The organism is Mycobacterium paraffinicum (assembly GCF_001907675.1).
Taxonomy (GTDB): Bacteria; Actinomycetota; Actinomycetes; order Mycobacteriales; family Mycobacteriaceae; genus Mycobacterium; species Mycobacterium paraffinicum_A.
Genome location: NZ_MPNT01000033.1, coordinates 1 through 55,180 on the forward strand (window position 1 = coordinate 1; position 55,180 = coordinate 55,180).

The 55,180-nt window shown below is 68.6% G+C and carries 61 protein-coding genes and 2 pseudogenes (1 of these 63 cut by a window edge); 27 read left to right on the plus strand and 36 right to left on the minus strand.

Annotated features, from left to right (window positions below; all coding sequences use genetic code 11):
- The first annotated feature begins 155 nt into the window (after positions 1-155).
- From BRW65_RS32990 to BRW65_RS25140, 5 genes are all read left to right on the plus strand, one after another.
- Positions 156-320: a hypothetical protein gene (locus BRW65_RS32990; protein WP_432206454.1), complete on the plus strand. Its 165-nt coding sequence runs from the start codon at positions 156-158 to the stop codon at positions 318-320.
- A complete protein-coding gene (locus BRW65_RS25130; protein ID WP_073879279.1) occupies positions 295-1,476 on the plus strand; it encodes a ThiF family adenylyltransferase in 1,182 nt (393 codons plus the stop codon). Before BRW65_RS32990 ends, BRW65_RS25130 begins: the two co-directional genes overlap by 26 nt.
- Positions 1,476-1,910, plus strand: a complete 435-nt coding sequence (locus tag BRW65_RS31480) for a DUF6527 family protein (RefSeq protein WP_139273235.1) — start codon at positions 1,476-1,478, stop codon at positions 1,908-1,910. The genes BRW65_RS25130 and BRW65_RS31480 overlap by 1 nt, the downstream gene beginning before the upstream one ends.
- Positions 1,911-2,298: 388 nt before the next feature.
- Positions 2,299-3,147: a cutinase family protein gene (locus tag BRW65_RS25135; RefSeq protein WP_073879281.1), complete on the plus strand. Its 849-nt coding sequence runs from the start codon at positions 2,299-2,301 to the stop codon at positions 3,145-3,147.
- A gap of 57 nt (positions 3,148-3,204) precedes the next feature.
- A complete protein-coding gene (locus BRW65_RS25140; protein WP_073879393.1) occupies positions 3,205-3,825 on the plus strand; it encodes a cutinase family protein in 621 nt (206 codons plus the stop codon).
- 71 nt (positions 3,826-3,896) lie between these two features.
- Here BRW65_RS25140 and truA read toward each other — a convergent pair whose 3' ends face one another.
- From truA to infA, 8 genes are all read right to left on the minus strand, one after another.
- On the minus strand, positions 3,897-4,757 hold the full coding sequence (gene truA / locus BRW65_RS25145; protein WP_073879283.1) for a tRNA pseudouridine(38-40) synthase TruA: 861 nt from the start codon (positions 4,755-4,757) through the stop codon (positions 3,897-3,899).
- The gene (rplQ, locus tag BRW65_RS25150; protein ID WP_073879285.1) at positions 4,744-5,373 is read right to left on the minus strand and encodes a 50S ribosomal protein L17; all 630 of its coding nucleotides are present in this window, start codon (positions 5,371-5,373) and stop codon (positions 4,744-4,746) included. The genes truA and rplQ overlap by 14 nt, the downstream gene beginning before the upstream one ends.
- Positions 5,374-5,436: 63 nt before the next feature.
- The gene (locus BRW65_RS25155; RefSeq protein WP_055403402.1) at positions 5,437-6,480 is read right to left on the minus strand and encodes a DNA-directed RNA polymerase subunit alpha; all 1,044 of its coding nucleotides are present in this window, start codon (positions 6,478-6,480) and stop codon (positions 5,437-5,439) included.
- 76 nt (positions 6,481-6,556) lie between these two features.
- Complete coding sequence (gene rpsD, locus BRW65_RS25160; RefSeq protein ID WP_073879287.1) at positions 6,557-7,162, minus strand: 30S ribosomal protein S4; 606 nt, start codon at positions 7,160-7,162, stop codon at positions 6,557-6,559.
- Positions 7,163-7,172: 10 nt separating this feature from the next.
- A complete protein-coding gene (gene rpsK / locus BRW65_RS25165; protein WP_046182344.1) occupies positions 7,173-7,589 on the minus strand; it encodes a 30S ribosomal protein S11 in 417 nt (138 codons plus the stop codon).
- A gap of 6 nt (positions 7,590-7,595) precedes the next feature.
- Positions 7,596-7,970, minus strand: a complete 375-nt coding sequence (gene rpsM, locus BRW65_RS25170) for a 30S ribosomal protein S13 (protein ID WP_007167900.1) — start codon at positions 7,968-7,970, stop codon at positions 7,596-7,598.
- Positions 7,971-8,179: 209 nt separating this feature from the next.
- The gene (rpmJ, locus tag BRW65_RS25175) at positions 8,180-8,293 is read right to left on the minus strand and encodes a 50S ribosomal protein L36 (RefSeq protein WP_003879483.1); all 114 of its coding nucleotides are present in this window, start codon (positions 8,291-8,293) and stop codon (positions 8,180-8,182) included.
- A 40-nt stretch (positions 8,294-8,333) separates the two neighbouring features.
- A complete protein-coding gene (infA, locus tag BRW65_RS25180) occupies positions 8,334-8,555 on the minus strand; it encodes a translation initiation factor IF-1 (protein WP_003418601.1) in 222 nt (73 codons plus the stop codon).
- A 255-nt stretch (positions 8,556-8,810) separates the two neighbouring features.
- Between infA and BRW65_RS25185 the strand changes: the two genes are divergently transcribed.
- From BRW65_RS25185 to BRW65_RS25220, 8 genes are all read left to right on the plus strand, one after another.
- The gene (locus tag BRW65_RS25185) at positions 8,811-10,496 is read left to right on the plus strand and encodes an FAD-dependent oxidoreductase (RefSeq protein ID WP_073879289.1); all 1,686 of its coding nucleotides are present in this window, start codon (positions 8,811-8,813) and stop codon (positions 10,494-10,496) included.
- Positions 10,497-10,503: 7 nt separating this feature from the next.
- Positions 10,504-11,976: an ATP-binding protein gene (locus BRW65_RS25190; protein WP_073879291.1), complete on the plus strand. Its 1,473-nt coding sequence runs from the start codon at positions 10,504-10,506 to the stop codon at positions 11,974-11,976.
- A 39-nt stretch (positions 11,977-12,015) separates the two neighbouring features.
- Positions 12,016-12,858, plus strand: a complete 843-nt coding sequence (locus BRW65_RS25195; RefSeq protein ID WP_073879293.1) for an LLM class F420-dependent oxidoreductase — start codon at positions 12,016-12,018, stop codon at positions 12,856-12,858.
- A gap of 21 nt (positions 12,859-12,879) precedes the next feature.
- Positions 12,880-13,746, plus strand: coding sequence for an LLM class F420-dependent oxidoreductase (locus tag BRW65_RS25200; RefSeq protein WP_073879295.1), 867 nt, complete (start codon positions 12,880-12,882; stop codon positions 13,744-13,746).
- Positions 13,747-13,772: 26 nt separating this feature from the next.
- Positions 13,773-14,768: a dTDP-glucose 4,6-dehydratase gene (rfbB, locus tag BRW65_RS25205; RefSeq protein WP_073879297.1), complete on the plus strand. Its 996-nt coding sequence runs from the start codon at positions 13,773-13,775 to the stop codon at positions 14,766-14,768.
- Position 14,769: 1 nt separating this feature from the next.
- On the plus strand, positions 14,770-15,378 hold the full coding sequence (gene rfbC / locus BRW65_RS25210) for a dTDP-4-dehydrorhamnose 3,5-epimerase (protein ID WP_073879299.1): 609 nt from the start codon (positions 14,770-14,772) through the stop codon (positions 15,376-15,378).
- 197 nt (positions 15,379-15,575) lie between these two features.
- A complete protein-coding gene (locus BRW65_RS25215; protein ID WP_073879301.1) occupies positions 15,576-16,718 on the plus strand; it encodes an acyltransferase family protein in 1,143 nt (380 codons plus the stop codon).
- An 85-nt stretch (positions 16,719-16,803) separates the two neighbouring features.
- On the plus strand, positions 16,804-17,988 hold the full coding sequence (locus tag BRW65_RS25220) for an acyltransferase family protein (protein WP_073879303.1): 1,185 nt from the start codon (positions 16,804-16,806) through the stop codon (positions 17,986-17,988).
- On the opposite strand, the gene BRW65_RS25225 is transcribed toward BRW65_RS25220, so the two are convergent.
- From BRW65_RS25225 to BRW65_RS25255, 7 genes are read right to left on the minus strand one after another with little or no spacing between them, the layout of a single operon-like run.
- On the minus strand, positions 17,891-18,283 hold the full coding sequence (locus BRW65_RS25225; protein WP_073879305.1) for a hypothetical protein: 393 nt from the start codon (positions 18,281-18,283) through the stop codon (positions 17,891-17,893). The genes BRW65_RS25220 and BRW65_RS25225 overlap by 98 nt on opposite strands.
- Entirely contained in the window at positions 18,280-19,200 is a 921-nt protein-coding gene (locus BRW65_RS25230; RefSeq protein ID WP_073879307.1) for a metallophosphoesterase family protein, read from the minus strand. The genes BRW65_RS25225 and BRW65_RS25230 overlap by 4 nt, the downstream gene beginning before the upstream one ends.
- Entirely contained in the window at positions 19,197-19,592 is a 396-nt protein-coding gene (locus BRW65_RS25235) for a cupredoxin domain-containing protein (RefSeq protein WP_073879310.1), read from the minus strand. The genes BRW65_RS25230 and BRW65_RS25235 overlap by 4 nt, the downstream gene beginning before the upstream one ends.
- Positions 19,593-19,616: 24 nt before the next feature.
- The gene (locus BRW65_RS25240) at positions 19,617-20,318 is read right to left on the minus strand and encodes a Rieske (2Fe-2S) protein (protein ID WP_073879312.1); all 702 of its coding nucleotides are present in this window, start codon (positions 20,316-20,318) and stop codon (positions 19,617-19,619) included.
- Positions 20,315-20,860: an RNA polymerase sigma factor gene (locus BRW65_RS25245; RefSeq protein WP_073879314.1), complete on the minus strand. Its 546-nt coding sequence runs from the start codon at positions 20,858-20,860 to the stop codon at positions 20,315-20,317. Before BRW65_RS25245 ends, BRW65_RS25240 begins: the two co-directional genes overlap by 4 nt.
- A 45-nt stretch (positions 20,861-20,905) precedes the next feature.
- Entirely contained in the window at positions 20,906-22,330 is a 1,425-nt protein-coding gene (locus tag BRW65_RS25250; protein WP_073879316.1) for a hypothetical protein, read from the minus strand.
- 20 nt (positions 22,331-22,350) lie between these two features.
- A complete protein-coding gene (locus BRW65_RS25255) occupies positions 22,351-22,923 on the minus strand; it encodes a TetR/AcrR family transcriptional regulator (RefSeq protein ID WP_073879397.1) in 573 nt (190 codons plus the stop codon).
- Between the two features lie 83 nt (positions 22,924-23,006).
- On the opposite strand from BRW65_RS25255, the gene BRW65_RS25260 reads away from it, so the two are divergent.
- The 5 genes from BRW65_RS25260 (at position 23,007) to mmsB (ending at position 28,040) form a co-directional block, all read left to right on the plus strand.
- Positions 23,007-23,885, plus strand: a complete 879-nt coding sequence (locus tag BRW65_RS25260) for an SDR family oxidoreductase (protein ID WP_073879395.1) — start codon at positions 23,007-23,009, stop codon at positions 23,883-23,885.
- Between the two features lie 16 nt (positions 23,886-23,901).
- Positions 23,902-24,393 carry a pyridoxamine 5'-phosphate oxidase family protein gene (locus tag BRW65_RS25265; protein WP_073879318.1) on the plus strand — a complete coding sequence of 164 codons (492 nt, stop codon included), beginning with the start codon at positions 23,902-23,904 and terminating at the stop codon, positions 24,391-24,393.
- A 73-nt stretch (positions 24,394-24,466) separates the two neighbouring features.
- Positions 24,467-25,987: a CoA-acylating methylmalonate-semialdehyde dehydrogenase gene (locus tag BRW65_RS25270; protein ID WP_073879320.1), complete on the plus strand. Its 1,521-nt coding sequence runs from the start codon at positions 24,467-24,469 to the stop codon at positions 25,985-25,987.
- Positions 25,988-25,993: 6 nt separating this feature from the next.
- Positions 25,994-27,154 carry an acyl-CoA dehydrogenase family protein gene (locus BRW65_RS25275; protein ID WP_073879322.1) on the plus strand — a complete coding sequence of 387 codons (1,161 nt, stop codon included), beginning with the start codon at positions 25,994-25,996 and terminating at the stop codon, positions 27,152-27,154.
- Positions 27,155-27,164: 10 nt separating this feature from the next.
- The gene (gene mmsB / locus BRW65_RS25280) at positions 27,165-28,040 is read left to right on the plus strand and encodes a 3-hydroxyisobutyrate dehydrogenase (protein ID WP_073879324.1); all 876 of its coding nucleotides are present in this window, start codon (positions 27,165-27,167) and stop codon (positions 28,038-28,040) included.
- Positions 28,041-28,142: 102 nt separating this feature from the next.
- Here the strand turns inward: mmsB and BRW65_RS25285 are convergent, their stop codons facing one another.
- Genes BRW65_RS25285 through BRW65_RS25305 form a run of 5 tightly spaced genes read right to left on the minus strand, consistent with a single transcriptional unit; the run spans position 28,143 to position 33,105 of the window.
- Positions 28,143-28,649: a MarR family transcriptional regulator gene (locus BRW65_RS25285; RefSeq protein ID WP_073879326.1), complete on the minus strand. Its 507-nt coding sequence runs from the start codon at positions 28,647-28,649 to the stop codon at positions 28,143-28,145.
- Positions 28,650-28,655: 6 nt separating this feature from the next.
- Positions 28,656-29,717, minus strand: a complete 1,062-nt coding sequence (locus tag BRW65_RS25290) for a pyridoxal phosphate-dependent aminotransferase (RefSeq protein WP_073879328.1) — start codon at positions 29,715-29,717, stop codon at positions 28,656-28,658.
- Positions 29,717-30,727, minus strand: a complete 1,011-nt coding sequence (locus BRW65_RS25295; protein WP_073879330.1) for a 3-oxoacyl-ACP synthase III family protein — start codon at positions 30,725-30,727, stop codon at positions 29,717-29,719. The genes BRW65_RS25290 and BRW65_RS25295 overlap by 1 nt, the downstream gene beginning before the upstream one ends.
- 4 nt (positions 30,728-30,731) lie before the next feature.
- On the minus strand, positions 30,732-31,379 hold the full coding sequence (locus BRW65_RS25300; protein WP_073879332.1) for an SRPBCC family protein: 648 nt from the start codon (positions 31,377-31,379) through the stop codon (positions 30,732-30,734).
- Positions 31,360-33,105: a thiamine pyrophosphate-binding protein gene (locus BRW65_RS25305; RefSeq protein ID WP_073879334.1), complete on the minus strand. Its 1,746-nt coding sequence runs from the start codon at positions 33,103-33,105 to the stop codon at positions 31,360-31,362. The genes BRW65_RS25300 and BRW65_RS25305 overlap by 20 nt, the downstream gene beginning before the upstream one ends.
- Positions 33,106-33,184: 79 nt before the next feature.
- Between BRW65_RS25305 and BRW65_RS25310 the strand changes: the two genes are divergently transcribed.
- Together BRW65_RS25310 and BRW65_RS25315 are read left to right on the plus strand one after the other, a co-directional pair.
- On the plus strand, positions 33,185-33,880 hold the full coding sequence (locus BRW65_RS25310) for an ABC transporter ATP-binding protein (RefSeq protein WP_073879336.1): 696 nt from the start codon (positions 33,185-33,187) through the stop codon (positions 33,878-33,880).
- A gap of 89 nt (positions 33,881-33,969) precedes the next feature.
- Positions 33,970-36,369, plus strand: a complete 2,400-nt coding sequence (locus BRW65_RS25315) for an FtsX-like permease family protein (protein WP_244168206.1) — start codon at positions 33,970-33,972, stop codon at positions 36,367-36,369.
- Here the strand turns inward: BRW65_RS25315 and BRW65_RS25320 are convergent.
- From BRW65_RS25320 to secY, 8 genes are read right to left on the minus strand one after another with little or no spacing between them, the layout of a single operon-like run.
- On the minus strand, positions 36,356-36,982 hold the full coding sequence (locus BRW65_RS25320) for a class I SAM-dependent methyltransferase (protein ID WP_073879340.1): 627 nt from the start codon (positions 36,980-36,982) through the stop codon (positions 36,356-36,358). The genes BRW65_RS25315 and BRW65_RS25320 overlap by 14 nt on opposite strands.
- Complete coding sequence (locus tag BRW65_RS25325; protein WP_073879399.1) at positions 36,979-37,542, minus strand: DUF4389 domain-containing protein; 564 nt, start codon at positions 37,540-37,542, stop codon at positions 36,979-36,981. Before BRW65_RS25325 ends, BRW65_RS25320 begins: the two co-directional genes overlap by 4 nt.
- A gap of 17 nt (positions 37,543-37,559) precedes the next feature.
- Entirely contained in the window at positions 37,560-38,762 is a 1,203-nt protein-coding gene (locus tag BRW65_RS25330) for an FAD-dependent oxidoreductase (RefSeq protein WP_073879342.1), read from the minus strand.
- Positions 38,763-38,771: 9 nt separating this feature from the next.
- Positions 38,772-39,506: an anti-sigma factor family protein gene (locus BRW65_RS25335; protein WP_073879344.1), complete on the minus strand. Its 735-nt coding sequence runs from the start codon at positions 39,504-39,506 to the stop codon at positions 38,772-38,774.
- 32 nt (positions 39,507-39,538) lie between these two features.
- Positions 39,539-40,084, minus strand: coding sequence for a sigma-70 family RNA polymerase sigma factor (locus tag BRW65_RS25340; RefSeq protein ID WP_073879346.1), 546 nt, complete (start codon positions 40,082-40,084; stop codon positions 39,539-39,541).
- A 39-nt stretch (positions 40,085-40,123) separates the two neighbouring features.
- Positions 40,124-40,924 (minus strand): type I methionyl aminopeptidase, encoded by an 801-nt coding sequence (gene map / locus BRW65_RS25345; protein ID WP_073879348.1) that lies wholly within the window; start codon positions 40,922-40,924, stop codon positions 40,124-40,126.
- 2 nt (positions 40,925-40,926) lie between these two features.
- Entirely contained in the window at positions 40,927-41,472 is a 546-nt protein-coding gene (locus BRW65_RS25350) for an adenylate kinase (protein ID WP_073879350.1), read from the minus strand.
- A complete protein-coding gene (secY, locus tag BRW65_RS25355) occupies positions 41,469-42,794 on the minus strand; it encodes a preprotein translocase subunit SecY (RefSeq protein WP_073879353.1) in 1,326 nt (441 codons plus the stop codon). The genes BRW65_RS25350 and secY overlap by 4 nt, the downstream gene beginning before the upstream one ends.
- A 222-nt stretch (positions 42,795-43,016) precedes the next feature.
- On the opposite strand from secY, the gene BRW65_RS25360 reads away from it, so the two are divergent.
- Positions 43,017-43,922 carry a class I SAM-dependent methyltransferase gene (locus BRW65_RS25360; protein WP_073879355.1) on the plus strand — a complete coding sequence of 302 codons (906 nt, stop codon included), beginning with the start codon at positions 43,017-43,019 and terminating at the stop codon, positions 43,920-43,922.
- A gap of 79 nt (positions 43,923-44,001) precedes the next feature.
- Here the strand turns inward: BRW65_RS25360 and BRW65_RS25365 are convergent, their stop codons facing one another.
- Together BRW65_RS25365 and BRW65_RS25370 are read right to left on the minus strand one after the other, a co-directional pair.
- Positions 44,002-44,667, minus strand: coding sequence for a GNAT family N-acetyltransferase (locus tag BRW65_RS25365; protein ID WP_073879357.1), 666 nt, complete (start codon positions 44,665-44,667; stop codon positions 44,002-44,004).
- 9 nt (positions 44,668-44,676) lie between these two features.
- Positions 44,677-46,035, minus strand: coding sequence for a xylulokinase (locus BRW65_RS25370; RefSeq protein WP_073879401.1), 1,359 nt, complete (start codon positions 46,033-46,035; stop codon positions 44,677-44,679).
- A gap of 30 nt (positions 46,036-46,065) precedes the next feature.
- Here BRW65_RS25370 and BRW65_RS25375 point away from each other — a divergent pair, with 30 nt between their 5' ends.
- From BRW65_RS25375 to BRW65_RS25385, 3 genes are read left to right on the plus strand one after another with little or no spacing between them, the layout of a single operon-like run.
- The gene (locus tag BRW65_RS25375) at positions 46,066-47,046 is read left to right on the plus strand and encodes an NAD(P)-dependent oxidoreductase (RefSeq protein WP_073879403.1); all 981 of its coding nucleotides are present in this window, start codon (positions 46,066-46,068) and stop codon (positions 47,044-47,046) included.
- Complete coding sequence (locus BRW65_RS25380) at positions 47,043-47,696, plus strand: L-fuculose-phosphate aldolase (protein ID WP_073879359.1); 654 nt, start codon at positions 47,043-47,045, stop codon at positions 47,694-47,696. Before BRW65_RS25375 ends, BRW65_RS25380 begins: the two co-directional genes overlap by 4 nt.
- Entirely contained in the window at positions 47,696-48,613 is a 918-nt protein-coding gene (locus BRW65_RS25385) for an MBL fold metallo-hydrolase (RefSeq protein WP_073879361.1), read from the plus strand. Before BRW65_RS25380 ends, BRW65_RS25385 begins: the two co-directional genes overlap by 1 nt.
- Here the strand turns inward: BRW65_RS25385 and BRW65_RS25390 are convergent.
- Positions 48,610-48,891 (minus strand): annotated as a pseudogene (locus BRW65_RS25390) (response regulator transcription factor); the annotation flags it as partial. The gene BRW65_RS25385 and the pseudogene BRW65_RS25390 overlap by 4 nt on opposite strands.
- A gap of 88 nt (positions 48,892-48,979) precedes the next feature.
- Positions 48,980-49,843 carry a helix-turn-helix transcriptional regulator gene (locus tag BRW65_RS25395; RefSeq protein WP_073879365.1) on the minus strand — a complete coding sequence of 288 codons (864 nt, stop codon included), beginning with the start codon at positions 49,841-49,843 and terminating at the stop codon, positions 48,980-48,982.
- Positions 49,844-49,917: 74 nt separating this feature from the next.
- Here BRW65_RS25395 and BRW65_RS25400 point away from each other — a divergent pair, with 74 nt between their 5' ends.
- A complete protein-coding gene (locus BRW65_RS25400) occupies positions 49,918-50,556 on the plus strand; it encodes a class I SAM-dependent methyltransferase (protein ID WP_084187988.1) in 639 nt (212 codons plus the stop codon).
- Here the strand turns inward: BRW65_RS25400 and BRW65_RS25405 are convergent.
- Together BRW65_RS25405 and BRW65_RS25410 are read right to left on the minus strand one after the other, a co-directional pair.
- Positions 50,553-51,785, minus strand: coding sequence for a cytochrome P450 (locus BRW65_RS25405; RefSeq protein WP_073879369.1), 1,233 nt, complete (start codon positions 51,783-51,785; stop codon positions 50,553-50,555). The genes BRW65_RS25400 and BRW65_RS25405 overlap by 4 nt on opposite strands.
- The gene (locus BRW65_RS25410; protein ID WP_073879371.1) at positions 51,782-52,348 is read right to left on the minus strand and encodes a TetR/AcrR family transcriptional regulator; all 567 of its coding nucleotides are present in this window, start codon (positions 52,346-52,348) and stop codon (positions 51,782-51,784) included. The genes BRW65_RS25405 and BRW65_RS25410 overlap by 4 nt, the downstream gene beginning before the upstream one ends.
- A 75-nt stretch (positions 52,349-52,423) precedes the next feature.
- On the opposite strand from BRW65_RS25410, the gene BRW65_RS25415 reads away from it, so the two are divergent.
- On the plus strand, positions 52,424-53,458 hold the full coding sequence (locus BRW65_RS25415; RefSeq protein WP_073879373.1) for an NAD(P)H-dependent amine dehydrogenase family protein: 1,035 nt from the start codon (positions 52,424-52,426) through the stop codon (positions 53,456-53,458).
- Here the strand turns inward: BRW65_RS25415 and BRW65_RS31885 are convergent.
- Together BRW65_RS31885 and BRW65_RS25420 are read right to left on the minus strand one after the other, a co-directional pair.
- Entirely contained in the window at positions 53,455-53,631 is a 177-nt protein-coding gene (locus tag BRW65_RS31885; protein WP_167374092.1) for a hypothetical protein, read from the minus strand. The genes BRW65_RS25415 and BRW65_RS31885 overlap by 4 nt on opposite strands.
- Positions 53,585-54,211 (minus strand): annotated as a pseudogene (locus tag BRW65_RS25420) (alcohol dehydrogenase catalytic domain-containing protein); the annotation flags it as partial. The pseudogene BRW65_RS25420 and the gene BRW65_RS31885, both read right to left, overlap by 47 nt.
- 89 nt (positions 54,212-54,300) lie before the next feature.
- Between BRW65_RS25420 and BRW65_RS25425 the strand changes: the two are divergent.
- A protein-coding gene (locus BRW65_RS25425) for a class I SAM-dependent methyltransferase (RefSeq protein ID WP_073879375.1) crosses the window boundary here: on the plus strand, positions 54,301-55,180 show its 5' portion. It continues 62 nt past the right edge of the window; the window shows 880 of its 942 coding nt (coding positions 1-880); the start codon lies at positions 54,301-54,303; its stop codon lies beyond the right edge, outside the window.

Genomic DNA, 55,180 nt, shown 5'->3' on the forward strand with positions numbered 1-55,180 from the left:
TTCACCGTCACCACCGGGGCCCGCAGTTCCTGATCGACACGACGAACACGGGGTGGGTACTTTTATCCGGCCACCAGCGGATACCTCCACTTGGCCACCAGTGGGTACTTTTTCATGGCCACGGACAACCCATCGGTGTTATTTCGTTTGCCACAGTGGTCCACCTTGCCTACCCAACCCCGCCGGGGCCAGAGCCCGAGTACAGCGTGACTTATCGCAAAGGCGGCCCAAAACACCCCACCGGAATCCTTCAGGATGGCCAAACCATCCCCACACGCGAAGGGATGATTTTCGTTGTCACAGCAACTGATAAGTCGTAGCCCTGACCTGTCCAGGCTTCGCGCCGATGGTTACAACATTGAGACCGAGGGAGCGTTCCTCATAGTCCGCGATGTCCCTTATCTCGGGCCCCGTCGCCGCATCGTTTCCGGCACGTTGGTCAAAGCTCTTACGCTGAGCGGTGACATTGCTGATTACCAGAACGACCATACAATTTTCCTGGCCGGCCCGACCCCGCATGACTCAATGGGTAATCGATTGGACCGGGTGATTAACGCTAGTTCCCAACGTGAATTGTTACCAGGTGTCGTTGTCCACCACCTTCTCTCAAACAAGCCGGCAGGGGGGTTTGCGGACTATTACGACCTCGTAACCACCTATATAGCGGTGTTGTCGAAACATGCCGCCGCCTTCGACGAAACCGTCACGGCACAGACATTCCCAGTGGTTGTCCCTGACCATGAGGACCATAATCCCTTTGTCTACCTCGACACTGCTTCAGCACGTGCCGGCATTACCGCGATCAACGCCAAGGTAGAAGGTCACCGTGTCGCCATCGTAGGACTCGGTGGCACCGGAGCGTATGTCCTCGACCTCGTCTCCAAGTCACCTGTCAGCCAGATACACCTTTATGACGGCGATCGATTGATGCAGCACAACGCATTTAGATACCCAGGAGCTGTCCCTCTTGACGTCATCGCAGCGAAGGTTTTGAAGGTTGATTACTTCAGTGATCACTACACAACATTCCGACGGGGCATCACCCCGCACCCTGTATTCGTCGACGAATCAAACATCGGCGAACTGTTCGACATGGACTTCGTCTTTGTCGCGATCGATGACAATCCCAGCCGTGCCATGATCGCCGAGCGGCTGGAAGGCGCCGACGTCGCCTTCATCGACGTCGGTATGGGGATATACCTAACTAGCGGCCGTATCGGCGCCCAACTGCGGACCACAAGCAGCCTGCCCGGCCACCGCGAACACCTCTGGGACAACCGCAAACGGCTTCCCATTACGGACGGTGCAGACGATCTATACCAACAAAATATCCAGATTGCTGACCTCAATGCGATGAATGCAGCACTCGCCGTGAACCGATGGAAGCGCTATCTGGGTGTCTACGCCGACCTAAGCGGCGACCACCATCATCTCTACGTGACAGACTCCAACGACATTGTGAACGAGGATTTTTAATGTCCGCCATCTACCGCTTTGCCCACACGTTCACAGATGTCGTGCCGGCGGAGATCGAAGAAGGCATTCTTTATGTATCGCTCCAATACGCACTGATAGTCCATCTTTGCGCATGTGGGTGCCGAACGAAAGTCGTATGCAATCTCGACCCGGCTGACTATGCACTGGCGTTCGACGGCGAGTCAATCACCATCTGGCCATCGATCGGCAACTGGGATTTCTACTGTCGGTCGCACTACAACATTCAGTGCAGCTACGTACGGTGGGTGCCTCAGATGAGTCATCCTGAGGTCACCGCGGCGCGTGTAGCCGCCAGAAGAGCGAAAAAACAGAAATCTCTATCTGCTGTTCTACCGATAGCCTGGCGCTCTTCGATCCTTAACCAGGCCGCGTCGGCGCGCGTGTTATGGCGACGGCTGGCAGCGCACTGGTGATGGCATTTGCTGTTACGTGCGAATCGCGAGTTCAGCAGGTCAGCCCCCCAGCCGATGCGGTACACCCTTCCGAATGGCCGGTGGCGGGGCCCGTTGACGCCGCTCAATCAGACGGTCGCGCCGGCTGCGAGTTGGCCGCTGCAGAGCGCGACTGATTAGCGAAACGCGGCTCGTCGGCAACCAACAATGCCCAGCAACGGACGCTCAAGGCGACGCAGCAGGAATCGGTGACCGCTGACCTGCATCCACGTAGCCGGCCGACCCGGCACTGATCCCCCAACCCCCGTACTTCCTGGGCACACGGTAAGGCGGCCGGCCGCGCGGCCACTTAACTCATCCACAGGTCAGCGAACTTTCGAACCGTGCTTAGGGTAGGTAAAGTTACGGCGTGTTCTCCCACCGCTTAGGTCGCTGGGTGGGCCCGGGGGTTTCTGCAGTGGTTACCGCCGCCGGCCTGCTGTTGTCCCCCGCCGCGACGCCGACAGCCTCCGCGTTCGACTGCCCGGACGTCGAGGTGATCTTCGCGCGCGGCACCAACGAGCCCCCCGGCCTGGGCCGGGTCGGCGACGCCTTGGTGGACTCGCTGCGCCAGCAGACCGGCCTGAACATCCTGCCCTACGGCGTGAACTACGCCGCCAGCAAGCTGCAGCTGCACGGCGGCGACGGCGCCAACGACACCATCGACCGCGTCAAGAAGAGCGTGGAAACGTGCCCCAACACCAAGATCGTGCTGGGCGGCTACTCGCAGGGCGCGTCGGTGATGGACATCGTGGCCGGCGTCCCGATCGGCGGCATCAGCTGGGGCAACAAGCTGCCCGAGCAGTACGCCAACAACATCGCGGCCGTCGTCACGTTCGGTGACGTGGCCGACCGCGCCGGCGGCACGCTGCCCACTCAGAGCGCGCTGCTGGGCTCGAAGGCCGCCGACTACTGCAACCCCAACGACCCGATCTGCCACGCCGGCCCCGGCAACGAGTGGAGCGGACACACCGAGGGCTACGTCCCGGTCTACACCACCCAGGCCGCCGCGTTCGTCGCCCAGAAACTGGCCGCCTTGAGCCCGTCCAGCCCCGCGTTCGGCCCGCCGCTGGGCCCCGTTCCCCCCGGCGCCACGCCGTCACCGGTCTACGGTCAGCAGACCCCGCCCGGGTCGCCGCCGTCGATCCACGGCGGAACCGACCCCGCGCCCACGCCGGCCGCGCCGACCACGGTCACTCCGCAAGCTCCTCTCGTCTGAATCGTTACCCGCCCGCGACCAACGCGCCCCTAACATCGTGGGGTGCGGCTCATTCCACTGACGCTGGGCGCGGGGCTCCTCGCGGGCGCCGCGATAGTGGTTGCTCCCCAACTGCTTCCGCGGGCCTTCGCCTCCTGCCCCGGCGTCGAGGTGGTCTTCGCCCGCGGCACCGACGAGCCGCCCGGCGTCGGTAAGGTCGGCGGCGCCTTCGTCAACGCGCTGCGCCAGCAGACTTCCAAAAGCGTTGGCTCCTACGGGGTGAACTACCCGGCCAACAAGGACTTCCTCGCCGCGGCCGACGGCGCCAACGACGCCAGCAACCACATCCAGCAGATGGCCGGCAACTGCCCCAACACCAAGCTGGTGCTCGGCGGCTATTCGCAGGGTGCGGCCGTCGTCGACATCGTCACGGCCGCACCGCTACCCGGGCTCGGCTTCCGCCAGCCGCTGCCGCCCGCGGCCGCCGATCACGTGGCCGCCGTCGCCCTGTTCGGCAACCCGTCCGCCCGGGCGGGTCAGCTGATGAGCGCCCTGACCCCGGAATTCGGTGGCAAGACCATCGACCTGTGCAACCCGGGCGACCCGATCTGCTCGAGCGGCACCCGCTGGGCGTCCCACCTGAGTTACGTGCCCGGATTGACCAACCAGGCCGCGAATTTCGTCGCCCGCCGCGTCTAGCGCCGGTTGACTGTGGGTGGTATGCACGAAGATTCCTCGAAAGCCGTGCAAAGCCCCCACGCTCGGCGTGTTTAGCGGGTGCGCAGGTCCCGGGTGACCAGGTTGCGCGCCTCCAGCTGGTCGTCGGGCGGATAGTCGACGCTCACCAGCGTCAGCCCGTGCGGCGGTGCGGCCGCGTAGTCGCTGGATCGGCTTGTGGCGCTGAGCAATTCGCGGCACCAGGAAACCGGTCGCCGGTGCTCACCCACGGCCAGCAGCGCTCCGACCAACGAGCGCACCATCGACCAGCAGAACGCGTCGGCGGTGACGTGCGCGGTGATCAGGTCGCCCTCGCGCGACCAGTCCAGGCGCTGCAGGTCGCGGATGGTGGTGGCGTTCGGGCGATGCCGGCAGAACCCGGCGAAGTCGTGCAGCCCCACCAGGTCTCGCGAGGCGGCGGCCATCGCGTCGACGTCCAGCGGCCGCGGCCAGGCGGTGACGTAGCGGGCCAGCTGCGGCTGCGCCCCGTAGGGGGCGGTCGACAGTCGATACACATAATGGCGCCGCAGCGCCGAGAACCGGGCGTCGAAACCCGCTGGGGCCCGGGTGATGTCGAGCACCCGGACATCGGTGGGCAGGAACCGGCCGAGCCGACGGATCAGCGGCACGAATTCCGCCTCGCCGGTATGGGGTGAGCGCGGGTAGGCCTTCGGCAGCGCGGCCAGGGGCACATCGACGTGGGCCACCTGACCGGTGGCGTGGACCCCGGTGTCGGTGCGTCCGGCCGCCCGCAGCCGCACGGGCGTGCGGAAGACGGTCGTCAGCGCCTCGTCGAGAACTCCCGCGACGGTACGCTGACCCGCCTGCGCCGCCCAGCCCGCGAAACTCGTTCCGTCATAGGCGATGTCGAGCCGCAGACGGAGCTGAGAATCCGAGTCGTTAACTCTCGTCAGCCTCGTCGGCCTCTTCGGCCTTCTCGGCCTCGGCCCGCGCCTCGATGGCCTCGTCGTGCTTTTCCTCGGCGGCAGCCTCGGCCTCCGTGACCTCTGGCTCCTTGGCCTCGGCCTCGCCCGGCTCGGTCACCTCTTCGGCCGTCGGGCCGACGGCTTCGGAGGGCTCGACCGCCGCCTGAGGCGCCGCCGCCGCCACGGGCGCGTCGGCCTTCTTGGTCGCCTTCACCCGGCGCGCCCGGTCGGCCTCGGAGGTCACCGTCTTCTCCAGCACCAGCTGGATCACGGCCATCGGCGCGTTGTCGCCCTTGCGGGGCTCCACCTTGATGATGCGGGTGTAGCCGCCGTTGCGGTCGGCGAAGAACGGCCCGATCTCGTCGAACAGCTTGTGCACGACGTCCTTGTCGCGGATCTTCTTGAGCACCTCGCGGCGGTTGTGCAGCGTGCCCTTCTTAGCGTGCGTGATCAGCTTTTCCGCGTACGGGCGCAACGCCCGCGCCTTCGGCTCGGTCGTCTTGATCTGGTTGTGCTCGAACAGCGACGTGGCCAGGTTGGCCAGCAGCGCCTTCTGGTGCGAAGACGACCCGCCGAGGCGAGGACCCTTGGTGGGCTTGGGCATTGCGCTATCTCCTAAGTGGGGCCGGCCCCCGTATCAGGTAGGGCCGGGACGGACTTCTTTTGGTTACAGCTGTTCGGTTTCCGCGTAGTCCTGGTCGTCGTAGGCGCCCTCGGTGGACCAGGTGCCCGTGGCCACGTCGTAGCCGGCGACCTGCGACGGGTCGAAGCTCGGCGGGCTGTCCTTGAGCGACAGGCCCAGCTGGTGCAGCTTGACCTTCACCTCGTCGATCGACTTCTGACCGAAGTTGCGGATGTCGAGCAGGTCGGACTCGGTGCGGCTCACCAGCTCGCCGACGGTGTGCACGCCCTCGCGCTTGAGGCAGTTGTAGGAGCGCACGGTGAGGTCCAGGTCGTCGATCGGCAGCGCGAACGACGCGATGTGGTCGGCCTCGGCCGGCGACGGCCCGATCTCGATGCCCTCGGCCTCGACGTTGAGTTCGCGTGCCAGACCGAACAATTCGACCAGCGTCTTACCGGCCGACGCCAGCGCGTCGCGCGGGGTGATCGAGCTCTTGGTCTCGACGTCCAGGATCAGCTTGTCGAAGTCGGTGCGCTGCTCGACACGGGTCGCGTCGACCTTGTAGGTCACCTTGAGCACCGGCGAGTAGATGGAATCGACCGGGATGCGGCCGATTTCGGCGCCCGAGGCCCGGTTCTGCACGGCCGGGACGTAGCCGCGGCCACGCTCGACGACGAGCTCGACCTCGAGCTTGCCCTTGTCGTTCAGGGTCGCGATGTGCATGTCGGGGTTGTGCACCGTGACACCGGCGGGCGGCACGATGTCACCCGCGGTGACCGCGCCCGGGCCCTGCTTGCGCAGGTACATGGTGACCGGCTCGTCCTCCTCCGAGGACACCACGAGGCCCTTGAGGTTCAGGATGATCGCGGTGACGTCTTCCTTCACCCCGGCGACGGTGGTGAACTCGTGCAGCACGCCGTCGATGCGGATGCTGGTGACGGCCGCGCCGGGAATCGACGACAGCAGCGTGCGCCGCAGCGAATTGCCCAGGGTGTAACCGAATCCGGGCTCGAGGGGCTCGATGACGAACTGCGAGCGGTTGTCGGTGAGGACTTCCTCCGACAGGGTGGGTCGCTGAGAGATCAGCATGGTGTTTCTTCTTCTCCTTCTCGGCACCCGCTATTTGATGCCGTTGAGGTTCCGAGCCGGGCGGCCCGAAAGTCTTTTACTTCGAGTAGAACTCGACGATCAGCTGCTCGGCGAGCGGCACGTCGATCTGCGCCCGCTCGGGCAGCTGGTGGATCAGGATGCGCTGGCGCTCCCCGACCACCTGCAGCCAGCTCGGGATCGGGCGGTCACCCGCCGTCTCCCGGGCGATCTGGAACGGCACGGTGTTCAGCGAGCCCTCGCGCACGTCGATGATGTCGTACTGCGACACCCGGTAGCTGGGCACGTTGACGTGCACGCCGTTGACGCTGAAGTGGCCGTGGCTGACCAGCTGGCGGGCCATCCGGCGCGTGCGGGCGAGCCCGGCGCGGTAGACGACGTTGTCCAGCCGGCTCTCGAGGATGCGCAGCAGTTCCTCACCGGTCTTGCCGGGCTGCCGCGTGGCCTCTTCGTAGTAGCGGCGGAACTGCTTTTCCATCACGCCGTAGGTGAAGCGGGCCTTCTGCTTCTCCTGCAGCTGCTGCAGGTATTCGCTTTCCTTGATCCGCGCGCGGCCGTGCTGGCCGGGTGGGTAGGGACGCTTCTCGAACGCCTGGTCGCCCCCGACCAGGTCGGTGCGCAGCCGGCGCGACTTGCGGGTGATGGGTCCGGTGTAACGAGCCATTTCTTTCTACCTAGACCCTTCTACGCTTCGGCGGACGGCAGCCGTTGTGGGGCTGGGGGGTGACGTCGGAGATCGCGCCGACCTCGAGGCCCGCGGCCTGCAGCGAGCGGATCGCCGTCTCCCGGCCCGAGCCCGGGCCCTTGACGAACACGTCGACCTTGCGCACGCCGTGCTCCTGCGCCTTGCGCGCCGCGTTCTCGGCGGCCAGCTGAGCGGCGAACGGGGTCGACTTCCGCGAGCCCTTGAAGCCGACGTGGCCCGACGACGCCCAGGCGATGACGTTGCCCTGGGGGTCGGTGATGCTCACGATCGTGTTGTTGAAGGTGCTCTTGATGTGGGCGGCACCGTGCGGGATGTTCTTCTTTTCCCGCTTGCGGGTCTTCTGCCCCTTCTTGGGGGCAGAGGCTGCCTTCTTGGCTGGTGGCATGGGCGATTACCTGGCCTTCTTCTTGCCGGCGATGGTGCGCTTCGGGCCCTTGCGGGTGCGCGCATTGGTCTTGGTCCGCTGGCCGCGCACCGGCAGGCCGCGGCGGTGCCGCAGGCCCTGGTAGCAGCCGATCTCGATCTTGCGGCGAATGTCGGCCTGCACCTCGCGGCGCAGGTCACCCTCAACCTTGAGGTTCGCTTCGATGTAGTCACGCAAGTGGGTCAGCTGGTCGTCGGTCAGGTCCCTGGTGCGCAGGTCCTTGTCGATCCCCGTAGCTGCCAGGATCTCGTTCGACCGGGTACGGCCGACGCCGAAGATGTACGTCAGCGCGATCTCCATCCGCTTGTCGCGCGGCAGATCGACGCCTACTAGTCGAGCCATAGGTGGCGTTTCCTCTTTTTCTATGCGGAGGTCTAATCCCAGCCCGTTCCCGCTCCAAGATTTGGGGCGGGGCCCGGCCTCCGTCCGGGCGTGATGAACGGCCTATCCGTTCAGTGGTGCTGGGAGGTCATCATTCAGTTGTTCAGCGGGTGGGCTCGGTACATGGCGGCGACCCGCTGCGCCCGGCTACGCCGAGCTTGCGATCGCCGCTAGCCCTGGCGCTGCTTGTGGCGCGGATCGGAGCAGATCACCATGACCCGCCCATGCCGACGGATCACCCTGCACTTGTCACAGATTGGCTTGACGCTCGGGTTCACCTTCACGGCTGTTCGATCCTGTTCTTTCTCGTTGTCTGATGCGGGCTTACTTGTACCGGTACACGATGCGGCCCCGGGACAGGTCGTAGGGAGACAGCTCCACCACCACCCGGTCCTCGGGCAGGATGCGGATGTAGTGCTGCCGCATCTTGCCGCTGATGTGGGCGAGCACCTTGTGACCGTTCTCCAGCTCAATGCGGAACATCGCATTGGGCAGGGGCTCGACCACGCGGCCCTCGACCTCTATGGCACCGTCCTTCTTGGCCATAACTTTTCAGCAATCCTCGTCTTTGGTTTCGTATCCTTTTATGTGCGCCCTTGCCGGCGCAGCATTCGCCCGACTAGAAACGTGAGCCGGTTACAGGAAATTCCTCAGACAGGGCACGCAAAGAGTCGGCGCGGATGACGCACCGTTGTCCCACGATACCTGGTCAGGCCCGTTGACCCAAAATCGCCGGCAGCGAAATCCGGCCGGCCTCCTCGACCTGCCGCCGGGGCGCTGACGAGGGCATACTTAACCCCAATGACGAGCCCCGCGAGTCCCGCAGAACCCTCCGCCCAACCTCGCAAGCCGGTGTTGCTGACCGTCGACGACGATCCCTCGGTCTCGCGGGCGGTCGCCCGCGACCTTCGCCGCCAGTACGGCGACCGGCACCGCATCGTGCGCGCCGAGTCGGGCGCCGAGGCCCTGGACACGCTCAAGGAGCTCAAGCTGCGCGGTGAGACCGTCGCGGTGCTCATCGCCGACTACCGGATGCCGCAGATGAGCGGCATCGAATTCCTCGAGCGGGCGATGGACCTGTACCCGGCCGCGCGGCGGGTGCTGCTGACCGCCTACGCTGACACCCACGCCGCCATCGACGCGATCAACGTCGTCGATCTGGACCACTACCTACTCAAGCCGTGGGACCCGCCGCAGGAGAAGTTCTATCCCGTCATCGACGGCCTGCTGGACGCGTGGCGCTCGGCGCCCGAACGTCCGATCCCGCACACCAAGGTGATCGGACACCGCTGGTCGGAGCGGTCCTGGCAGGTGCGCGACTTCCTGGCCCGCAACGGGCTGCACTACTCGTGGTTCATGGCCGACGATCCCGACGGCGAACGGCTGCTGAAGGCCGCCGGCGAGGACGGCCTGCGGCTGCCCGTCGTAGTCACCGAACGCGGCGACACGCTGGTCGAACCCTCCGATGCGCAGCTGGCCGACACTCTGGGCCTGACCACCACGCCGTCGCAGGAGTTCTACGACCTGATCGTCATCGGCGGCGGCCCCGCGGGCCTGGCCGCCGCGGTATACGGCGCCTCCGAGGGGTTGCGCACGGTGCTGATCGAGCGCACCGCGACGGGCGGCCAGGCGGGCCAGAGCTCGCGGATCGAGAACTACCTCGGCTTCCCCGACGGCGTGTCCGGCGGCCAGCTGGCCGACCGCGCGCGCAGGCAGGCCGAGAAGTTCGGGGCCGAGTTGATCACCGCCCGCACCGCCACGGCGCTGGAGGTCAACGGCCCCAAGCGCACCGTGCGGTTCGCCGACGGCGGCTCGATCGACGCGCACGCCGTCATCCTGGCCACCGGCGTCGCCTACCGCCAGCTCCCGGCGGAGGGCTGCGGCGAGCTGACCGGGCGCGGCGTCTACTACGGGGCGGCCGTCTCCATCGCCTCGGAATGCGCGGGCGAGGAGGTCTACGTCGTGGGCGGGGCCAACTCCGCCGGCCAGGCCGCGATGTACCTGTCCCGCGAGGCCAAGTCCGTGACCATCGTGGTGCGCGCCCCGTCGCTGGATGCCTCGATGTCCTACTACCTCATCCAGCAGATCCAGCAGCGGCCCAACATCGCCGTGCGCACCTGCACTGAGGTGCGCCGCGCCGTCGGGGCCGACCACCTGGAACGGCTGACCCTGGTCGACAACCGGACCGGGGAAACCGAGGACGTCACCTGCGCCCGCATGTTCATCTTCATCGGCGCCGCGCCGCGCACCGACTGGCTCGACGGGGTGCTCGCCCGCGACAGCCACGGCTTCGTCCTCACCGGCCCGGACCTGCGCAACGTGTGCGGGTGGACGCTCGACCGCCCGCCGCATCACCTGGAGACCAGCGTGCCGGGTGTGTTCGCCACCGGCGACGTGCGGGCCGAGTCCGCCAAACGCGTCGCGGCCGCGGTCGGCGAGGGATCGATGGCCGTCATGCTGGTGCACCGCTACCTGGCCGAGGGCTAGGAGGGTCATGACCGCCAAGACGCCGTGTCAGCCCGACGAACTGCGCAGCCTGTTCCTGTTCGAGGCGCTCAGCGACGAGCAGCTGGCGGTGTTGTGTGCCAACGGGCACATCGAGAACTACGAACCCGGCCCGATCTGCGTCGAGGGCGAGCCGGCGACCTGCTTCTACGTCCTCATCGACGGGGAGCTGACGATGTCCAAGCTCTCCGGCGGCCAGGACATCGAAACCAACCGCACCTCGCAGCGCGGCGTCTACTGCGGCGCCTGGCGGGCGTTCACCGGTGGGAAGCAGAAGAGCTACGACGCCTCGGTGCACGTGACCAAGCCGTCGCGGTTCTTCGTGATGGACGCGCCGGTGTTCGCCCAGTTCATGAAGGACCAGTTCCCGATGGCCGTCCACCTGCTCGACGGCATCGCCGTCGGCACCGACCGGACCCGGCGGATCATCGACAACCGGGAGAAGCTGCTCGCGCTGGGCCGGCTGTCGGCCGGGCTGACCCACCAGCTGAACAACCCGGCGGCGGCCACCGTCCGCGCGGCGTCGGAACTGCGGCAGCGGGTGGCCGGCATGCGCCAAAAGCTCGCGATGCTCGCCGACGGCACCGTTACCCCGGAGGCGTTACGGGCGCTGGTGCGGCTGCAGGAAGAGGTCGCGGCCCAGGTCGCCAAGTCGGCCTCGACGAACCTGACCGCGATCGAGACGGCCGATCTGGAGGACGCCGTCGGGGAATGGCTCGAGGACCACGGCATCGAGGGCGGCTGGGACATCGCCCCGACCTTCGTCGAGGGCGGCATCGACACCGATTGGCTGGAACGCATCGCCGCGGCCACCGAGGAGCTCGGTGCGTCGACGTCGCTGGAGAAGGCCATCCGCTGGCTGACGTACACCGTCGAGGGCGAGCTGCTGCTCAACCAGATCCTGGAAGCGAGCAAACGGATTTCGGCGCTGGTCGCCGACGCCAAGCAGTATTCGCAGATGGACCGCGCCCCGTTCCAAGTGGCCGACATCCACGACCTGCTGCGCAGCACGCTGGTCATGTTCGCCGACCGACTGGGCCGGGATGCCGCCGTGCAGGTGGCCAAGGACTTCGACCGGTCCATTCCCGAAATCCCTTGCTATCCAGGTGATCTCAACCAGGTGTGGACCAATATCATCGACAACGCGATAGCCGCGATGGGCGAGGCGGGCGGCACGCTGACCATTCGCACATGCCGCGAAGGCGAGAGCATGGTCCGCGTCGAGATCTGCGACACCGGACCCGGGGTGCCCGAGGACTTGCGCGAGCACATTTTCGAGCCGTTCTTCACCACCAAGCCGTTCGGTGAGGGCACCGGGTTGGGGCTGGACCTGGCGTTCAACATCGTCGTCAAGAAGCATCGCGGGGATCTGCGGGTGGAATCGGTGCCCGGCGACACCCGGTTCATCGTGCTGCTGCCGCTCGAAGTCCCACCGGTCGCGGACCCGGAGGCAGCTGAATAGCCTGGAATAGGGCCACCGCCGCGCCGGTTGGGAACAACCATGACCGATGTAGCGAGCAAGCCCGATCTCGGCCGGTTCGGATCGTTCGGACGCGGCGTCACGCCTCAACAAGCCAAAGACATCGAAGCCCTGGGCTACGGGGCCGTCTGGGTGGGCGGCTCGCCGCCGGCCGAGCTGGCCTGGGTGGAGCCCATCCTCGAAGCGACGACCACCCTGCAGGTGGCCACGGGCATCGTCAACATCTGGACGGCAGCGGCCAAGCCGGTGGCCGAATCGTTCCACCGCATCGAGGCGGCCTACCCCGGCCGCTTCCTGCTGGGCATCGGCGTCGGCCATCCCGAGGCGCACGCGGAGTACCGCAAGCCCTACGACGCGCTGGTGGAGTACCTGCAGCAGCTCGACGACTACGGCGTGCCCGCCAACCGCCGCGTCGTGGCCGCGCTCGGCCCGCGCGTGCTCAAGCTTTCAGCGGAGCGCGCCGCGGGGGCACACCCGTACCTCACCACCCCCGAGCACACCGCACGGGCGCGCGAGCTGATCGGGCCGTCGGCGTTCCTGGCGCCCGAACACAAGGCCGTGCTGACCACCGACGTCGAGAGGGCCCGTACGGTGGGCCGCAGGGCGCTCGACATCTATTTCCAGCTCGCCAACTACCGCAACAACTGGAAGCGGCTCGGATTCACCGACGAGGAAGTCACCAAGCCGGGCAGCGACCGCCTGATCGACTCGTTGGTCGCCTACGGCACGCCGGAGGCGATCGCGGCCCGGTTGAAAGAACACCTGGCCGCGGGCGCCGACCACGTGCCGGTTCAGGTCCTGACGAAGGATGAAGACCTGGTGCCGGCGTTGGCCGAATTGGCGGGGCCGCTCGGACTGAGCTAGCAGACCCGGGAGGGGACGTACATGACCGAGGCAGTAGCACTCAAACCCGACCTGGGCCGGTTCGGGGTATGGCTGCCCAACCGATCCATCACCGGAGAACTGGCGGCTCGAATCGAGTCGCTCGGCTACGGCGCCGCCTGGATCGGCGGTTCGCCGGACGCCGAGCTGTCGTGGGTGGAGCCGGCCCTGGCGCAGACCACCTCGCTCCAACTGGCCACTGGGATCGTGAACATCTGGACGGCGCCGGCCCCGGCCGTCGCAAAGTCCTTCCAGCGCATCGAAAAGGCTTACCCCGGAAGGTTTTTGCTGGGGGTCGGCGTCGGACACCCCGAGCACACCGAAGAGTACGTCAAACCGTACGACGCGCTGTCCTCCTACCTCGACGAGCTCGACGCCGCGCTGGTGCCCACCAGCCGCCGCGTGCTCGCGGCGCTCGGGCCGCGGGTGTTGCGGCTGGCCGCGCAGCGCAGCGCCGGCGCGCACCCGTACCTCACCACGCCCGAACACACCGCCAAGGCCCGCGAACTGGTCGGCAAGTCCGTGTTCCTGGCGCCCGAACACAAGGTGGTGCTCACCACGGACGCGGAAAAGGCCCGCGCCATCGGGCGCAGGTATGCCGACTTCTACCTGGACCTGAGCAATTACGTGAACAACTGGCTGCGGCTCGGGTTCACCGAAGCCGACGTCCGCAAGCCGGGCAGCGACCGGCTGATCGACGCGGTGGTCGCGCACGGCACCCCAGAGGCCATCGCGCACCGACTCCGCGAACACTGCGACGCCGGGGCCGACCACGTGGCCATCCAGGTGCTGGACAGCCAGAACGACGACGCGCTCATTTCGGCGCTGAGCGATCTGGCCGGGCCGCTGGGGCTGACTCGCGCCGGCTGACCGATCCGCTCGGTTAGGGTTTGACCATGCGGTTACTGGTCACCGGCGGCGCCGGGTTCATCGGCGCGAACTTCGTGCACAGCACCGTCCGCGAACACCCCGAGGACTCCGTGACGGTGCTCGACGCATTGACCTACGCCGGGCGGCGGGAGTCTTTGGCCGACGTCGAGGATGCGATCCGGCTAGTGGTCGGCGACATCTGCGACACCGAGCTGGTCTCCCGGCTGGTCGCCGAGTCCGACGCGGTCGTGCACTTCGCCGCGGAGAGCCATGTGGACAACGCGCTGGACGACCCGGGTCCGTTCCTGCATACCAACGTGGTCGGCACGTTCACCATTCTGGAAGCCGTCCGGCGCCACGGCGTGCGGCTGCACCACATTTCGACCGACGAGGTCTACGGCGACCTCGAGCTGGACGACCCCAACCGGTTCACCGAGTCGACGCCCTACAACCCGTCGAGCCCGTATTCGGCCACCAAGGCCGGCGCCGACATGCTGGTCCGGGCGTGGGTACGCTCCTACGGCGTGCGCGCGACGATCTCCAACTGCTCCAACAACTACGGCCCGTATCAGCACGTCGAGAAGTTCATCCCGCGCCAGATCACCAACGTGCTCACCGGCCGGCGGCCCAAGCTGTACGGCAGCGGCGCCAACGTCCGCGACTGGATCCACGTCGATGACCACAACAGCGCCGTGCGGCGCATCCTGGAGAAGGGCGAGATCGGCCGCACGTACCTGATCAGCTCCGAGGGCGAACGCGACAACCTCAGCGTGCTGCGCACGCTGCTGAAGATGATGGGCCGCGAACCCGACGACTTCGACCACGTCACCGACCGCGTCGGCCACGACCTGCGCTACGCCATCGACCCGTCGATGCTGTACGACGAATTATGCTGGGCGCCAAAGCATACCGATTTCGAGGAGGGCTTGAGCGCCACCATCGACTGGTATCGTGCGAACGAATTGTGGTGGCGCCCTTTGAAGGATGCCGCGGAAGCCCGTTATGAAGGACGTGGTCAATAAGATGAAGGTTCGCGAACTCGACATCCCCGGCACCTGGGAGATCACCCCCGCCCTTCACGGCGACTCCCGGGGCCTGCTCTTCGAGTGGCTCACCGACCACGACTTCATCGGCTTCGCCGGTCACCGCCTGGACGTCCGGCAGGCCAACTGTTCGGTGTCGTCCGCTGGCGTGTTACGCGGCCTGCACTTCGCCCAGGTTCCCCCGAGCCAGGCCAAATACGTGACCTGCGTGTCCGGCTCGGTCTTCGATGTGGTGGTCGACATCCGTGTGGGCTCACCGACATTCGGCCAGTGGGATTCGGTTCTGCTCGACGACCTGGACCACAAGACGATCTACATCTCGGAGGGCTTGGCGCACGGGTTCCTTGCGCTCCAAGACAATTCGACGGTGATGTATCTGTGCTCGGCCGAGTACAACCCCCAGCGCGAACACACCATCTGCCCCACGGATCCGGCGCTGGCGATCGACTGGCCGCTGGTCAACGGCGCCGCCCCCAACTTGTCCGACCGCGATGCGGCGGCCCCAAGCTTCGAAGAGGTCCGCGCGTCGGGCTTGCTGCCCTCCTGGGAGGAGACGCAGCGGTTCATCAACGCCAAGCGCGAAGGGTAGCCGCGCGAACACTCGGGCGTTGCTGGGCGACCTGGTCATTTGCGCCAGTGACGCCGAGCGACGTTATGCCTCACCAGATATGGGGCGGCGGCGGTTTTGCCACCGAGAAGTCCCTCAGGTAGCGTGAATTCGCCCGCTTTGGCGATCTGTGACGAGACGACACCGGCAGCGCCCTATGCGGACGACTGGGGAGGCGGATGAAACTCGGGCAGGTATTCGATCCGCGCAATAACGCGCTCAATGCGTGGCGCTTGGCGCTGGCAGCCGAAGTGATCTTCTGGCACACATTCTCCGTCAGGAGTCACCTCCCGTCGGCCAGGGCGGTGCTGCAGCTGCTCCTGTGCATAGGGGTGGACGGGTTCTTCGCGATCTCCGGATTCCTGATCACCGCGAGCTGGCTGAGCAACCCGCGGATACGCGACTATCTCGCCGCTAGAGCTCTTCGCATCCTGCCCGGCTTTTACGTTTGCCTGCTGGTGACCGCATTCGTGATAGCTCCGATCAGTGTGGCGATTCAAGGCGGGTCGCCCACCAAACTCATATCATCGGGCGCGCCGCTCGAATACGTTCTGAAGAACAGTGCTGTGGCGCTGGTCAAATTCGATATCGATGGCACGCCGCGCGGCATTCCCAATGCGGGTATGTGGAACGGTTCGCTGTGGTCCCTCATTTGGGAAATCATGTGCTATCTCGTCGTGGCAGCCATCGGGATAGTCGGACTCGCCAAGTATCGGTGGGTTTCCATCGCGATTTTGTTGCCGGCGACGGTCGGGGCCGCGATGCTGCCGCCGCTGAGATTTCCCGATGTACTCAATCAACACGAGGGCGGTGATGTCCGGACCGCCCTGCTTTTCTTGATTTGCCGCTCCGCGATCATGTTCTCGGCCGGGGCATTCCTGTATCAGTGGCGAGACGTGATTCCGGCCCGATGGTGGCTCGTCGCGGTGAGCGTCGCCGTCGTCCTGGCGGCCGGTTCGCTCCCCGACTACCGGGTCGTCGCCGCCCTGCCCCTGGCATACGCCGTCGTCGTCTCGGGGTCTTTGATTCACAACAAGCGGCTGAGGCTGCGTACCGATCTGTCCTACGGCGCTTACATCTACGCGTATCCCACGCAGCAGCTGCTTGCCGTGAGCGGACTTCTCAGCCTGCCTTCGATGGTGTTCACGCTGGTTGTGGCGGCGGCCACCTTGCCCCTGGCCGCGGCGAGCTGGTTTTTCGTCGAGAAGCCGGCGAGATCTCTCAAATATCGCCTCAAGAGCAGGTCGGCCGCCCCCGTACCCGACGGTGCGAGCGGCGATCGCGGCACCCGAGAGGCACCTGATACCCCTAGTCGTGGGTGAGCAGTCCCGGAAGACACGGGCTTCCCAACTTCATAGAGTATTTTATGGTTCCGCGACCAGCTCGGGGGCTACGACAGGAAGACGCGTGACACTCGGGCAGGTGTTCGATCCGCGCAATAACGCCCTGAACGCGTGGCGGTTGGCGCTGGCGACGTCGGTGATCCTCGGCCACTCCTTCACCCTTACGGGACATCATTTGCCGTCCGGGATGGTTGGACACCTCCTTGGCGCGGGAGGGGTCGACGGCTTCTTCGCCGTCTCGGGATTCCTCATCACAGCAAGCTGGCTTCGTCATCCCCACGTCCGGGACTATCTCGCGGCCCGCGCCCTGCGCATCCTCCCCGGCTTCTATGTCTGCCTGGTCGTCACCGCATTCGTCATCGCCCCGATCGGTGTTCAGATCCAGGGCGGTTCGGCGATGAAGTTGGTGCTGTCCTCGGCGCCCTTCGAGTACGTCCTAATGAACAGCGCGGTGGCCACCCTCAAGGTCGATGTGGGCGGAACGCCTAGCGGGATCCCGTATCCGGGGACCTGGAACAGTTCGCTGTGGACACTCATGTTCGAGCTGGGCTGCTACTTCGCCGTGGCCGCCATCGGCGTCGCCGGCCTTGCCAACCGCCGGTGGGTCTCACCCACGATCGTGGCAATCGCGGTGCTGAGCGAGGCGTCGTTGGCGCGCTTCGACTTCGGCATCGAAGAGCCGATGGTTTCCAACTTCGCGGCCGCGAGCGCGCGCTTCGCCGTCATGTTCGCGGCGGGAGCCTTGCTCTACCAATGGCGGGCCAAGATCCCGGCTCGGTGGTCGCTCGTGTGGGTGTGCGTGGTAGTCGTTGCGCTGGGCGGCACACTGCTCCCGTATTACCGGCAGCTCGGTGGGATCCCACTCGCGTACGCCATCGTCGCCAGCGGCGCCCTGCTGCAGAACCACCGCCTCAGACTGCGCACGGATCTCTCCTACGGCGTGTACATCTACGCCTTTCCGATTCAGCAGTTGCTGATGATCTCGTGGGTTGGCGTTCCGAATCCGATTGTGCACGCGAGCGTTGCGACGATAGCCACGCTGCCGTTAGCCGCGCTGAGCTGGTTCCTGGTCGAAAAGCCCGCGATGTCGCTCAAATCTCGGCTCTTGACCAAGTGGGCGGCCGAAGAGCAAGCGGCCGACATGTTGGACCTCATGCTTGACGAGCCGACTGACAAACTTCCCGACCCCGCACAGTCGCCAGATCCCCCGCCCACAGCAGCACCGTCAGCACCTCAGCGGCCACAGTAATCGCGGCGTGCGGGGCCGGATCCCAGCCACGCTCCGTAAAGCCGTCGAGGCCAACCGTCCTCGATAGGGTGAATGCGACCAGCGACCCGCCCGCCACGGCGGCCGCCGCCCAGCGGAGCCATTCGGGACCGCCCAGGACAATCAGCAGCGCTATGGCGAACGAGGCGCTGGCCTGGACCAGAAAGGCGGCGCCGATGTCCGGGATATGGCGATAGCCATGGACATACAGGTAGGCGTGGCTGGCGGCGCTGACGGCCAGCGACACCGCCAGGCCGATCCGAATCAGGACAGTCATTGCAGGGGCTGCTCTTTCAACGCCAGGACGGTCTCGCCCTTGGTGTAGCTCACCTCGCGGATGCCGAGGGCATCGCGGAGCCTGCCGGCGGGCAGGGTGACCGGTTTGGGCGCGGGCCCGTCGCCGGGCTTCGGCAGCGGGTACGCGGTCGTCGTCCCGCTGTAGAACGTCACCTTGCCCTCCGTCTTGGAAAACAGTTGGTGCACATGCCCGTTCAGACACGTGACCGACGAGAACCGGCGCAGGTAGGACAGCGCCTGGGTCGCGTCGTCGGTGCCCCAGCCCCAGTTCGGGTACATCGCGAACAACGGGATGTGGCTGAACACGATGATGGGGGTGTCGCTCGGCAGCCGCGCGACGTCCTTCTCGACGAACTCCAGTTGGTCGGTGCCCAGATGGCCGAGTTTGCGCAGGTTCAACGTGTTGACGAGCGCGATCACGTGGACGCCCGCGGTGTCGAAGCTGTACCAGCCGTCACCGACGGATCCGGCACCGAAGGCGCTGCGGTACTTCTGGCCCGCGTCGTCCACCGAGTCGTGCTCCCCGGGCACGGTGAACACGTGCGGCGTCTTCAGGCCGGTCATCATCTGCCTCACCTGGTCGAACTGCTCTGGGCTGGACAGGTGCGTGAGGTCGCCGGTGTGCACCACGAAATCCGGTGTGTAGCCGAGGTTGTTGACCTGGTCGATGGCGTGGCCGAACGTGCCGGCGACGTCCGGGTTGGGCGCCCCGGTGAAGCCGATGTGGCTGTCGCTGATCTGCGCGAACCGCAGGGCCGGGCGGGCGTGGGTGTGCTCGGTGGCGGCCGCGCCGGCGACGTGCGAAATGACTTCGCCGCCAACCACGGAGAACCCGACCGCCGCGCCGAACCACGCCGTGTGCCGCATCAGCTGGCGGCGACTCATGTTCGGGTTCATCGGGTCACCACCACGGTTCCGCGCATCATGGGGTGGATCGAGCACACGTAGTCGAAAGTGCCGGGGTCGGTGAAGGTGTGGGTGAAGGTGGCCCCGGTCCCCATCCCGGGCGAATGGAACGAACCGTCGCTCGCGGCGACGGTGTGCGGCTCTTCGTCTCGGTTGGTCCACGTGACGGTGGTGCCCGTTGCGACGGTCAGCGTGGCGGGCGCGAACGCGAAGCCGTCGATGTTGACCTGGTTGCCGCTCACCGGCGCCGTCGGCGCGGAGACGGACACCGAACCCATCGACATGCTGGGGCTGGAGCCGGCGGCGGGCCGCGAAGCCGAGCAGGCCGCCAGCAGCGCGGCGGCCAGCGCGGCCGCCGAAAGCTTTGTAGGCGTCATGCCCATAGATAGGGCGACGCGTTACACCGCTCAGGCGGGCTGGTCGGGACGCGGGGGCGCGAAGACCTCGATGACACCGTCGACCTCGCGAACCAGCAACGGCGGCAACGGCTTCGGGGCGATCGGCAACTGATGGGTGAGCACCTGCCCACTCGGCGAGAAGGACGTCGAGTGACAGGGGCAGCGCAGCGTGTCGTCGGGCGCGTCGAACCACAACCGGCAGCCCTGGTGGGTGCATACCCCGGAGATGGCCTGCGGCTTGCCGTCGACACGGCGCACGAATCCGCTCACCGAACCGAGGTCGAACGGGTGCATGACCCCGTCGGTCACCTGTGAGCTGGCCGCCACCCGCTGCCAGGTCCCGGCATTCGGCGTGAGCGGCGCGTTGTCGGCGGCCGGCATGCCACCGGTTCGACCGCTGATCACCGCTCGGTCGATGGACACCGCGGTGACCGCGGCGGCCGCGGCCGCCGACGTGCCGACGATGACCTGGCGGCGGGTGTTGTTGCGCTTGGGCGCCACTTCCCCCCGGGCGTCGGACATCTGTTCGGCGAGGCGGCGATGCAGGTCGTCGAGGAACTCCGGGCGCGGCGCCTCGCCCCTGCGCCCGGCCGCGCGCAATTCGATCGCCGTGCGCAGCTGCGCCGCCTCGAAGTCGTCGGGGGCGAACGGCCTGGGCCGCCGGCCCCGCAACAGGTCGTCGACGTATCGGCGTAACCCTCGGGCGTTCATGCGCCCCCCTCGTTCACCTGCGCCGCCAGCCGCAGCGCGCGATGCTGTAGCACCTTGGCGTTGGCGACGCTGACCCCGAGCTCCGCCGCGGAGTCCTTGATCGAATGACCCTGCAGGAAGCGCAATTCGAGGATGTGGCGGTAACGGTCCGGGAGGTTGTCCAGGACCCGGGCGACACGCTGCGGCGCCGTGCTGATCGCCTCCTCGCTCTCCGGTGGCTGTTCGATGTCGTCGATCGAGGTTATCGCCCGGCCCAGGGTCTCGCGCCAATGCGCGGCCAGCACCGTCCGCGCGGTGACCCGCAGATAGGCGCGCACCTCGCCGACGCTCGCGGTCAGCCGCAGCGGCCGCAGCGCCGCGAGGAAGACCTCGGCCGTGAGGTCCTCGGCGTCGGCCCGGTTGCCGACCCGCGCGAACAGCGTGCGATACACCCAGGACGCGTTGTCCTGGTACACCGCTTCCCAATCGGGATAGCCGTCGTCAAAGCCGCTGTCGGGCACCGCCCGCAGCGGCCGTTTGACGGGTTCGTTTGCTGCCGCCACGTGCCTCCTCCACCCGATGAATATCGAGCCGGGTTACACCGGATATCACGGTGCGGCGAGCGAGGTTTGTTCACTGAGCAGCTCGTCGAGCTTGGTGGCGGTGGCCGAAAACACCGACTTGGCGATGCCCAGTATCCGTTCGCGAACCCGGGGCTTCGCCGAGGCCGGCGGCAGGAGGTGGCCGATCAGGTGACCGAACAGGTCCAGGCGCGCCGCGGACATCCAGGCGGTCAGGTCCGGGTCGTCGAGCCAGCGCAGCTGGTTGGCGTAGTCGGCCCGCGCCAGCCGCAGCCAGTCCGTGTCGGTGTCGGGATGCGGCAACGGCACGCACAGCTCGTTTTTCACCAGGTCGTCGGGGTACGCGGCTTCGACGTGGGCGATCAGCGCGGCGCTGAAGATCTGTTGGCAGCCGCGCACGGCCTGCAACGTAATCCGGTCGGCAGTGAAAATCGGTGTGGCGGGCCGTTTTTCGGCGCCGTCGGCGGTGCAGTCGATGTACAGCGCGTCGCCGACGCGTGTCACCGTGCCGCCGTCGAGGACCATCCGGTCCGCCTCGACGCGCCGCACATGTCCCATCCGGATCACGTCGCCGATCCGCCGGAGCTGATCGAGTTCGGGCCGGGTGACGGTCGCGCAGCGGTACATGGTCGGGCGCACCGCCGGGTCGATACGCAGCAGCAGGCCGGCGTCCTCTTGCCGCGCGAACAGGTCCTCGATCGATGTCGCGTCCCGGATGGCCCGCAGCTGCGCGGTGAAGCTGTTCTTGATGACGTCGGCGAACAACGCCCCCGGCTGCATCGTCGCGCGATCGAGCAGCCAGGAGTCGCGCGGCATGATCCACGTCAGCCGGTCCGGCGCGATGCCCTGGCCGAGCAACCACAGGCAGGTGTCGATGCCGGTCTTGCCGGCCCCGACGATCACATAACGCTCGTGGGCGCCGAGTCTCGGCAGGTCGCCGGGCGGCACACAGGTGACGCCCGGCGCGACCGCGTAGGGCGGCGGGCGCATGGCCGGCACCGTGACGCGCATGTACGTGGCGTCGACGATGCGGCGCGCCACGGTGACGGTGTAATCGTCGCCCGCGAGCGTGGTGAAGCGGCCATCACCGCGATACTCGCTCATCGGGAAGTAGGTGACCCGCCCGCTCGCCAACAGCTGCCGGCGCATCACGTGGTCGTAGTAGGCACACACCTCCCCCGCCGTGGCCAACTCGTAAAGGCCTTGGTTCCAACCGATTTGATCGATCGAGCCGCCGCCAAGCGGCAGCGAGTTGACACCGTAGAACGCCGAGGGCTGATGCAGGCGGACGAACGGGTAGGCCATGGTCCAGTGCCCGCCCGGCTGGTGGTAGCGGTCGACCAGCACCACGCGGGTGTCCGTGCCCGACGTCTCCGTGACCAGCGTGTCGACGAACGCCATGCCCATGGCGCCCGCGCCGACCACCAGGTAGTCGGCCTCGATGGTGCGCATACGCCTGAAGGCTAGCGCGCTCAGCCGATGTCGGCGGCCGCGGCGCGGAGGTCGTCCAGGGCCTTGCGGGCCAATTCGGCGAGGTCCTGGTCGTCGTCCGCCGCGAGCCATTCGGCGTAGGCCTCCTTGAACGCCAGCACGCCCAACTCGGCCGCCAGGGCCGCCGCCCGGTCCGGCACACCCCGGGCGCGCAGCGCGTCCGCCATGGCCGCAGCGAGGCCGACCTGTTTGAGGGCGTCGCGCTCCTGCAGCTCGGTGCTGCTGGCGATGACGGCCTGCAGCCGGGGACCCAGCTGGCGATTGAACGGCGTCATCGGCCCGGCCGCCCGCTGCAGCCCGGCGCCAACCGCGGCGAGCGGGCTCGCGTCCGGTGGCGCCGAGGCGATGCCTTCCGTCAGGAGTCGAGCGAGGGTCTCCTGGCCGGCGGCCAGCACCTCGCGCTTGTCGGGGAAGTACCGGAAGAAGGTGCTCTTCGTCAGGCCGGCCTGGTCGGCGATCTCGGCGACGGTGGTCCGGTCGTAACCCTGCTCGGCGAACAGCTGGAGGGCGGCGACGACCAACCGCGCGCGCGCATCCGGTTCCCAGCGGGGCATCCGGTCATCGTAGCGATGCGACATTTGTCCCATCACTCTGCTAGCGTGATGAGACCTAAGTCCCATCACTCGAGGAGATGCTCATGCGCGTTTTCGTCACCGGCGCCACCGGCGGGATCGGTTCGGCCGTCGTGCCCGAGCTCATCGGCGCGGGCCACGAGGTCCTGGCGCTGGCGCGCTCCGACGCGTCGGCGCGGGCCGCCAAGTCCCTGGGGGCCGACGTGCTGCCCGGCGATCTCGACGACCCGGAGAGCCTGCGCACGGGCGCCATGGAGTCCGACGCGGTCATTCACCTCGCGTTCCTGCACTTCGACGATTTCGAGAAGGCGGTCGCCCAGGAGGCCGGTGCCGTCGAGGCTTTCGGTGCCGTGCTCGACGGGACCGGAAAACCGTTCGTGATGGCCTCGGGCACGCCTCCCATCCCCGGCCGTACTTCCACCGAGCGCGATTCGATTCCGACCGAGGGGCCCGTCGGCGGCCGCGGCCGAAACGCGCAGGCCGCCCTGGAACTGGCGGGCCGAGGGGTTCGCTCGGCGGTCGTCCGCCTCCCCCGCTCCGTCCATCGGGCGGGCGGGCCGTGCGGTTTCGCCTCGCTGCTCGTCGAGGCCGCCCGCCGAACCGGGGTATCCGGATACGTCGGCGACGGCACCCAGCGCTGGCCCGCCGTGCACGTCCTCGACGCCGCACGACTGTTTCGCGTGGTCCTCGAGGAGGCCACCCCCGGGACGGTGGCGCACGCCGTCGGCGACGAGGGCGACCCGATGCGCGCGCTCGCCGAGGCCATCGGGCGCCAGCTCGACCTCCGCGCGGCGTCGGTCCCGGCGGAGCACTTCGGGTTCCTCGGCGCGATCTTCGCCCTGGACCAGCCGGCCTCGAGCGAGCTGACGCGAGAGAGGTTCGGCTGGCGCCCCACCCATCCGAGCCTGTTGGCGGACCTGGAGGTCGGGAACTACCCCGTGTGAGGCTACGGTCGCGACCATGATCAGCTGGAGAGAGTTCACGGAAGTCGCTCCGCGCATCGCGACCGTCTTCGCCCGCCGCCACGCCGCGACCGGCAACCTGTGCATGCTGGCCACGCTTCGCTCGGACGGATTTCCCCGGATCAGCCCGATCGAGCCGAGGATCTTCGAGGATCAGCTCTGGATCGTCGGTATGCCGGGTACGACCAAATTCCACGACCTGTCTCGCGATCCGCGTTTCTGCCTGCACACCGCCACCGTCGACACCGAGGTCAAAGAGGGGGACGCGAAGTTGTTCGGCGTCGTCGAGGACGTCGCGGACGGGGCCGTGCGTGAACGATTCGCCGAAGCGCTCTACGAAGAGACCGGCTTGGACATTCGGGGGCAGGAGTTCGACCACTTCTATCGGGCCGACGTGACCGGTGGGTCTGCGGTCGAGGTGACCGATGGCCACCTGGACATCACGATCTGGAAGCGCGGCGAAGCCGAGCGGGTCGTACGCAAGCACTGAACGCCTTGCCACGCCCGAGCCAAGTTACTAGGATATGCAAGTATTCGCTGAGTAACGACGACCCGAGGGCACCATGAGCACACAGATCCCGCACTTCATCGATGGGCAGCGCACCGCCGGCCAGTCCAGCCGCACCGCCGACGTCCTCAACCCGAGCACCGGCGCGGTGCAGGCGCAGGTGCCGATGGCGGGCAAGGCCGACGTCGATGCCGCGGTGGCCTCGGCCGTCGAGGCCCAAAAGGGTTGGGCCGCATGGAATCCGCAGCGTCGCGCGCGGGTGATGATGCGTTTCATCGACCTGGTCAACGACCACATGGACGAGCTCGCCGAGCTGCTGTCCCTCGAGCATGGCAAGACGCTGGCCGACGCGCGCGGTGACATCCAGCGCGGCATCGAGGTCATCGAGTTCGCCGTCGGCATCCCCCACCTGCTCAAGGGCGAGTACAGCGAGGGCGCCGGTCCCGGCATCGACGTGTACTCGCTGCGTCAGCCGCTGGGCGTGGTCGCGGGCATCACGCCGTTCAACTTCCCGGCGATGATCCCGCTGTGGAAGGCCGGGCCGGCACTGGCGTGCGGGAACGCCTTCGTCCTCAAGCCCAGCGAGCGCGACCCCTCGGTCCCGGTGCGGCTAGCCGAGCTTTTCTTGGAGGCGGGCCTGCCGCCCGGCGTCTTCCAGGTCGTGCACGGCGACAAGGAGGCTGTCGACGCCATCCTGCACCACCCCGACATCGCGGCGGTGGGCTTCGTCGGCAGCTCCGACATCGCGCAGTACATCTACGCGACGGCCGCGGCCACCGGCAAGCGCTCACAGTGCTTCGGCGGCGCGAAGAACCACATGATCGTGATGCCCGACGCCGACCTCGACCAGGCCGTCGACGCGCTGATCGGCGCCGGCTACGGCAGCGCAGGTGAACGCTGCATGGCGATCAGCGTCGCGGTTCCGGTCGGCGAGCAGACCGCGAATCGGTTGCGCGCCAGGCTCGTCGACCGGATCAACAACCTGCGGGTGGGGCACAGCCTGGACCCCAAGGCCGACTACGGCCCGCTGGTCACCGAGGCCGCCCTGGCGCGCGTGCGCGATTACATCGAGCAGGGCGTGGCCGCCGGCGCGGAGATCGTGGTCGACGGGCGCGAACGCGCCAGCGACGACCTGACGTTCGACGACGCCAGCCTCGAGGGCGGATTCTTCATCGGCCCAACCCTGTTCGACCACGTCACCCCCGACATGTCGATCTACACCGACGAGATCTTCGGACCCGTGCTGTGCATCGTGCGCGCCCACGACTACGAAGAAGCGCTGCGGCTGCCGTCGGAGCACGAGTACGGCAACGGGGTCGCGATCTTCACCCGCGACGGCGACGCCGCGCGTGACTTCGTGTCCCGGGTGCAGGTGGGCATGGTCGGCGTCAATGTGCCGATCCCGGTTCCGGTGGCCTACCACACCTTCGGCGGTTGGAAGCGCTCGGGCTTCGGCGACCTCAACCAGCACGGCCCGGCGTCGATCCAGTTCTACACCAAGGTCAAGACCGTCACGTCGCGGTGGCCGTCCGGCATCAAGGACGGGGCCGAATTCGTGATCCCCACGATGGATTAGGGCACCGTGTTCACCCTCAACGACGACGAGCGGGTCATCACCGAGACGGCGGCCGCGTTCGCCGCCAAACGCCTGGCGCCGCACGCCCTGGAATGGGATGCCACCAAACACTTTCCGACCGATGTGCTGCGGGAATCCGCCGAGCTCGGGATGGCCGCGATCTACTGCCGCGAGGACGTCGGCGGCAGTGGGCTGCGCCGGCTCGACGGCGTCCGTATCTTCGAGCAGTTGGCCATCGCCGATCCGACCACCGCCGCGTTCCTGTCCATCCACAACATGTGCGCGTGGATGATCGACACGTTCGGCACCGCCGAACAGCGCAAGGCGTGGGTGCCGCGGCTGGCCGCGATGGACGTCATCGCCAGCTACTGCCTCACCGAGCCGGGCGCGGGGTCCGACGCCAGCGCCCTGAGCACCCGAGCCGTCAGGCAGGGTGGCGACTACGTGCTCGACGGTGTCAAGCAGTTCATCTCCGGCGCGGGCGCCTCGGACGTCTATGTGGTGATGGCCAGAACCGGCGGCGACGGTCCGCGCGGCATCTCTGCCTTCGTCATCGAAAAGGGTTCCGCGGGGCTCAGTTTCGGGCCACCGGAAGAGAAGATGGGCTGGCACGCGCAGCCCACCGCGCAGGTGATCCTCGAGGGTGTGCGGGTGCCCGCCGAGGCCATGCTGGGCGGCGCCGACGGCGAGGGCGCCGGTTTCGGCATCGCGATGAACGGCCTCAACGGCGGGCGCCTCAACATCGCGGCGTGCTCGCTGGGCGGCGCCCAGTCCGCGTTCGACAAGGCGGGCACCTACGTTCGGGACCGGGCGGCGTTCGGCAAGCCCCTGCTCGACGAGCCCACCATCCGGTTCACCCTGGCCGACATGGCCACCGGGCTGGAAACCTCGCGAATGATGTTGTGGCGGGCCGCAGCTGCGTTGGACGGCGACGACCCCGACAAGGTCGAGCTGTGCGCGATGGCCAAGCGCTATGTCACCGACACCTGCTTCGAGGTGGCCGACAAGGCGCTGCAACTGCACGGTGGCTACGGCTACCTGCGGGAGTACGGTCTGGAAAAGATCGTCCGCGACCTGCGCGTGCACCGCATCCTGGAGGGCACCAACGAGATCATGCGGGTGGTCGTCGGCCGGGCCGAGGCGGCGCGGGTGCGGGCGAGCGCGTAGAAGGGCGACCATGACGAGCATCGCTTTTCTCGGCCTGGGCAACATGGGCGGGCCGATGTCGGCGAACCTGGTGGCCGCGGGCCACACCGTGCGCGGCTTCGACCCGGTGCCCGCGGCCGTCGCGGCCGCGGCCGGCAACGGTGTCACCACGTTCGACAGCGCCGCCGACGCCGTTGCCGGGGCCGACGTGGTGATCACCATGCTGCCCAGCGGCGACCTGGTGAAGCGCTGCTACGCCGACATCCTGCCCGCCGCCAAACCGGGCGCGTTGTTCATCGACAGCTCGACCATTTCGGTCGACGACGCCCGCGAGGCGCACGCGCTCGCGGAATCGCACGGGGTGTCGCAGCTGGACGCGCCGGTCTCCGGCGGCGTGAAGGGCGCCGTCGCCGGGACGCTGGCGTTCATGGTGGGCGGCGACGACGACGCCCTGGGGCGCGCCCGGCCCGTGCTGGAACCCATGGCGGGCAAGGTCATTCACTGCGGCGCGGCGGGCGCCGGGCAGGCCGCCAAGGTCTGCAACAACATGGTGCTGGCGGTCCAGCAGATCGCCATCGGCGAGGCGTTCGTCCTCGCCGAGAAGCTCGGCTTGTCCGCGCAGTCCCTCTTCGACGTCATCACCGGCGCGACCGGCAACTGCTGGGCCGTGCACACCAACTGCCCGGTGCCGGGACCGGTGCCGACGTCGCCGGCCAACAACGACTTCAAGCCGGGTTTCGCGACCGCCCTGATGAACAAGGACCTGGGGCTGGCGATGGACGCGGTGAGCTCCACCGGTTCGGCCGCCCCGCTGGGCAAGCACGCCGCCGAGATCTACGCCAAGTTCGCGAGCGACAACGCCGACAAGGACTTCAGCGCGGTCATAGAGATGCTGCGCGAAGGCTAAGAGCAGCCAGCGTCGAGCGTGTACTCGGGGTGGAAAATCGCCCGAAAACCCGCCGCCAGTTCACGTTCGGCGGAGGACGGGCCGCCGGCGCGTCCCCCGTACTCAGAAATCGCCAGCGTCGCGGCGCAGCGTCTCGATCGACGAAACCAGTGCGCGCGCTTCGCTTTCCGACATCCCGATGTCGGCAAACACCTGCTCGTTGAGCGTGACCGTGGCGTCCTCGACCGTCGAGCGGCCCAGGTCGGTGATCTGCACCAGCGTGGTGCGCCCGTCGGTCGGATGCGGCACCCGCCGCACGAGCCCGTCGGCCTCCAGCCGGCGGATCGCGTGGGTCACGCTGGTGACATGGACCTGCAGCCGGTCGGACGCCTTGGTGATCGGCAGCGCGCCGGTGCGGCTGAACGCCAACAGCCGCAGCAACTCGTAACGGGAGAAGCTCAGGTCGTAGGGACGCAACGCCGTCTCGACGCGGGCCAGCAGGATCTGGTGCGCCCGCATCACCGACGTCACCGCCACCATCCCCTGCGCGACGTCGGCCCACCCGGAACGCTCCCAGTTGTCGCGCGCCGCCGCGATCGGGTCACGCTTCGGCGGTCGTGAGGAAGCCACGCCCCTTCATACCGCACGCGGCGCGGGGGCGCGGCCTTTCCCCAGCGCGGACAGCACCGCCAGCGTCGATGCGCGGTTGCCCACGGTGATCCGCGCGCCACCGTCGGGGTAGCAGCGCACCCGCGGGCCGCCGGCGGCGAAAACCTCGCGCCACGACCCACCCCGCCCATCCCGTTTCGCAGGCAGGTACATGAAGTTCGCGTGCGCGTCGGTGGTGTAGATCCCCAGCGCGCTCAACCGCATCCGGAGGTAACCGCGTTCGGCGTTGATCATCCGGACCCGTTCCAGCAGTTGTTCTTCCGCGCGGTACGACGCGGCGACCGCGAGCAGGCTGGTGATGGCCGCACCGAACGGCAGCTGATGGGACCACAGGGTGCGGGCCAGGTCGCGCGACGCCACCCCGTACCCGATCCGCAGCCCGGCCAGGCCGTACGCCTTGGAGAAGGTCCGCACCACCACCACGTTGGGGAAGCGGTCGACCAACGCCGCCACCGGGATGCGGTGCTCGGGCGCGGCGAACTCGATGTACGCCTCGTCGAGCAGGACGACGGTGTCGCGCGGCACGCGACGCAGGAACGCCGACACGGCCGCGACGGGTTCCAGCGTTCCGGTGGGGTTGTGCGGCCGGCACAGCACGACGACCCGGGCATCGACGGCCGCGCGGGCCAGGCCGGCGAGGTCGTTGTGACCGTGCTCGTCCAGAGCAACCGTCCGCGCCCTCAGCCGCGCCATCCGCGCGAGGATCGGGTATCCGTCGAAGGTGGGTGCCGACATCGCGATCGCGTCGCCCGGGGCGGTCAGCGCCTGCAGGACCTGCAGGACCACGCCCGTCGCGCCGGCGCCCGGCACCACCCGCTCGGCGGGCACCCCGATGTGGTCGGCGATCACCGCGCGCAGCTTCTCGGGCAGTAACTCCGGATAGCGGTTGGTGGCGTGCACGGAGCGGATCAACGCCGACCGCACCGCCGGCAGCGGGGGGAACGGATTCTCGTTGAGCGACAACGCAAGCGGATCCAGCGCGCTGGGCAACGCGTCGCAGACGTCGCCGGGGTCCGGGGCGGCCTGCATCAGCCCCGCCCGCCCCAGCGCACCGCCGCCGCACCGGCGAAGTCACCGGCGTGGGCGAAGGCGGCCATCATGACGACGTCGCCGGCCCTGACCTGACCGTCGGAGACCGCGCGGTCGAGGTTGATCGGGATCCCGGCGCCGAACAGGTTGCCGCACTCGTCAAAGGTGTCTCGATGCCGTTCGGGGGGCAACTCGAGCGCCTCGCGCCAGTTGCGCAGAAACACGCGGTTCGGCTGGTTGGTGACCAGCAGATCGATCTCCTTGGCGGGCAATCCTATTCGATCGCACACCGCCAGCGCCACCTCGGGAACCTGGCGGTTGCCGCGGGCCAGCACCTTGGTGATCTTGCTCTCGGTGAAGCCGATGCTGCCCTCGCCGGAGCCGGCCTGCCACCACTTGCGGGGCGGGTCGTAGGACAGGGTCATCTCACCGGCGTACTCGCCGTAGGTCCGGCACTCGACGTCGAGGATGGGTGATCGGTCGCCGAGGGTGACCAGGCCCACCGCCGCGCCGTCACCGGGCACCGCGGACTGCGCCTTGCGGCGGATGGTCGGCTGATCGAAGAACTGCCCCGCCGCGTTCTGCGCGATGGCGATCAGGGCGGTCCGCCCCGCGCCGGAGGCCAGCAGCTTGCGAGCCACGTTGAGCGCCAAGACGAACGCCGCGCAGCCGCCGTTGTTCAGGTCGAGCACCCAGGACGGCCGCATGCCCAACCGGTGCGCGACGCCGCCGCCCTGGCCGTAGAAGGCCATGTCCGGCACCTGGGTGTGGGTGATGAGCACGTCGGCGCCCTCGACCGCGTCGTGGCCGTGCCGCTCGATCAGGCCCTGCGCCGCTCGTTCGATCATGTCGATGGAACTCTCGTCCGGCCCGACGTGATGACGAAACTTGGGGGCCCGGAACATGACGTTCTCGCGCAGGTCGTCGGATTCGGCGAATTGGGCGTAGTAGTCGGCACCGATCGGCTCGCCGGGCAGATAGGTGGACACGTCGATCAGGCTGACGCTCATGGTGTCACCTCATCCATTTCGGCGTCACCGGCAGGCCGTTGCGGTGGCGGTATTCGGCGATCGCCTTGAGGTTCTGCAACTCCAGCGCATGCCCGGCGCCGAACATGTCCCAGAAGTCGCCCACCCACACCGGACGCTGGGCCGGAGCCGTCTCGGGATAAGGGTTGCGGTCGTAGAAGGGGTGGTGGCAATTGGTCCACAGCACAACCGATCCCGGCTTGTCCAGGACGACCTGCGCATCGACGACACGCATCAGGTACACCATCCACAGGTGCTTGCCCTGATCCCACGCGCAGTGGTAGTCGACGGTCCGCGCCTCCGCGTTGGCGACGGTCCGCGTATAGATCTCGGTCTCCGAACCCAGCCGGTCGTAGGCCAGCCACAGGCCGGGCTCGTCGGTGGTCGTGAAGCCGCGCAGGCTGTAGGTCCACTCCTCGAGGCTGCGGGTGTCCGACATATACTCGTAGAGCTCGTCGGGCGGGCACGCGACGTAGTCGTTGACCGTGCAGTACTGGCCGAATACCTGGTCGTGCGGGTACACCGACCGCATCATCTCCATGATGATCGGCGTCGCCTGTTCCCGTGGGCTGGTCTCGATGCGGACCACCCCGTCGAGGGGGGTGGGGATATCCTCAAGCGCTGGCAGCGACATCGGCCCGGTTCTCCTTTGTAGTCGAAACCTGTTCTGTGACAGCCGCGTTGCTTGACAGCGCGGTGAGAAATGGTGCAAACGGCGGGATTTCGTCGGCGGAGCACTGAACGCTGACGACCGCCGGACCCGCGACGTCCAGCGCCACCCGCAGCGCCGCGGCGAATTGGTCGGGTTCGCTGACATCGACCGACGTCAGCCCGGGAAACATCGCCGCCAGGCCGGTTCCCAGTGCGCTGGGCCGGAAACGGTTGTAGCTGTAGCGGTCGTCGTAGAACAGCTGCTCGCGGGTCACGCACATGGCGTGGGCGTTGTTGTTGAACAGCACGAACGTCACGGGAAGCTGGTATTGCACCGCCGTGTGCACCTCCAGGCCGTGCATGAAGAACGCGCCGTCGCCCGCGATCACCACGGTGCGGCCGCCCGCCCGGCCGCCGTTCGCGCGCCCGAACGCCATCCCGATGCCGGCCCCGAAGCTGTAACCCATGCCGCCCATGCCGAGCGCGGCCACGAACCTGCCGCCGCGCCGCGCCGGCAGGTAGTGGATGGCGGCGGCGCCGGTGTTGCCGGCGTCGACCACGATGTCGGCCGTGTCGGGCAGCGTCCGGTCCAGCACCGCCATCGCGTCGCGGTACCGCAGCCCCGGGCCGGCGCAGGGCGGCGGCGTCAGCTCGGTGCGCCGCACCACGTCCGGCACCCGCAGGCCGTTCGGCCGGCCGTGACCGCGCAGCGCCTGGGTCAGCAGGCGCAGCGAGCCGCGCAGGTCGTCGGTGTGCACGTGGGTGCAGCGCGGATAGGGCCGCGCCGAACCGATCGACAGGGTTCGCACGCCGGCCAGGGCGTCGTCCAGGCCGCCGCGCGCGGTGACTGTCAGCCGGGTGCCGACGATCAGGCATACGGAACCGGCGCGCACGGCGTCGGCCACGCTCGGGTGCCCCATCACGCCGGTCACCCCGAGCGCCGACGACGACCCCAATCCCGGCGTGCCGGCCACGTCCTTGGCGTCGGGGACCGTGGCCACCCGGGCGCGCAGCAGCGCGCGCAGGTGCTCGAGCTCGGCCCGGGCGTCGTCGCGGGCCACCTGCTCGCCGGCGATGATCGTGACCTGACCGGTGGCACGGCGCAGTTCGGCGGCGATAACCTGCGGGTTGCCGATCGGCGCGCCGAGGTCGGCCGGACGCTCGGCGCCGTCCTCGACGGCGAGGTGCGCCTGTTGAATGTCCTTGGGCAGCAACAACACCGCGGGACCGCCGGTGCGCGCGGCGGCGACCGCCCGGGGCAGCGCGGCCACGATGTCGGCCGGCGCGAGCACCCGCTCGCACGACAGCGACACCGCCGAGAACAGGGCCTGGGCATCCAGAGAGCCGTTGCGCCCGCTGGTGTCCTGGAAGCTGCCGCGGCCGTCCATCGCGGTGGCGGCCTGGCCGACCAGGGCCAGCACCGGAACCCGGCTGGCGAACGACTCGCCCAGGCCGGCGACGAGGTTCAGCGCTCCCCCGCCCGAGGTCGACGCGACCACGCCCAGACCGGCGCCGCTGCGGCTGTACCCGTCGGCCATCGTGGCGGCCGAGAACTCGTGCTTGGCCAGCACCGCGGTCACCTCGGGCCGGTGGTGCGCGGCGTCGTAGAGGTCCTCGATGTTGGCACCGTCGATACCGAAGATGTGGTCCACCCCGAGCGCCGCCAGTTGACCGACGACGTGGTCGACCACCCGGTAGTTGCCGAACATGTCTTCAGACACGAGCCGGGCTCTTGATCGGTTCACCCCGGCGGGTGAACCGTATGCGGGCGACGATCGTCATGCCTAGATGACCATCGAACTGCGCGACGTGGTGCGCGAGTATCGGGTCGGCGGTCAAACCGTGCGGGCGCTCGACGGGATCAGCCTGCGCCTGGCGGACGGTCAGTTCGTGTCGGTGGTCGGCCCCTCCGGCGCCGGGAAGAGCACCTTGCTGCACCTGCTCGGCGCGCTGGACTCACCGGATTCCGGCTCGATCACGTTCGACGGCGAGGAGATCGCCCGCCTGGGCGACGAACAGCAGTCGCGGTTCCGCCATCACCGGGTGGGCTTCATCTTTCAGTTCTTCAACCTGCTGCCGACGCTGTCGGCCTGGGAGAACGTCGCGGTGCCCAAGCTGCTCGACGGGGTCCGGCTCGGCAGGGCCAAACCGGAGGCGATCCGGTTGCTGGACCGCGTCGGGCTGGGCAACCGGACCGAGCACCGGCCGGCGGAACTGTCCGGCGGCCAGATGCAGCGGGTGGCGGTGGCCCGGGCGTTGATGATGGACCCGCCGCTCATCCTCGCCGACGAGCCGACCGGCAACCTCGACTCCGCGACGGGTGCGGCGATCCTGGAGCTGCTCGCGGGCGTGGCGCACGAGGACAGCCGCGGCCGGCTGGTGGTGATGGTGACCCACAATCCGGACGCCGCCGCGGCGACCGATCGGGTGATCACGTTGCAGGACGGGCGGGTGGGTTCCGACATACCGGCGGTTCCCGCGTGAGGATCACGGCGGCGGCGAGCCGACTGCGCGTGTTCAGCCTGCGTGAGCTCGCCGTGCACCGCCGCCGCACGTTCGCGTCGATCGCCGTAATGGCCGTATCCGCAACGTATCTGGTCGCCATCTTCGGCATCTTCGGATCGATCACCGGCTCGGTCAACCGGCTGGCCGACGGGATCGCCGGCGTGGCCGCGCTCGAGGTGTCCGGCAGCACCGACACCGGATTTCCCGACACGATACTGGCCGACGTGGCCGCGGTGCCCGGCGTCGCCACCGCGGCGCCCATGATCCGGACCTCCGCGTCCACGCCGACCGGCCCGGTGCTGCTGTTCGGCGCGGACGCGAGCACGGCCGCGCTGGGCGGCGCCCTGAAGGACGCGGTCGCGCGACCGGTGCAGGCGCTGTCCTCGACGCCCGACGGGGTCCAGGTCGGACCGCGGGTCGGCTACGCGAAAGGCCAGACGCTGCAACTGGGTTCGGGCTCGGTCACGGTCAGCGAGGTGCTCGCGGGCAAGCAGTTCGCCGATCTCAACGGCGGGCACTACGTCCTTGCGCCGCTCGCGCTGGCGCAGAGCGTCACCGGCCGCCCCGGTCAGCTCGACTCGATACTGATCACCACCAAACCGGGAGCCGACCTGGCCGCCGTCACCGCCGCGGTCACCGCCGCGGTGAACGGCCGCGCGCTCGTCGCGGCCCCGAGCGTCCGGGCCGCCCGCGCCGGCGACGGCGTCAAGCTGATGAACTACATGGCCTTGCTGGGGGCGGCGGTCGCGCTGGTGGTCGGCGCGTTCCTGATCTACACCACGATGACCATGGCGATCACCCAGCGTAGGCCGGTGATCTCCATGCTGCGCGCCATCGGCGGCCGGCGCGTCACCATCGTCGGCGACATGCTCGCGGAGGCGGCGATCCTCGGCGTCATCGGCGGGGCCATCGGGTCGGGGCTGGGAATCCTGGCCGGCCACATCGCAATTCGCCGATTGCCCCCGGCGATGACCCAGGGACTCGAGGCCCGGGTCGAGTATTGGCTGCCCGGTTACGCCATCCCGCTGGCCCTCGCGGCGACGGTGCTCACCAGCGTGGTCGCGTCCGCGATGGCCGCGCGGCAGGTCTACAAGGTCGCGCCGATCGAGGCCCTGGCGCCCGTCGGCGCGTCGGCGGCCGACGTCGTGCCGCGATGGCTGCGCGTGGCCGCCGGGGCCGGCGCCGTCGCCGTGCTCGCCGCGTCGATCGGCATCGTCATCGGCCAGCGCGGCACCCTCGCGTTCGCCGCGATGGCCGCGCTGTTGAGCGCCGAGATCGCGCTCGGCTTCGCGCTCAGCGCCGCCATCGTCAAGGCCACGGCCGCGACGGCCCGCGTGTTCGGATCGGCCGGGGCGCTCGCGGCGGCCACCGTCGAACGCGCGCCGCGGCGGGTGTGGGCCACGGTGATGACCGTGCTCATCGGGGTGGTCACCACCGTGGTGATCACCGGCGCCAACGCCGACATGATCCGCTCGGCCCGCGGCATGTTCTCCCCCGCCGCCGACGTCGACGTCTGGGTGAGCGCGGATCCCCCCGACAGCTACCCGACTGACCCTCTGCCGCAAGGACTTTCAGAGAAGGTCGCCGCCGTGCCCGGGGTGGCGCGGGTGACCGAGGGCGCGTTCGGGTTCGCCGTCGTCGGGGGCACCCGGGTCCTGCTCGACGGCTTCTCCGGCGGAACCCACGATTCGCTGTTCCGCGCGCTCGACGAACGGCTGCGGGCCGACGTGCTGGCCGGCCGGGGCGTAGTGCTCACCCAGAATCTCGGAGCGACGCTGCACGTCCGCGCCGGCGACCGGCTGCAGCTGCAGACGCCGCACGGCCCGCGACAGGCGGCCGTGCTGGCCCTGGTGCCGTTCTTCTCCACGGTCATCGGCACCGTCGGCATCGACCTCGATCACCTGCGGGCGTGGTTCGACCGCCCGGCCGCGACGACGCTGCAGATCACCGCGGCCCCCGGGACGGATTCCAAGCGGCTGCTGTCGGAGGTCCGCCGGGCCGTGCCCGCGCCCAACCACGTCTACGACGGCCGCGCGGCGCTGGCCGGGCTACAGGCCCCGCTGCATCAGAGCATGTTCATCGCCAACGCCGTATGGGTCATCGTCGTCGCCGTGGCCGCCGTCGCGCTGCTGAACACGCTGACCCTTTCGGTGATCGAGCGCCGCCGCGAGCTCGGGGTGCTGCGTGCGATGGGGTCCAGCCGCCGGTTCATTCTGCGGACGGTCCTGGCCGAGGCGGCCGGAATCGGTTTCGTGGGAGGGCTTTTGGGGTTGCTGTTCGGCCTGACCGACCAGTGGCTGTTCAGCCTGATCAGCGGGGACATCATGAACTTTCCGGTCGGCTTCCACCTGAGCCCGATGGCGCTGGGCTTCACCGCGGGGGCGCTGACGATCTGCCTGCTCGGCTCGCTGCCGCCGGCGCGGCGGGCGGCGCGGCTGAACATCATCGAGGCTGTCAGCGTGGATTGAGCGTGGCGAACCCCTGCAGGTGGGGCTTGCAGGGGAACGGGACCGGAGTGCGCGGGATGGTGCGCAGCGCGGTGGTGTCGAACCCGGCCGCGGCGATGGCATCCAGGGTTCGCCGGTTCGGCTCGCATCCGGCGGCCAGCCACGACCACGGCTTGGCGACCAGGTCCTGGCAGCGGCCGGTCGCGCCGTCGCCGCGCACGTGCTCGAGGACCACCAGCCTGCCGCCGGGCGCGAGCACGCGGCGGATCTCACGCAGCGTGGCGGCCACGTCGTCGACCGAGCACAACACCAGTCCGATGTGCACCGAGTCGAAGCTGTTGTCCGGGAAGGGAATCGACTCTCCGGTCCCGTCGACGATGTCGACGGCGATGCCGCGGCGACCGGCGAGGCGGGACGCCATCCGCCGGAACGACGCCACCGGCTCCACGGCGGCGACCGAGGTCACCGCGGCGGGCAGGAACCTCAGGTCCGTGCCCGGACCCAGGCCGAGCATCAACAGCCGGCCGGTCGCGTTGCTGAGCGCCGCGCGGCGATACCGGTGGTAGAACAGCCGATCGAAGACCGGCTGGCCGAACCGATATATGTATGGGAACAACAGGTTTCGCCGCGTCACGCGCCCAGGTCCATTCGGAACGGAGGGTATTCGTCGCGCATCAGGGAGACGTACACGGCCACCCGGTAGCGCCACCGGACGATGCCCAGCAACAGATCGGACATGCCGTTCGGGATGGTCCCCGTGCACAACAACGTCACCGCGGCGGTCACGCATAGCAGCTGCAGCAGCGGCTCCATCGACCAGCAGAGCAGGATCTGCGGGAGGGCCAGCAGCCACTTGACCAGCACGGCCCAGTTCTTCAGCCGCTCCGGATAGTCGACCTGCAGATCGCCCGGATAGTCCGGCCGCGACGCGAGCGTGAACGGTGGATAGGAGTCCGTGCTGTTCATCGGGAACCGGAAATTCATCACCCGCCACGACCAGCGCAGCACCCCGACGTTGAAGTCGAATATCGGCCGCGGATAGCGCCCGGTGAACAGGATGGCGACGCCCGCGACGACCGTCGACAGGGGGTAGACGAGGTACAGCCCGATCAGGATCGGGTAGTGCGGGACCGCCAGAACGCACCACTTGACCAGCCAAAGCCAGCGTGACGGGGCGTCGAAATCGCCTCGCACCCTGACGGATTCGTCGTTCATGGGCTGGACCGGCTGGTCGTCGCTGCCCTCATCTCTCGGTCGATCTCCGCGGACATCCGGCGGTGGCTCGTCCAGGACAGAAACAGCGTAAGCGCGCGGGCCTGCAGCCGATCCGGGATCAGCGCGGCCGGCCGCAGCACGACCTCGCCGTGCGACACCGGCAGCGACGCCACCCGCGACACCGCCATCACCCTGCGCCGGCGGGTTCGCTCATACCTGCGCAGCGCGCTCGATACGCCCGCGTCGCTCGCCCGGTCCGAAAGGGCCTTGCACAGCACCATGGTGTCGAGCAGGGCCTGGTTGGTCCCCTGCGCCAGGGTGGGCGGCATCGTGTGCGCGGCGTCGCCGAGCAACGTGACCGGGCCCCGGCCCGCGGGCGGCATCGGATGGCGGAAATGCGGGTACGGCGAGTGCGCCAGATCGTCGTCGGTCAGCGCGGCCAACACCGCATCGACGGCGCCGGACCATCCGGTGAAGTGGGAGCGGATCGTCTCGATCGGACGGGACGGCCGCACGAAGTCGTGCGACCACGGCAGGTCGAACCACCACTGCACCTCCGCGCCCCCGGCGGGCCACAGGCCCAGGTTCCCGCGCTCGCCGATCACCATCAGCGCGGTGTTCCTGTCCGGGATCTCAGCGAGGCTGATCAGCCCCTGCCAACTGCACCAGCCGGTGGGTTTGGCCGCCCGGCCCCCGAGGGCGTCGCGGACCATCGAGTGCAGGCCGTCGGCGCCGATCACCAGGTCGCCCTCGACCGAGCGGCCGTCGCCGAACTGGACCCGCACGCCGTCGGGCGTGCCCGCCAACGCGATCGCGTGGGAGTCGCAGCGGATGCGGTCGGAAGGAAAGCCGTCCAGCAATCGCTCCAGCAGGACCCGGCGCGGAACCATCCGGACGGGCGCGCCCAGCCGCTCCGCCAACGGGGACACGTCCAGCGTGGCCAGCGGCCGGCCGGTGGAGGTCACGGCCCGCACGGTGGACAACAGCTGACCGGCCCCGGCCATGTCGACGCCCAGCTGCCGAAGCACCGTGTCGCCGTTGGACCAAATCGTCACCGCTCCACCCGCCGCCCGCACCTCGGGCCGCCGCTCGAAGACGGCGACGTCGTGCCCGTCGCGCAACAGCCCCCGGGCGACCGAGATGCCGCCCACGCCGGCGCCCACCACCACGACCCGGAGGGAGCGCCCGCGGCCAGACACGTCAGGGCCTTACATCGAGCGCTGCAGCAGAACCTGGCCGCTGTCGGCGGCAACCACCTGCACGGCGGCGATCTGGTCGACCGGCGTCGAGATGCTGCCCGCGGGCGTCGCGGTGTGGCCCGGCACGGCCACCCAGGTCGCCAGCCGGGTCTGGCTGCCATCGCGACCCACCACCACCATCGCCAGCGTGTCGTGGTGCGCGTTCAACGGCGCCAGGCACACGCACCGCAGGTTGATCGACGTGCCCCAGTGCTGGCTGGACAACTCCACCGAGGAGGCCAGCATCGTCGTGCCCACCTGCGCCATCGGCTCCGCGGACGCGGCGACCTGCTGTGACGAGGACGACAAATACCCCTGCACCCCGACGAACACGCCGATCGCGAGCACCACGGCCGCGGCCGACGAGGCCACCCAGGTCACGATGCGCGTGCGGCGCCGGCGCCAGCTCACCTTGGCCAGCAACGACGCCAACAGCTCCGGCGACATCTCCGGCGTCGCCGCCAACGACTGCGCGGCCGGGTCGTCCATCGCGGCGACGTCGTCGCGGCTCAGCTGCGAGAGCAGGCCCGGCACACCGCTCAGGTCGGCGACGGCCTCGCGGCAGGCCGGGCAGTGCGCGAGGTGCGCCTCGAATTCGCGACGCTCGGCGGCCGACAACGAGCCCAAAACATATGCGGCATCCCACAACACGTACGGGTCGTCGGGCGGGCCGAGCCCCCGTAACGTCACCTTCATCTCATCCATTTCCTCTTCACCCTTCAAGCTTTCGGGGCCCCTCAGCGGGTGACCCCAAGTTCCTGCAGAGTGAGCCGCAACGCCCGCACGGCGTAGTGTAATCGCGACTTCACCGTTCCCTCGGCGATGCCGAGGTCCGCAGCAATCTGTGCGGTAGTCCATCCGCGGTAGTAGGACCGCTCGATCACGGCCCGGTGCTCCGCGGACAGTTGCACCATCGCGTCGGCAATCAGCAGCTTGTCCAGCGCCGCGTTCACCTCGTCGGGCGTCGACCGCTCGGGCGCGCCGGCCTCGTCCGTCGAGGCGACGACGTTGCGGAAACGGGCGCTGCGCCGGTCGTCGATAATCATGTTGCGCGCGACCGTGAACAGCCAGGCCCGCGCCGAACGCTCGGTGTCCCCGACGACCTCCGGGTGCTGCCAGGCTCGCAACAACGTCTCCTGGACCACGTCCTCGGACAGGCTTGCATCGCCCGTCAACCGAAGCGCGTAGCGCCACAAAACCGCTGCGTGCTCGTCGTAGAGCGCCTTCATCAGGGCGGCTTCGGCAGCTGCCGACGCCCCACGAGTCCCTGCCACACGGGCCACTCCATCACCTCCGACTACTGAAACGAGTCGAATGACTGTTTAGTTCAGCGTCAGGATCCGCGGCCCGGCGTCGGTGACCGCCACGGTGTGTTCCCAGTGTGCCGCGCGCGAGCCGTCGGAGGTGGTGACGGTCCACTCGTCGTCGAGCACCACGGTCTTGCCCGTCCCCAACGTCAGCATCGGTTCGATCGCCAGCACCGACCCGGGGGCCAGCAGCGGGCCACGGCCGGGCGAGCCCTCGTTGGGCAGGAACGGGTCCATGTGCATGTGCCGGCCGATGCCGTGCCCGCCGTAGCCCTCCACGATGCCGAACGCCAGCCCGTGCCGGCCCTCGGCCGCACGCGTGCCCGTCTCGATGGCGTGCGAGACGTCGGTCAGCCGGTTGCCGGGGACCATCGCCGCGATGCCGGCCTCCAGCGACTCCCGGGTGGCGTCGCAGAGCGCCTGGTCGGCCGCGTCGAGGGTCCCGACGCCGAACGTGATCGCGGCGTCGCCGTGCCAGCCGTCCAGCACCGCGCCGCAGTCGATGGACACCAGGTCACCCGTCGCCAGAATCTCTCCGGCCGACGGGATCCCGTGTACCACCCGCTCGTTCACCGAGGCGCAGATCGAGGCGGGGTAGCCGTGATAGCCGAGGAACGACGGGATCGCGCCGGCCTCCCGGATCACCGACTCGGCGATCTGGTCGAGGCCCAGGGTCGACACCCCGGGGACCGCGGCCGCCCGCACCGCCTGCAGCGCCGCCGCGACCACCGCCCCCGCCGCCGCCATCGCGTCGAGTTCGTCGGGGGTGCGCTGCGGCACGACTTTGCGACTCCGCAGCCGGGCCAGCGGGCGCACGATTACTTGCCCAGCGCTTGCAGGGCGCGGGCGAACACCTCGTCCATCGAACCGATGGCGTCGACCGTCTTGAGTTCGTCGCGGTAGTACTCCAGCAGCGGCGCGGTCTCGTCGCGGTAGACCTTCATCCGGTTCAGGATGACGTCGTCCGTGTCGTCGGCGCGGCCACGGGCCTTCAGCCGTTGCAGCAGTTCGTCTTCCGAGACGCGGAACTCGAGCACCGCGTCGATGTCGGTGCCGCGGCGTTCGAGCATCCGGTGCAGCGCCTCGGCCTGTTCGGTCGAGCGGGGGTACCCGTCGAGGACGAAGCCGCCGGCCGCGTCGGCATCGCTGAGGCGGTCGTCGACGAGCTGGTTGGTCAGCTCGGAGGGCACCAGGTCGCCGGCGTCCAGGTAGCGCTTGGCCTCCAGGCCGAGCTTGGTCCCGTTCTCGATGTTGCTGCGGAAGAGCTCACCGGTGGAGATGTGCGGGATCCCCAGCTTCTCGGAGAGCTTCTGGGCCTGCGTTCCCTTGCCCGCCCCCGGCGGCCCGAGCAAAACGACTCTCACTTCAGGAACCCTTCATAGTTGCGCTGCATCAACTGGCTCTCGATCTGTTTGACCGTATCCAAGCCGACACCAATCATGATCAAAACCGCAGTACCGCCGAACGGCAAATTCTGAACCGCCCCACCGTTGCCGATCTGCAGGAACAAGTTGGGCAGCACCGAGATCGCGCCGAGGTAGATCGAGCCGGGCAGCGTGATCCGGCTCAGCACATAACGCAGGTAATCAGCGGTGGGCTTGCCCGGCCGGATACCGGGAATGAATCCGCCGAACTTCTTCATCTCGTCGGCACGTTCGTCGGGGTTGAACGTGATCGACACGTAGAAGTACGTGAAGAAGATGATCAGCCCGAAGTAGATGCTGATGTAGATCGGGTCGCTCGGGTCGGACAGGTAACTGCCGACGAACTTGTCCCACCAGCTGTTGCCCACACCGCCGCTGCCGCTCCGGATCAGCTGCGTGATCAGGTGCGGGATGTAGATGAGCGACGACGCGAAGATGACCGGGATGACGCCGGCCTGGTTGACCTTCAGCGGCAGGTAGGTCGACGTTCCGCCGTACATGCGCCGGCCGACCATGCGCTTGGCGTATTGCACCGGGATCCGGCGCTGGCCCTGCTCGACGAAAACCACGCCGACGATGATGGCCAGGGCGGCGACGCAGACGGCGGCGAAAATGGCCCCGCCGCGGCTGTCCAGGATGGTCTTGCCCTCGGACGGGATGCGCGCCGCGATGCCCACGAAGATCAGCAGCGACATGCCGTTGCCGATGCCGCGCTCGGTGATCAGCTCACCCATCCACATCACCAGCGCCGCGCCGGCCGTCATTACCATCACGATCACGACCAGAGTGAAGATGCTCTGGTCGGCGATGATGTCCAGCGAGCAGCCCTGCAGCAGCCCGCCGTTGGCCGCGAGGGCCACGATGCTGGTCGCCTGCAGGATGGCCAGCGCGATGGCCAGGTAGCGGGTGTACTGCGTCATCTTGGCCTGGCCGGACTGGCCCTCCTTGCGCAGTTCCTCGAACCGCGGGATGACCACGGTGAGCAGCTGCACGATGATGCTGGCGGTGATGTAGGGCATCACCCCCACCGCGAACACCGTCAGTTTCAGCAGCGCACCGCCGGAGAACAGGTTGATCAGCGAATAGATCTGGCCGGCCGCGCCGCCGCTGGCCTCCTTGATGCACTGCTGGACGTTCGGGAAATTGACGCCAGGGGACGGCAGGGCGGCGCCCAGCCGATAGAGAACGACGATGCCCAGCGTGAAGAGGATCTTCCGTCTCAGGTCGACTGTCCGCAGCGATGAGATGAAAGCCGAAAGCACTCTTCCTCCTGCGCAGCCGGGGGGTCTCCTGCATTACGCGCCCAACACTCGCAGGCCAGGACGTACGGCGTCGCGCGTCAAACCGTGTACGAGACTAACAGCTGGATCGAGTGGGGCCGTCCACGGCCGTCGGCGATCGCCGATAAGTGCACAGGAAGCCGTAAGCCCCGGAAGGTAGAGTTCGGTTGGCTCGTTGCATTTGCTAAATAAATTAGGAGCACCATGACACGCACTGACCAAGACAGCTGGGACTTGGCCTCCAGCGTCGGTGCCACGGCCACGATGGTCGCCGCGGCCCGCGCGCTGGCCACCGAGGGCAGCGACCCGATCATCGACGACCCCTTCGCGGCGCCTCTGGTGCGGGCGGTCGGGCTCGACTTCTTCCGCCGCTTGGTCGACGGTGACCTGGCTTCGGCGGACGCCCAGGACGGCCAGGGGGACCTGCAGCTGGAAACCGATTCGATCGCGGTGCGCACCCGCTTCTTCGACGACTTCTTCCTCAACGGCGCCCGGGACGGAATCCGCCAGTCGGTGATCCTTGCCGCCGGCCTCGACGCGCGCGCGTACCGGCTGAGCTGGCCGCCCGGAAGCGTCGTCTACGAGGTCGACCAGCCCAAGGTCGTCGGATTCAAGACGGCCGCCATGGCCGAGCTGGGTGCCACCCCCACGGCGGAACGCCGGACCGTCAGCGTCGACCTGCGCGACGACTGGCCGGAAGCGTTGCGGCGCAGGGGATTTGATCCGACACAGCCCACGTCGTGGAGCGCCGAGGGCCTGCTCATGTACCTGCCGCCCGAGGCTCAGGACAAGCTGTTCGACAACATCACCGAGCTCAGTGCCCCCGGCAGCAGGCTGGCCACCGAGTTCCACGGCGACTCCGGCCGGACGATGACCGAACGCGCAAAGCAGTTCAACCAGCGGTGGGCCAACATCGGCTGCGACATCGACCTGTCGAAGCTGTTCTTCGAAGGCGAACGCAGCAACGTGGTGGACTACCTCACCGGCCGGGGCTGGCACGTCACCACCCGGGCGCGGCGGGACTACTTCGCCGACTACGGCCTGACCTTCCCCGACGACGAGACGTCGCAGCTGCGCAACATCGTCACCGTCACCGCGACGCTGAGTTAGCTCGATGGCGGCGACCCGCCGCGCCCGGTCCCCCGCAAGCGGGAGGTGCCCCCAACGCGCGCTTGCGATCGCCGCTAGCTCAGCCGGGCTTGGCGGCCGGGGCCCGCACCACCATCGGCACCGCCGGGAAGCACCACGCCATCTCGGTGCGCGACTTGCGCAACGCGGCGGTGCCGTACCCCTTCTTGCGGTGCTCGGGGTGAATCCAGATCCGCACGTTCACCTCGCCGCCGAGCAACTCGCCGAACACCATTCCGACCTTCTCGCCGGAATCGACGGCCACGAACCAGGCGGCCTCCTCGTCGTCGAGGCGCCCGAGCGCCGCGCTGATCTCGTCGTCGAGGTTGCCGGCCGGCCCACCGGACCCGTCGCCGGCAGCGCCCATGTCCTCGGTGCGGGCGGCGAAGATGTCGCGATCCTTGTCGGCGGAGAAGGGCCGCAGTTCGAGGGTCTCCCCCGAGCTGGCCGGCCGCTCGCCGAGGGTGAAGCTCAGCTGCTTGTTCAGGTCCTCGAGCTCGGAAAGGATCTTGCGGCGCGAGTCGATGGTGAGCTGATCGAACGACATCCCCATCACCGCTTCGGCGGCCAGGTGGGAGGTGTCGAGCAGCCGGACGATCGCCTCGACCGCGGCCGCCTTGTTCTCGGACTCCACCACCACATCGGCGATTTCATGCCGCCGTTCAAGGGCTTTCAGCAGGGCATTGGCGATCTCGCGACGGGCGGCTTTGCGGTCGTGGTCGGTCATTGCACCAGACTAGAACGCCGGTGGGGGAAGCGCGCTACAACGCCGGTTTCCCAGCTCCAGGAACCGTTGGTAGCGCTCCTCGACCGGGGCCGCCCAGGCGGGGTCGGGTTCGACGACGCGCTCGGTGCGCGCCCAGCGCGCGGCGTCGGCGATCGAGGTTTCCAGGCCCGCCGCGATCCGCGCAAGAAAGGCCGCGCCCAGCGCCGCCCCCTCGGGGACCGCGGACACCTCCACCGGCCGGCCCGTGGCGTCGGCGATCGCCTGCATCCACGGCCCGACCCGGGTGCCGCCGCCCGTGGCGACGATCCGGGCCGCGGGGGCCCCGCCGAGCTCGATCAGCTGGCGGACCACGAAGCCCGACGCCTCGTAGGCGGCCCGGCGCAGCGCGGCGGCGTCGTGGGTGAGGTCCAGGGCGTCGAGCACGGCCCGCCGATCCGGGTCGTGGAACGGGGTGCGCTCGCCACGGATGTAGGGCGACCACACCGGCACCCGCCCGGGCCGCGCCGCGGCAGGGTCGGCCGGTGCGACGACGCGGTCCACCCAGCCGAGGAACAGCCCACCGGCATTGCTGGCCCCGCCGATCTGGTTCTTGCCCGCGGCCGTATGGGGGATGGTCCACAGCCCCGGCACCTGCCGCGGCTCCGGAATGGTGGTCCACACGATCAGCGTGGTGCCGCACAGCACCAGCACGTCGCCGTCGCGGTCGGCGCCCGCCACGATCTGTTCGCACAACGCGTCGATCGCGCCGATGCCCAGCACGGCGCCGCTGCCCCGCACCCGCCCGGCGGCGGCCCCCATGCTCTCCACGCGCGGCATCTGGTCGGGCCGCGCGCCGCGTTCGGCGCACGCCTCGGGGTTCCAGCCGGTCCCGTCGAACAGCGGGTAGGCGGTGGCGGCGGTGGCGAAGTCGATCACCGCCTCGCCCGCCAACGCGTGGTTGGCCACCGCGGGCGCCGGCCAGAACCCGGCCGCGCCCGGCGCCCGGGCCGCGGTCCAGCGCAGGAACTCGGCGGCCTCCCCCAGCGCCGGGAGCGGCTGCGGCTGTTGGTCTCCCGAGCGGCCGCGTTCGTCGCCGTACAGCAGCCCCGGCGTCATCGGCACACCCTCGGCGTCGACGGCCGTCAGCGACGGCACCATCGCCGACACCGCCACCGCCCGCGCGTCCGGGCGGTCCAGCCGGTCGAGCGCCGCCACGGGTCCCCGGCGCCACGCCTGGCCCGCGTCGTGCTCCAGCCGCCCGGGCATCGGCACCCGCAATTGATGCGGGATCCGCGCCCGCGCCGTCACCCGGCCGTCGGCGTCCGCGGCGACCGCCTTGACCGCGGTGCTGCCGACGTCGATGCCGATTGTGACGTCATCACGTGACACGGGCGTCACCGTACGCCAGCATTGGGGTTCGTGACGTCAAGACCGCGCGCCCTGGTGACCGCCCCGCTGCGCGGCCCGGGGTTCGCCAAGCTCCGCGAACTTACCGAGGTGGTCTACGACCCCTGGATCGAGCAGACCCCGCTGCGGATCTACAGCCCCGAGCAACTGGCCGAGCGCATCGCCGACGAGGCCGCCGATGTCGTTGTGGTGGAAAGCGACTCGGTGGGCGGGCCGGTCTTCGAGCAGGGCGTGCGGGCGATCGCCTCCACCCGCGGCGATCCGAACAACGTCGACATCGCGGGGGCCACCGCGGCCGGCATCCCGGTGCTCAACACCCCGGGCCGCAACGCCGACGCGGTCGCCGAGATGACGGTGGCACTGCTGCTGGCCGTCACCCGGGCGCTGCTACCCGCCGACGCGGATGTCCGCAGCGGCAACATCTTTCGCGACGGCAGCATTCCCTATCAGCGGTTCCGCGGCTGGGAGATCGCCGGGCGCACCGCCGGGCTGGTGGGCCTCGGCGCCGTCGGCCGCGCCACCGCATGGCGGCTGTCCGGGCTGGGCCTGCGGGTCATCGCCCACGACCCGTACAACGACGACGCCCGGTACGGCCTGGACGAGCTGCTGGCCGAGGCCGACGTCGTCTCCCTGCACGCCCCCGTCACCGACGACACGGTCGGCATGATCGGGGCGAAGCAGTTCGCCGCCATGCGCGACGGCGTGGTCTTCCTCAACACCGCCCGCGCGCAGCTGCACGACACGGACGCGCTCGTCGACGCCCTGCGCGGCGGCAAGGTGGCCGCCGCCGGCCTGGACCACTTCGTCGGCGAATGGCTGCCCACCGACCACCCATTGGTCGGCATGCCCAACGTCGTGCTGACGCCCCACATCGGGGGAGCCACGTGGAACACTGAGGCTCGGCAGGCGCAGATGGTGGCCGACGACCTGGAAGCGTTGCTGGCCGGTGTGACGCCCGCCCACATCGTCAACCCGGAGGTGCTGGGCCCATGAAATCCGTAGACAACCCCGAGACGGCGGTGCTGGACGCGGCCAAGGACATGCTGCGCCGGGGCCTGGTCGAGGGGACCGCCGGCAACATCTCCGCGCGGCGTTCCGACGGCAACATCGTCATCACGCCCTCGTCGGTCGACTACCGCGACATGCAGCTCGACGACCTCGTCCTGATCGACCCGGACGGCGCCGTGCTGCGGGCCGCGGACGGCCGCGCGCCGTCAACGGAGCTGCAGCTGCACCTGGCCTGCTACCACGCGTTCGACGACATCGGCAGCGTCATCCACAGCCATCCGGTGTGGGCGACCATGTTCGCCATTGCGCACCAATCGATTCCGGCCTGCATCGACGAGTTCGCGGTGTACTGCGGCGGCGACGTCCGCTGCGCCGACTACGCCGCGTCCGGCACGCCCGACGTCGGCGCCAACGCCGTCAAGGCGCTCGACGGCCGGGGCGCGGCGTTGATCGCCAACCACGGCCTGGTGGCCGTGGGTCCACGGCCGGACAAGGTGCTGCACATCACCGCGCTGGTGGAGCGCACCGCCCAAATCGTCTGGGGCGCAAGGGCCCTCGGTGGCCCGGTGCCCATCCCCGACGACGTGAACCGCAACTTCGCCGCCGTCTACGGCTACCTGCGCGCGAACGCCTAATGCGCGCGGTCCGGTTCGGCCACGCCAGCGTGACGCGGGTCCTCGAACTGCAATTCGACCTGGCAACACGCCTTTTCGCGCAGACGCCGCCGTCCGGCTGGCGCGACAACGCCGACCTGTTGGTGCCGGACTTCTTCGACCCCTGCACCGATCAATGGCACATCGCGATCCAAAGCTGGGTGATCGATGTCGACGGGCTGACCGTCGTCGTGGACACCGGTGTCGGCAACGATCGCGACCGCCCGCACATGCCGCCCCTGGACCACCTGAACACCGGATTCCTGGCCGCCCTGCGGTCCGCGGGCGTCGACCCCGCCAGGGTGGACGTGGTGGTCAACACGCACGTCCACTCCGACCATGTCGGGTGGAACACGATGCTCGACGACGGCGCGTGGGTGCCCACCTTTCCCAACGCCCGATACGTCGTCCCGGCCGCCGACTACCGCCACTTCGCACCCGGCGGCCCCGCAGCCACGCGAACACCGCGCAGCGAGGAGGAAGCCGCCCAGCAGCGCGGCGACCAGCTCGTGTTCGCCGACAGCGTCGCCCCCATCGCCGCGGCGGGCCAGCTCGTCCAATGGGCGGACGACTACCAGATCAGCCCGTCGCTGCGGCTGCGGCCCGCCCCCGGACACACGCCGGGCTCCTCGGTGCTGTGGCTGAACGCGGGGCAGCCGGCCGTGTTCGTCGGCGACCTCACCCACAGCCCGCTGCAACTGCGCCGCCCGGCCGACGCCTGCGCCTTCGACATCGACGCGCCCGCCGCCGCGGCGACCCGCCGGCGGATCTTCACCGAGGCGGTCGGTGCGAAGGCTGCCGTGATCCCCGCGCACTACCCGGGTCACGGTGGCGCCACGATCCGAGCCGTCGCCGACCAATTCGACGTCGATCACTGGCTCGACATCGAGCCCCTCTAGGATTCCTGGCGCGCGGCCGCCTGAGCGAGCTGGACCCGCGAGTTCAGTCCCAGCTTCGCGTAGACGTGGCCGAGGTGAGTTTCCACCGTCCGCGGCGAGGCGAAAAGCCTTGCGGCGATGTCCTTGTTGGCGAGGCCCTCGCCGACCAACAGGACCACCTCACGTTCGGCCGGGGTCAGCGATGCCTGGCCGCTGGCCGGGCGCTTGCGCTCGCCGCGACCACGCAGAGCGTATGCGATCGACTCCTCCGTCGACAGCGCGGCGCCTTCCGCCCAGGCGTCACCGTTCCGGTCGGCAGCACGTCGCTCCAGGTCAACTCGGTATCGGTCACGTTAGCCAGCATGGCCAGGACCGGAACCGAAAACATCAGTGAAATCCCGCATGTCCGGCGCGCCAGCTGCGCGGGGAGACACCGTGTTCCCTGCCGAACAGCCGGCTGAAATAGCCTGGATCGGGTATCCCGACGCGCCTGGCGACAGCCGCGATCGAGAGGTCGGTCTCGGCCAGCAACCCGCGGGCCGCGGCCATGCGGCGCTCGACGATCCACTCCCCGACGGTGCGTCCGGTGCGGCGCCGCACGACCGTGGTGAGGTGCCCCGGCGTCATGCCCAGTTCGGCGGCAACGTCGGACAGCGATAGTGGCTCGGCGTACTGCCGGTCGATCACCGCGAACACCTCCGCTAGCAGCGGCTCGCCGCTGCGGCGCAGCTCGGGCACCACGGGTCCGGCCAGCCGCGCCAGGTCGATCAGCAACAGGGTCAGGTGCGCCAGCGTCGCCTGCCGGTAGCCGTCCTGGCGGGCGAGCAGTTCCGTTTCGATCGAACGGATCGTGGCGTCCCAGGCCGGCCGCCGCACCGCGGGCACCTCCAGGCGCAGTATCCCGCCCGCGCGCCCGTGCAGGAACGGGAACAGCAACGGGTGTGCCCGCCACGCGGGCCACGGCGACCGCGCATCCTCGCCCAGCGCGGCCGGGTCAAAGAACACCGCCACACCGGCCTCGCGAAGGTCCAGGCGCCCAGGGTCGAGCACCCGACCGGCGGCCGCCACGTAGAGGCGCCCGGCCGCGGGGAGGTACCAGAGCGCGGGAAAGTCGTGAATATGGCGACCACCCTCGACGAAATCGTCGGGGCTCGAACGCACCACCGATACCGGGGGCGTACCAGGATCGCTGCGGTACTCGTAGATCGGCACGCCCGCGCGCTGCCGAACCAACCGAGCGGGACTGGTCATGCGGCCAAAAATAGTCCTACTATTGCTTAGAATCACCTAATTTTTCTTTTGCCCAGCGCTTCACCATGGATCACATGACCAAACATCATCCACATGACTACCTCCCCGCCGCCGGCCATGACGCGCTGCTGCCCTGCTACGACCTGATCTCACGGCTGCTGGGCATGAAGAAGGTCCACCAAACCCTGATCGCTCAAGCCGGGCTGGGCGACTCCCGTCGTGTCCTAGAAATCGGCTGCGGCACCGGCAATCTCATCATTCGCGCGAAACGCGACTACCCCCAGTTGGAGGCCGTCGGCTGCGACCCTGATCCCCGAGCGCTCCATCGGGCGCGGCGAAAGACCGACGCGATCCGCTTCGAACAGGGCTACGCCGAGCGGCTGCCTTACGCCGACGGCGAGTTTGACCGGGTGCTCTCGTCGATGATGCTGCACCACATCAACGACGACGCGAAAACCGCTGCGGCGGCCGAAATCTTTCGCGTCCTGCGTCCCGGCGGCAGCCTGCACCTGGTCGACATCGGCGGCGACACGACCACCGACCGCGGCCTGACGGCGCGGCTGATCAGGCGCAACCCCCATGCGGCGGGCAACCTCGGCGACGCGATTCCGCGCCTGCTCCGCGGGGCCGGTTTCGACTGCACCGAGGTCGCCACGCATCGCCAGCGCGTGGTGGGACAACTCGACTACTACCGCGCGACCCGCCCCGCCTAGCGCCGCTCGAGGCGGACCGGGAGGGATTCGTACACGGTCATGTTGTTGCACAGATCGGGGAGCGTCATGAGCGGCTCGCCGACTTCGATGGCGCCGGTGTTCAGCAGGATCTCGTCCAGGGCGGCCCGAACTTCGGCCCGCGCCAGCATCGCGCCCAGACAGTGGTGGGCGCCACCACCCCCGAAGGACTGGTGGGGGTTGGGATCGCGGCGAATGTCGAACCGGTACGGATCTGAGAAGACGTCTTCGTCGCGGTTGGCCGAGCGCAACATCGTCACCACCCGCGCCCCCTCGGGGATCCGCACGTCGCCGAGAATGACGTCCCTGGTCGCGCCCCGCACCCAGAACATGATCGGCGTGGAATAGCGGATCACCTCCTCGACCGCCGTGCGCCGCGCATCCGGGTCGGATCGATACACCGCAACCTGGTCCGGGTTGGCCACGAACGCCCGCATCCCGTCGCACAACGCGTTTCGGGTCGTGTCGGCGCCGGCCAATCCGAGGATGAAAAAGAAGATCTCGAGCTCGTTGGAGGGCAGCAAGAAGCTCTCCCCCGATTCGCCCGTGATCTCCGTGGTGCACAACGCGCTCCAGATGTCGTCCACCGGGTGCTCACGCTTGTGAGCGGTCAGCGTCCTGGCGTACTCGAACAATTCCATGAAGGGCAACAGGTCGTCCCCATCGGGGAGGGACAGCTGCGCGCCGGCGGTCTTCAACACCCGGTCGATCAAGCCGAACACGTGCGGGCGGTCGGCGTCGGGAATCCCGACGATGTCGCCGATCACCGAGATCGGCAGTCCCGCAGCCAGATCGACGAACTCGCCGCCACCGGATTCCAGTAGCGCGGCGGCCATCGACGTGGCCCGGTCTCGGATGCCGTCCTCGAGCTTGGCCACCGCACGCGGTGTGAACGCGCGGGCGATCACCTTGCGGCGAATCGTGTGATCGGGCGGGTCCATGCTCACGATGGCCGGGTACGCGTCGAACATCGGCACGTCCTGGATCAGCGGTCCCCGGGTCGCCGTGAAGGACTCGTGATCGCGATGCACCCGCGCGACGTCCGCGTGCTTGGTGCACACCCAGAATTCGCGGCCCACAGCGGATCTGACGTCATTCGTGAGCCGCTGGTGAAACACCGGCGTGTGGGCGCGCAACTCGGCGAACAGGCCGTCGGGAAATCGCGTGGCCCAGATCGCCGGCTCGGCGAGATCGATCGTCGTCTCCGTCACGATGCGCCCCGCTGGAGCTCGCCGCGCAGGCCGGCCAGGATCAGACGCAACCCGTACGCGAACGTCTTGTCGCTTGGGCCGCCCGCGGGGCGCGTGTGCTCGAGCTGCACGGAACCGAGCAGATGGATGTACAACGCGGCGTGGGCCGCATCGAAATGCTCGGTACCCAAGCCTGATTCGCGCAGAATCGCGCGAGAAGCGCGGTCCAACTCGGTCGCCGCGGCGGTGTGCGGATGCTCCTGCAGCAGAGCCGCGATGCCGGGCACGTCGACCAGCGCCTGCCAGGCACGCAGGTAAAGCGCGACGACACGCGTTTCCCAGTCGCCCTGCTGCGGCACCTCGATCTGTGCGAGCACGGATTCGATCAGCAGGTCGAGCAGTTCCCGCTTGTCGCGGACGTGGTAGTACACCGAAGAGGCCGACGTGCCTGCCTCTGCGGCCAGCTCGCGCATGGTGACACGGCTGACGCCGACGCGTTTGGCCAGTCGCAACAAGTGCTTCGTCAGGTGCGCCCGGTCCAGCGCCCCGTAGCGCAGCACCGGCGCCTTAGCCGCGGCCCCCATACGCCCCCACTTTCGAACAGTGTACGAATTCGAACAGCATTCAGATTAGAACAATGTTCGCCTACGCTGTCAAACATGGCGCCCTACCGCGTGGTTCAGTGGTCAACCGGCAACATCGGAAAGCGAGCGCTCGGCATCCTGCTCGACCGCGACGACTTCGAGGTCGTGGGCGTCCACGCCCTGGGCGCGGACAAGGTGGGTCGCGACGCGGGGGTGCTCGCGGACCGGCCTCCTACTGGAGTCACCGCGACGAGTGATGTCGACGCGTTGCTCGACCTTGCGCCGGACTGCGTGAGCTACATGCCGCGCGCCATCGACTACGAACTGGTGGGGGCGATGCTGCGCCGCGGCATCAATGTGGTCACCACCGGCGACTTCCTGACCGGCACCCATCACCCGGTCGAACTCCCGGCGCTGCAGGCGGCGGCGCGAGCGGGCCGAGCGACGTTCCTGGGAACGGGATTCGAGCCGGGTTTCATCAACGTCGTCGCCGGCTTCCTCACCGGTGCGTGCCCCCGGGTGCGCAGCGTCAAACTCGTCGAAACACTCGACTGCACAACCTATCCCGTACAGGACGTGTGGAAGGTCCTGGGATTCGGCAAACCGCCGCGTGAGCGGGTGACGCACCTCGACCCGGAGAAGCAACGCTACGGCCTGGGCTACTTCGAGACACTGGACATGATCGCCACCATGCTGGGCGCCGAACTCGACTCCAAGGAGGCCTTCGTCGAGCCCGCCGTGCTGACAAGGGATCTGAACCTGGGCTGGGTGGACTACGCTGCCGGCACCGCCGGGGGTCAGCGCCGCACCTATCGCGGCTATCGCGGCGGTCGCCCGGTGATCGAACTCGCCATCTGCTGGACCATGAGCGACGACGCGCTCGAGCCGAAGTGGACCGACCCCAAGGGTTTCAGCGTGGTGATCGAAGGCGAGCCGCACGTCGACGCGACGATCCGGTTCGGCAAACCCGGCGAGGACGTGATGACGGTGTTGATGGACAGCACCGCCGTCGCGGCGGTCAACGCCATCCCATTCCTGTGCGACGCACCACCGGGCGTCATAACCCCGACCGATCTGCCCGTCATCGGATCTCCCGGCGCCCTGGCCTAGCGCCGGTCGAACGCGATCTTCACCGCACCGCTGTCGGCCTGGTTGGCGATTGCGAGGAACGCGTCGCGCCACCGCGCCAGCGGGAAGGTGTGGGTCAGCATCGGGCGCAGGTCGACGCGGCTTTCGCGGGCCAACGAAGACAGCCGCGTCGTCCGGGATGGAATCGGGCACACCGAACAGCATGCTGTCGTGGGCGGGCATCGATTCGGCGTAGCCGCCGGTCACATCGACGGACACCCCGGTGTGGATGCCGGGCTTGATGTCCCCGTCGGTGAAGCTCCAGCACAGGCTTTAGCCGCCGTGCTCGCAAACCGGACATGGCGGGGAGATGCCGCAGGGCCCGCAGGACAGCCACGGGTTGAGCACCACCCGCTGCCCCAGTTCCAGCCCGCGGGCCTTCGGGCCCAGCGCCACGGCGTCGGCGACCACCTCGTGGCCCATCACCTGCGGGAAGGAACAGAAGGACGACATCGCGTTGTCGGCGTCGCCCTCGTCGAAATCCATCAGGATCTGCTTGGAATCCGAACCGCAGATGCCGGTCAGCCGCGGCCGGGTGAGTACCCAATCGTCATGCGGTAGTTGCGGTTCCGGCACCTCAGGCAGCGCGGTCGGGGTGCGGCCCAAGTTCGCCGTGAGCGTGTTGGCCGCGTCGGGAACCTCGAACGGCTCCGGCGGCACGCCATACACCAGCGCCCTCGTCGGAGAGCCATCCCCGCCGCGCCCGCGATCAGCACCCGATCGGCCATCGGTCAAGGTTGCCGCGAATCGCGGGAAGCGTACAGTGGTAACAGCTTGTTATATTGGCTAATTATTAGCTTGACTACTTCTGAATTGGGGCAGACATGACTTCCATCCGGTACGAGGGCGACACCTGGGACCTGGCGTCCAGCGTCGGGGTGACCGCGACCATGGTCGCCGCCGCCCGCGCCGTGGCGACCCGCGCCGACCGACCGCTGATCAACGACCAGTTCGCCGAGCCGCTGGTCCGGGCCGTCGGCGTGGACCTGCTCACCCGGCTGGCGACCGGCGAGCTCAATCCGGACGAGCTCAACGACGCGCACGACGGCGCGACCGGCTCCACCGGCGCCATGTCGCGCATGGCGGACAACATGGCGGTGCGCACCAAGTTCTTCGACGAGTTCTTCCTCGACGCGACGCGGGCGGGCGTCAAGCAGGCCGTGATCCTGGCCTCGGGCCTGGACGCCCGCGCCTACCGGCTGGACTGGCCCGCCGGGACCGTCGTCTACGAGGTCGACCAGCCGCAGGTGATCGACTTCAAGTCGCGCACGCTGGCCGAGCTGGGCGCCGCGCCCACCGCCGACCGGCGCGTGGTGGCCGTCGACCTGCGCGACGACTGGCCCGCCGCGTTGCGCGCAGCCGGATTCGACCCGGCCCAGCCGACCGCGTGGAGCGCCGAGGGCCTGCTCGGCTACCTGCCGCCGGAGGCGCAGGACCGCCTGCTGGACACCATCACCGACCTCAGCGCGCCCGGCAGCCGCCTGGCCGTCGAGAGCGCGCCCAACCCGGAGCCCGGGGACGAGGAGAAGATGAAGGAACGCATGCAGCAGATCTCGGAGCGCTGGCGGGCGCACGGTTTCGACCTGGACATGGCGGGGCTGGTCTACTTCGGGGACCGCAACGAGGCGGCGCCCTACCTCGCCGACCATGGGTGGCGGCTGAACAAGGTCAGCATCCGGGAACTGTTCGCGGCCAACGGCCTTC

Bases quoted from the DNA above. Each gene is read 5' to 3' on its own strand.
- rfbB (WP_073879297.1), top strand. From the start codon at position 13,773: ATGCGGTTACTGGTCACCGGCGGCGCCGGGTTCATCGGCGCGAACTTC.
- rpsK (WP_046182344.1), bottom strand. From the start codon at position 7,589: ATGCCACCAGCCAAGAAGGCAGCCTCTGCCCCCAAGAAGGGGCAGAAG.
- BRW65_RS25260 (WP_073879395.1), top strand. From the start codon at position 23,007: ATGCGCGTTTTCGTCACCGGCGCCACCGGCGGGATCGGTTCGGCCGTC.
- BRW65_RS25235 (WP_073879310.1), bottom strand. From the start codon at position 19,592: ATGGGCATGACGCCTACAAAGCTTTCGGCGGCCGCGCTGGCCGCCGCG.
- BRW65_RS25410 (WP_073879371.1), bottom strand. From the start codon at position 52,348: ATGGGGGCCGCGGCTAAGGCGCCGGTGCTGCGCTACGGGGCGCTGGAC.
- BRW65_RS25200 (WP_073879295.1), top strand. From the start codon at position 12,880: ATGACCGAGGCAGTAGCACTCAAACCCGACCTGGGCCGGTTCGGGGTA.
- BRW65_RS25190 (WP_073879291.1), top strand. From the start codon at position 10,504: ATGACCGCCAAGACGCCGTGTCAGCCCGACGAACTGCGCAGCCTGTTC.
- BRW65_RS25195 (WP_073879293.1), top strand. From the start codon at position 12,016: ATGACCGATGTAGCGAGCAAGCCCGATCTCGGCCGGTTCGGATCGTTC.
- BRW65_RS25240 (WP_073879312.1), bottom strand. From the start codon at position 20,318: ATGAACGCCCGAGGGTTACGCCGATACGTCGACGACCTGTTGCGGGGC.
- mmsB (WP_073879324.1), top strand. From the start codon at position 27,165: ATGACGAGCATCGCTTTTCTCGGCCTGGGCAACATGGGCGGGCCGATG.
- BRW65_RS25305 (WP_073879334.1), bottom strand. From the start codon at position 33,105: ATGTTCGGCAACTACCGGGTGGTCGACCACGTCGTCGGTCAACTGGCG.
- rpsD (WP_073879287.1), bottom strand. From the start codon at position 7,162: ATGGCTCGTTACACCGGACCCATCACCCGCAAGTCGCGCCGGCTGCGC.
- BRW65_RS25365 (WP_073879357.1), bottom strand. From the start codon at position 44,667: ATGACCGACCACGACCGCAAAGCCGCCCGTCGCGAGATCGCCAATGCC.
- BRW65_RS25315 (WP_244168206.1), top strand. From the start codon at position 33,970: ATGGCCGTATCCGCAACGTATCTGGTCGCCATCTTCGGCATCTTCGGA.
- BRW65_RS25225 (WP_073879305.1), bottom strand. From the start codon at position 18,283: ATGACTGTCCTGATTCGGATCGGCCTGGCGGTGTCGCTGGCCGTCAGC.
- BRW65_RS25265 (WP_073879318.1), top strand. From the start codon at position 23,902: ATGATCAGCTGGAGAGAGTTCACGGAAGTCGCTCCGCGCATCGCGACC.
- BRW65_RS25400 (WP_084187988.1), top strand. From the start codon at position 49,918: ATGACCAAACATCATCCACATGACTACCTCCCCGCCGCCGGCCATGAC.
- BRW65_RS25295 (WP_073879330.1), bottom strand. From the start codon at position 30,727: ATGAGCGTCAGCCTGATCGACGTGTCCACCTATCTGCCCGGCGAGCCG.
- BRW65_RS25255 (WP_073879397.1), bottom strand. From the start codon at position 22,923: ATGCCCCGCTGGGAACCGGATGCGCGCGCGCGGTTGGTCGTCGCCGCC.
- BRW65_RS25360 (WP_073879355.1), top strand. From the start codon at position 43,017: ATGACACGCACTGACCAAGACAGCTGGGACTTGGCCTCCAGCGTCGGT.
- BRW65_RS25250 (WP_073879316.1), bottom strand. From the start codon at position 22,330: ATGCGCACCATCGAGGCCGACTACCTGGTGGTCGGCGCGGGCGCCATG.
- BRW65_RS25155 (WP_055403402.1), bottom strand. From the start codon at position 6,480: ATGCTGATCTCTCAGCGACCCACCCTGTCGGAGGAAGTCCTCACCGAC.
- BRW65_RS25300 (WP_073879332.1), bottom strand. From the start codon at position 31,379: ATGTCGCTGCCAGCGCTTGAGGATATCCCCACCCCCCTCGACGGGGTG.
- infA (WP_003418601.1), bottom strand. From the start codon at position 8,555: ATGGCCAAGAAGGACGGTGCCATAGAGGTCGAGGGCCGCGTGGTCGAG.
- BRW65_RS25415 (WP_073879373.1), top strand. From the start codon at position 52,424: ATGGCGCCCTACCGCGTGGTTCAGTGGTCAACCGGCAACATCGGAAAG.
- BRW65_RS25380 (WP_073879359.1), top strand. From the start codon at position 47,043: ATGAAATCCGTAGACAACCCCGAGACGGCGGTGCTGGACGCGGCCAAG.
- BRW65_RS25290 (WP_073879328.1), bottom strand. From the start codon at position 29,717: ATGCAGGCCGCCCCGGACCCCGGCGACGTCTGCGACGCGTTGCCCAGC.
- BRW65_RS25310 (WP_073879336.1), top strand. From the start codon at position 33,185: ATGACCATCGAACTGCGCGACGTGGTGCGCGAGTATCGGGTCGGCGGT.
- rfbC (WP_073879299.1), top strand. From the start codon at position 14,770: ATGAAGGTTCGCGAACTCGACATCCCCGGCACCTGGGAGATCACCCCC.
- BRW65_RS25215 (WP_073879301.1), top strand. From the start codon at position 15,576: ATGAAACTCGGGCAGGTATTCGATCCGCGCAATAACGCGCTCAATGCG.
- BRW65_RS25270 (WP_073879320.1), top strand. From the start codon at position 24,467: ATGAGCACACAGATCCCGCACTTCATCGATGGGCAGCGCACCGCCGGC.
- BRW65_RS25185 (WP_073879289.1), top strand. From the start codon at position 8,811: ATGACGAGCCCCGCGAGTCCCGCAGAACCCTCCGCCCAACCTCGCAAG.
- BRW65_RS25230 (WP_073879307.1), bottom strand. From the start codon at position 19,200: ATGAACCCGAACATGAGTCGCCGCCAGCTGATGCGGCACACGGCGTGG.
- BRW65_RS31480 (WP_139273235.1), top strand. From the start codon at position 1,476: ATGTCCGCCATCTACCGCTTTGCCCACACGTTCACAGATGTCGTGCCG.
- rplQ (WP_073879285.1), bottom strand. From the start codon at position 5,373: ATGCCCAAGCCCACCAAGGGTCCTCGCCTCGGCGGGTCGTCTTCGCAC.
- BRW65_RS25385 (WP_073879361.1), top strand. From the start codon at position 47,696: ATGCGCGCGGTCCGGTTCGGCCACGCCAGCGTGACGCGGGTCCTCGAA.
- BRW65_RS25395 (WP_073879365.1), bottom strand. From the start codon at position 49,843: ATGACCAGTCCCGCTCGGTTGGTTCGGCAGCGCGCGGGCGTGCCGATC.
- rpsM (WP_007167900.1), bottom strand. From the start codon at position 7,970: ATGGCTCGACTAGTAGGCGTCGATCTGCCGCGCGACAAGCGGATGGAG.
- BRW65_RS25335 (WP_073879344.1), bottom strand. From the start codon at position 39,506: ATGGATGAGATGAAGGTGACGTTACGGGGGCTCGGCCCGCCCGACGAC.